Annotated in this window: 45 protein-coding genes, 1 pseudogene and 1 riboswitch (1 of these 47 running past the window's edge); of the genes and pseudogenes, 21 read left to right on the top strand and 25 right to left on the bottom strand. The window is 46.7% G+C overall.

Translation table 11 applies throughout. The annotated features are described in order from the left end of the window. A protein-coding gene (locus BLR64_RS20705; protein WP_090717044.1) for a DUF1569 domain-containing protein crosses the window boundary here: on the top strand, positions 1-283 show its 3' portion. Its footprint begins 167 nt before the window's first position; 283 of the gene's 450 nt are visible here — the last part of the coding sequence; its start codon lies off the left edge, out of view; the stop codon is at positions 281-283. A 174-nt stretch (positions 284-457) separates the two neighbouring features. On the opposite strand, the gene BLR64_RS20700 is transcribed toward BLR64_RS20705, so the two are convergent. The 3 genes from BLR64_RS20700 to BLR64_RS31055 all read right to left on the bottom strand — a co-directional run bounded on the left by BLR64_RS20700 (position 458) and on the right by BLR64_RS31055 (position 1,841). After that, on the bottom strand, positions 458-1,063 hold the full coding sequence (locus BLR64_RS20700; protein ID WP_090717042.1) for a DUF1349 domain-containing protein: 606 nt from the start codon (positions 1,061-1,063) through the stop codon (positions 458-460). A gap of 174 nt (positions 1,064-1,237) precedes the next feature. Further along, positions 1,238-1,471 carry an HAD hydrolase family protein gene (locus BLR64_RS31060; protein ID WP_279615478.1) on the bottom strand — a complete coding sequence of 78 codons (234 nt, stop codon included), beginning with the start codon at positions 1,469-1,471 and terminating at the stop codon, positions 1,238-1,240. Between the two features lie 7 nt (positions 1,472-1,478). Continuing rightward, positions 1,479-1,841 carry an HAD hydrolase family protein gene (locus BLR64_RS31055; RefSeq protein WP_279615477.1) on the bottom strand — a complete coding sequence of 121 codons (363 nt, stop codon included), beginning with the start codon at positions 1,839-1,841 and terminating at the stop codon, positions 1,479-1,481. 92 nt (positions 1,842-1,933) lie between these two features. On the opposite strand from BLR64_RS31055, the gene BLR64_RS20690 reads away from it, so the two are divergent. Genes BLR64_RS20690 through BLR64_RS20680 form a run of 3 tightly spaced genes read left to right on the top strand, consistent with a single transcriptional unit; the run spans position 1,934 to position 3,799 of the window. Beyond that, the gene (locus BLR64_RS20690; RefSeq protein ID WP_090717041.1) at positions 1,934-2,788 is read left to right on the top strand and encodes an ABC transporter ATP-binding protein; all 855 of its coding nucleotides are present in this window, start codon (positions 1,934-1,936) and stop codon (positions 2,786-2,788) included. Then, the gene (locus tag BLR64_RS20685; protein ID WP_090717039.1) at positions 2,781-3,434 is read left to right on the top strand and encodes an ABC-2 transporter permease; all 654 of its coding nucleotides are present in this window, start codon (positions 2,781-2,783) and stop codon (positions 3,432-3,434) included. Before BLR64_RS20690 ends, BLR64_RS20685 begins: the two co-directional genes overlap by 8 nt. Beyond that, a complete protein-coding gene (locus BLR64_RS20680) occupies positions 3,434-3,799 on the top strand; it encodes a GntR family transcriptional regulator (protein WP_090717037.1) in 366 nt (121 codons plus the stop codon). The genes BLR64_RS20685 and BLR64_RS20680 overlap by 1 nt, the downstream gene beginning before the upstream one ends. A gap of 77 nt (positions 3,800-3,876) precedes the next feature. Here the strand turns inward: BLR64_RS20680 and BLR64_RS20675 are convergent, their stop codons facing one another. The 5 genes from BLR64_RS20675 to BLR64_RS20655 all read right to left on the bottom strand — a co-directional run bounded on the left by BLR64_RS20675 (position 3,877) and on the right by BLR64_RS20655 (position 12,534). Beyond that, entirely contained in the window at positions 3,877-6,264 is a 2,388-nt protein-coding gene (locus BLR64_RS20675) for a GH36-type glycosyl hydrolase domain-containing protein (protein WP_090717035.1), read from the bottom strand. A 195-nt stretch (positions 6,265-6,459) separates the two neighbouring features. Then, positions 6,460-7,521, bottom strand: coding sequence for a FecCD family ABC transporter permease (locus BLR64_RS20670; protein ID WP_090717033.1), 1,062 nt, complete (start codon positions 7,519-7,521; stop codon positions 6,460-6,462). Then, a complete protein-coding gene (locus BLR64_RS20665; RefSeq protein ID WP_244157793.1) occupies positions 7,514-8,545 on the bottom strand; it encodes a FecCD family ABC transporter permease in 1,032 nt (343 codons plus the stop codon). Before BLR64_RS20665 ends, BLR64_RS20670 begins: the two co-directional genes overlap by 8 nt. Before the next feature lie 20 nt (positions 8,546-8,565). Continuing rightward, on the bottom strand, positions 8,566-9,573 hold the full coding sequence (locus BLR64_RS20660) for an ABC transporter substrate-binding protein (RefSeq protein ID WP_090717031.1): 1,008 nt from the start codon (positions 9,571-9,573) through the stop codon (positions 8,566-8,568). Between the two features lie 234 nt (positions 9,574-9,807). Next, entirely contained in the window at positions 9,808-12,534 is a 2,727-nt protein-coding gene (locus tag BLR64_RS20655; protein ID WP_090717030.1) for a glycosyl hydrolase family 95 catalytic domain-containing protein, read from the bottom strand. Positions 12,535-12,658: 124 nt separating this feature from the next. Between BLR64_RS20655 and BLR64_RS20650 the strand changes: the two genes are divergently transcribed. The 8 genes from BLR64_RS20650 (at position 12,659) to BLR64_RS20615 (ending at position 19,464) form a co-directional block, all read left to right on the top strand. Next, positions 12,659-13,552 carry an AraC family transcriptional regulator gene (locus tag BLR64_RS20650; protein ID WP_090717028.1) on the top strand — a complete coding sequence of 298 codons (894 nt, stop codon included), beginning with the start codon at positions 12,659-12,661 and terminating at the stop codon, positions 13,550-13,552. Continuing rightward, the gene (locus tag BLR64_RS20645; protein ID WP_090717027.1) at positions 13,549-14,241 is read left to right on the top strand and encodes a response regulator transcription factor; all 693 of its coding nucleotides are present in this window, start codon (positions 13,549-13,551) and stop codon (positions 14,239-14,241) included. The genes BLR64_RS20650 and BLR64_RS20645 overlap by 4 nt, the downstream gene beginning before the upstream one ends. Before the next feature lie 4 nt (positions 14,242-14,245). Then, positions 14,246-15,301, top strand: coding sequence for a HAMP domain-containing sensor histidine kinase (locus BLR64_RS20640; RefSeq protein WP_090717025.1), 1,056 nt, complete (start codon positions 14,246-14,248; stop codon positions 15,299-15,301). Between the two features lie 202 nt (positions 15,302-15,503). Next, the gene (locus BLR64_RS20635) at positions 15,504-16,664 is read left to right on the top strand and encodes an alpha/beta hydrolase family protein (protein ID WP_090717024.1); all 1,161 of its coding nucleotides are present in this window, start codon (positions 15,504-15,506) and stop codon (positions 16,662-16,664) included. Positions 16,665-16,690: 26 nt separating this feature from the next. Then, positions 16,691-17,641: an ABC transporter ATP-binding protein gene (locus BLR64_RS20630; RefSeq protein ID WP_090717022.1), complete on the top strand. Its 951-nt coding sequence runs from the start codon at positions 16,691-16,693 to the stop codon at positions 17,639-17,641. Continuing rightward, positions 17,641-18,357, top strand: a complete 717-nt coding sequence (locus BLR64_RS20625) for an ABC transporter permease (protein ID WP_090717021.1) — start codon at positions 17,641-17,643, stop codon at positions 18,355-18,357. The genes BLR64_RS20630 and BLR64_RS20625 overlap by 1 nt, the downstream gene beginning before the upstream one ends. Positions 18,358-18,480: 123 nt before the next feature. Beyond that, the gene (locus BLR64_RS20620; RefSeq protein WP_090717019.1) at positions 18,481-18,951 is read left to right on the top strand and encodes a DinB family protein; all 471 of its coding nucleotides are present in this window, start codon (positions 18,481-18,483) and stop codon (positions 18,949-18,951) included. A 96-nt stretch (positions 18,952-19,047) separates the two neighbouring features. Then, positions 19,048-19,464 (top strand): VOC family protein, encoded by a 417-nt coding sequence (locus BLR64_RS20615; RefSeq protein ID WP_090717057.1) that lies wholly within the window; start codon positions 19,048-19,050, stop codon positions 19,462-19,464. Positions 19,465-19,547: 83 nt separating this feature from the next. On the opposite strand, the gene BLR64_RS20610 is transcribed toward BLR64_RS20615, so the two are convergent. The 5 genes from BLR64_RS20610 to BLR64_RS20590 all read right to left on the bottom strand — a co-directional run bounded on the left by BLR64_RS20610 (position 19,548) and on the right by BLR64_RS20590 (position 26,130). Continuing rightward, the gene (locus tag BLR64_RS20610; RefSeq protein ID WP_090717017.1) at positions 19,548-20,360 is read right to left on the bottom strand and encodes a carbohydrate ABC transporter permease; all 813 of its coding nucleotides are present in this window, start codon (positions 20,358-20,360) and stop codon (positions 19,548-19,550) included. Next, positions 20,357-21,286 carry a carbohydrate ABC transporter permease gene (locus BLR64_RS20605; protein ID WP_244157792.1) on the bottom strand — a complete coding sequence of 310 codons (930 nt, stop codon included), beginning with the start codon at positions 21,284-21,286 and terminating at the stop codon, positions 20,357-20,359. Before BLR64_RS20605 ends, BLR64_RS20610 begins: the two co-directional genes overlap by 4 nt. A gap of 75 nt (positions 21,287-21,361) precedes the next feature. Further along, on the bottom strand, positions 21,362-22,708 hold the full coding sequence (locus tag BLR64_RS20600; protein ID WP_090717016.1) for an ABC transporter substrate-binding protein: 1,347 nt from the start codon (positions 22,706-22,708) through the stop codon (positions 21,362-21,364). Between the two features lie 144 nt (positions 22,709-22,852). Beyond that, positions 22,853-24,586, bottom strand: coding sequence for a cache domain-containing sensor histidine kinase (locus tag BLR64_RS20595; RefSeq protein WP_090717014.1), 1,734 nt, complete (start codon positions 24,584-24,586; stop codon positions 22,853-22,855). Next, the gene (locus BLR64_RS20590; protein WP_090717013.1) at positions 24,583-26,130 is read right to left on the bottom strand and encodes a response regulator transcription factor; all 1,548 of its coding nucleotides are present in this window, start codon (positions 26,128-26,130) and stop codon (positions 24,583-24,585) included. Before BLR64_RS20590 ends, BLR64_RS20595 begins: the two co-directional genes overlap by 4 nt. A gap of 381 nt (positions 26,131-26,511) precedes the next feature. On the opposite strand from BLR64_RS20590, the gene BLR64_RS20585 reads away from it, so the two are divergent. The 5 genes from BLR64_RS20585 to BLR64_RS20570 all read left to right on the top strand — a co-directional run bounded on the left by BLR64_RS20585 (position 26,512) and on the right by BLR64_RS20570 (position 34,090). Continuing rightward, positions 26,512-29,649, top strand: coding sequence for an amidase family protein (locus BLR64_RS20585; RefSeq protein WP_244157791.1), 3,138 nt, complete (start codon positions 26,512-26,514; stop codon positions 29,647-29,649). Positions 29,650-29,838: 189 nt separating this feature from the next. Then, positions 29,839-31,266 carry a flavocytochrome c gene (locus BLR64_RS20580; RefSeq protein ID WP_208607212.1) on the top strand — a complete coding sequence of 476 codons (1,428 nt, stop codon included), beginning with the start codon at positions 29,839-29,841 and terminating at the stop codon, positions 31,264-31,266. Between the two features lie 12 nt (positions 31,267-31,278). After that, a complete protein-coding gene (locus tag BLR64_RS30590; protein WP_208607211.1) occupies positions 31,279-31,635 on the top strand; it encodes an FMN-binding protein in 357 nt (118 codons plus the stop codon). A gap of 119 nt (positions 31,636-31,754) precedes the next feature. Beyond that, positions 31,755-33,371 (top strand): DcuS/MalK family sensor histidine kinase, encoded by a 1,617-nt coding sequence (dcuS, locus tag BLR64_RS20575; RefSeq protein WP_090717009.1) that lies wholly within the window; start codon positions 31,755-31,757, stop codon positions 33,369-33,371. Beyond that, positions 33,368-34,090 carry a response regulator gene (locus BLR64_RS20570; RefSeq protein ID WP_090717008.1) on the top strand — a complete coding sequence of 241 codons (723 nt, stop codon included), beginning with the start codon at positions 33,368-33,370 and terminating at the stop codon, positions 34,088-34,090. The genes dcuS and BLR64_RS20570 overlap by 4 nt, the downstream gene beginning before the upstream one ends. Before the next feature lie 94 nt (positions 34,091-34,184). Here the strand turns inward: BLR64_RS20570 and BLR64_RS20565 are convergent, their stop codons facing one another. Together BLR64_RS20565 and BLR64_RS20560 are read right to left on the bottom strand one after the other, a co-directional pair. Further along, a complete protein-coding gene (locus BLR64_RS20565) occupies positions 34,185-34,913 on the bottom strand; it encodes a ThuA domain-containing protein (protein ID WP_090717006.1) in 729 nt (242 codons plus the stop codon). A 15-nt stretch (positions 34,914-34,928) separates the two neighbouring features. After that, complete coding sequence (locus BLR64_RS20560; RefSeq protein WP_244157790.1) at positions 34,929-35,978, bottom strand: Gfo/Idh/MocA family protein; 1,050 nt, start codon at positions 35,976-35,978, stop codon at positions 34,929-34,931. Positions 35,979-36,108: 130 nt separating this feature from the next. Between BLR64_RS20560 and BLR64_RS20555 the strand changes: the two genes are divergently transcribed. Further along, positions 36,109-37,008 (top strand): AraC family transcriptional regulator, encoded by a 900-nt coding sequence (locus BLR64_RS20555; RefSeq protein WP_090717002.1) that lies wholly within the window; start codon positions 36,109-36,111, stop codon positions 37,006-37,008. 62 nt (positions 37,009-37,070) lie between these two features. Here the strand turns inward: BLR64_RS20555 and BLR64_RS20550 are convergent, their stop codons facing one another. The 7 genes from BLR64_RS20550 to BLR64_RS20520 form a co-directional block, all read right to left on the bottom strand. Further along, positions 37,071-38,699 carry a glycoside hydrolase family 13 protein gene (locus BLR64_RS20550; protein WP_090717000.1) on the bottom strand — a complete coding sequence of 543 codons (1,629 nt, stop codon included), beginning with the start codon at positions 38,697-38,699 and terminating at the stop codon, positions 37,071-37,073. A gap of 98 nt (positions 38,700-38,797) precedes the next feature. Continuing rightward, positions 38,798-40,372, bottom strand: coding sequence for an ABC transporter substrate-binding protein (locus tag BLR64_RS20545; RefSeq protein WP_090716999.1), 1,575 nt, complete (start codon positions 40,370-40,372; stop codon positions 38,798-38,800). An 80-nt stretch (positions 40,373-40,452) separates the two neighbouring features. Further along, positions 40,453-41,331, bottom strand: coding sequence for a carbohydrate ABC transporter permease (locus tag BLR64_RS20540; protein WP_090716997.1), 879 nt, complete (start codon positions 41,329-41,331; stop codon positions 40,453-40,455). Between the two features lie 12 nt (positions 41,332-41,343). Continuing rightward, positions 41,344-42,273, bottom strand: a complete 930-nt coding sequence (locus tag BLR64_RS20535; protein ID WP_090716996.1) for an ABC transporter permease — start codon at positions 42,271-42,273, stop codon at positions 41,344-41,346. A 75-nt stretch (positions 42,274-42,348) separates the two neighbouring features. After that, complete coding sequence (locus BLR64_RS20530; protein ID WP_090716994.1) at positions 42,349-43,974, bottom strand: response regulator; 1,626 nt, start codon at positions 43,972-43,974, stop codon at positions 42,349-42,351. 3 nt (positions 43,975-43,977) lie between these two features. After that, on the bottom strand, positions 43,978-45,729 hold the full coding sequence (locus BLR64_RS20525; protein WP_090716992.1) for a cache domain-containing sensor histidine kinase: 1,752 nt from the start codon (positions 45,727-45,729) through the stop codon (positions 43,978-43,980). 119 nt (positions 45,730-45,848) lie between these two features. Further along, positions 45,849-50,960: a glycoside hydrolase family 66 protein gene (locus BLR64_RS20520; RefSeq protein WP_090716991.1), complete on the bottom strand. Its 5,112-nt coding sequence runs from the start codon at positions 50,958-50,960 to the stop codon at positions 45,849-45,851. Between the two features lie 404 nt (positions 50,961-51,364). On the opposite strand from BLR64_RS20520, the gene BLR64_RS20515 reads away from it, so the two are divergent. Beyond that, a complete protein-coding gene (locus tag BLR64_RS20515; protein WP_090716989.1) occupies positions 51,365-52,369 on the top strand; it encodes a LacI family DNA-binding transcriptional regulator in 1,005 nt (334 codons plus the stop codon). A 110-nt stretch (positions 52,370-52,479) separates the two neighbouring features. On the opposite strand, the gene BLR64_RS20510 is transcribed toward BLR64_RS20515, so the two are convergent. Further along, complete coding sequence (locus BLR64_RS20510; protein ID WP_279615480.1) at positions 52,480-52,740, bottom strand: DUF4309 domain-containing protein; 261 nt, start codon at positions 52,738-52,740, stop codon at positions 52,480-52,482. A gap of 95 nt (positions 52,741-52,835) precedes the next feature. On the opposite strand from BLR64_RS20510, the gene BLR64_RS20505 reads away from it, so the two are divergent. Further along, positions 52,836-53,564, top strand: a complete 729-nt coding sequence (locus tag BLR64_RS20505) for an MFS transporter (RefSeq protein ID WP_341833394.1) — start codon at positions 52,836-52,838, stop codon at positions 53,562-53,564. A 79-nt stretch (positions 53,565-53,643) separates the two neighbouring features. Here the strand turns inward: BLR64_RS20505 and thiC are convergent. Next, a pseudogene (gene thiC, locus BLR64_RS20500) lies at positions 53,644-55,335 on the bottom strand (phosphomethylpyrimidine synthase ThiC); the annotation flags it as partial. Between the two features lie 144 nt (positions 55,336-55,479). Further along, positions 55,480-55,594: riboswitch (TPP riboswitch) on the bottom strand. A 174-nt stretch (positions 55,595-55,768) separates the two neighbouring features. On the opposite strand from thiC, the gene BLR64_RS20495 reads away from it, so the two are divergent. Beyond that, the gene (locus BLR64_RS20495; RefSeq protein ID WP_090716985.1) at positions 55,769-56,707 is read left to right on the top strand and encodes a VanZ family protein; all 939 of its coding nucleotides are present in this window, start codon (positions 55,769-55,771) and stop codon (positions 56,705-56,707) included. A 310-nt stretch (positions 56,708-57,017) separates the two neighbouring features. On the opposite strand, the gene sigK is transcribed toward BLR64_RS20495, so the two are convergent. Then, entirely contained in the window at positions 57,018-57,584 is a 567-nt protein-coding gene (gene sigK, locus BLR64_RS20490) for an RNA polymerase sporulation sigma factor SigK (protein WP_244157794.1), read from the bottom strand. Between the last annotated feature and the right edge of the window lie 87 nt (positions 57,585-57,671).

Genomic DNA, 57,671 nt, shown 5'->3' with positions numbered 1-57,671 from the left:
CTGGCTGGGAAGAGTGATCGGCCGGTTCGTAAAACCTGTTTTCTATAACGACAAACCGCTCCCGCTTAATATGTCAACCATTCCGGAGATCCTTATTTCGGATAACAGAGATTTTGGGGCCGAGCAAGAAAAGCTGAAACAAAACATTACCAAGTTTCAAAGTGACGGTCCGGAAAAATGCTCTCCCCACCCTCACCCCTTTTTCGGCCCGCTAACGCCTGAACAATGGGGCAAAGGCATTTACAAACATTTAGATCATCATTTAAGGCAATTTGGTGTCTAGCATAGTGTTTTTTATAGCCTCCCGGGAAAAAAAGCGGTGCCCACAATAAGGAGCACCGCTTTGGCATATTATTTATAGATTAATTCAACTACTGGTCTCCGTGAATAACATGTTCTGCAATCCGGATAATGAGCCCTCATTCGCGAATGTAAGGCACCATGCTTTTACTTTCTCCTATACCCCTGCTCTAATATTTTTCACGGTTCTCTTTTCTAATGAGAAGCCAGAGTAGCGTCTGTCACCGCCGTTGCCATTGGGAGCCTGAGGAACGAAGCCTAGCTTTACAGTCTCCTGTACAGGTAAATTGAAGAATCTCACCATGTAGAACTGTTCACCGTCTAACGAATAATGAAAAGCAAAGGCCTGGCCGACACGGGTCACTTGGAGCCATACACAATCGCCGTCAATATTGTTGCCATTTGCGTCGTCTGATAACGTATTCGTTACTACACTTACAACGGCATGGGTATTAAAATCCGTCAATTCAAAACACAGCTTGGCCCATACCTCCAGGTTCTTCATGACCATAACCGAAGCAGAATCATATACATCCCGGAAATCATGGCTTACCCTAACCCGCATCACAAAATCACCGGAAACCTCTGTGTAAAAAAACGGGGCGTTTGTAAGCGAGCTTGGCGTAATTCCTTCTTCAGATACAGTCCCGTTGTTGCAGAAAAAATCACTATCCTTGGGAGCGTACAATATCATTGCTTTATTTTCAAACCGGATGCTGCTTTCGTTAAGCCATTTAAAGTTGCTGAAATTCTTATGATCCATTCAACTTCCCTCCAGCTCTTTTACTATTAGTAAAATTTTCACACTACAGTAAATAATTCTATCATTGAAGCTGCCAATTCGTGTAGAACGATTTGCCTCAACTGATAGCACAATCTGAACAATCCGGCTGAAATCAACCGCCAGTTGAGCTGCCCAAAAATATCAAACATCAGGTTATTGTTCCCTCCAGAGATCTCCAATAGAACCGCTGTTAATGTTAGCCGGTGCCATATATTTTGCCGCCTCTTTTACTTCATCCGATCCGTTCTCCATAGCAAAGCTGTATTTTACATGTCTCAGCATTTCAATGTCATTGCCTCCGTCACCAAAGGCCATCGTTTCGTCATCTTTTATACCCCATTTGTCCTGCAGCAGTTGAATGCCGGAAGCCTTATGGAACTTCGGCACAATCAGATCAATACTTCCATGCCCGCTGGAGACAGACAGGAGTTACTATGTTGCCGATGCTGCTCTGCAGCAGATCTTTTAGCTGAAGCGTCTCCTCATCCGGACAGGACAGTGCAAATTTTAGAATCTGATCGTTCACCTCATCGAAGCTCTTCACTCTTTTTAACCGGTGATAATATTTGTTTACTATAGTAAAAAAGGTGTCCGATACACTGTCCAGCACATAGGCACTTTCTTTGCCGCATAACACAATCTGAAATTTATTATCGGATACCAGCTCTTTCAGAACCAGCTCTATGTCCTCCTTGGGTATATCAACAGCGGACACTTCCTCCCCCTGATCAACGATCAAGGCGCCATTCTCAGCCACATAATGATCTCACACAGGAATTGACACCCTAATCCCCCGATGATATATTGTGTATGCACGAAATACACAATTTCAACAAGGAGGTACATCTCATGCTGGTATTGGATATCAAACATTTAAATAAGCATTATGAACACTTTTCATTAAAAGATGTGTCTTTTCAACTGGAAAAGGGCTATATCATGGGTTTCATCGGAATTAACGGTGCAGGAAAAACAACGACCATCAAATCCATTTTGAATTTAATCAGCATGGATGGCGGCGAGATCCATGTCCTCGGGAAAAACATAACGCAGCACGAAGTCGAGCTGAAGCAGGAAATCGGCTATGCCTTTGGGGACATCAACTTTTACAGCCGCAGTAAAATCAAAACGTTAACGAATGTAGTCAAATCCTTTTACCGCAATTGGGATGACGAAACCTACCGCAAATATCTGAAAAAATTCAATCTGATTGAAGATAAAAAGATCGCCGAATTATCAACCGGAATGAAGGTCAAATACAGTCTGGCCCTCGCTTTGTCGCATGGCGCCAAGCTGCTTATTCTGGATGAGCCGACAAGCGGCCTTGATCCCGCGGCCAGAGATAATCTTCTAAGTATTTTTCAAGAACTGGTGCAGGACGGCGAAATCAGCATTCTCTTTTCAACCCATGTTACATCCGACCTGGAAAAATGCGCTGACTATATTACCTACATCCATGACGGACAAATTGTGAACAGTGCCGAGAAGGAAGCGTTCGTCGATGCGTTTCGCCTGCTGAATGGAACAAAAGAGCAGCTGGAGCTGGTCAAGGACCGGCTGATTTCTTATAAAACGAATTCTTTCGGCTTTACCGGCCTGATCCATACGAAAGATTTTGAACCATCACCGGGCATTGTCTCTGCAATTCCAAATCTCGAGGAAATTATGATCTACTACTCAAGAAAAGAGGAAGCTTATGTATAATTTACTGCTCAAAGAACTCAAGTTAGGCGTAAATCCATTCTTCTACATATTGCCCCTTTTGACAGGCGCTTTGATGTTAATCCCGGGCTGGCTGTATTTTCTTGTTATCCTATACTTTTGTTTTATAACAGTACCGAATTTGTTCGGCGGGTATAAAAGCCAGAATGATCTCATGTTCACCGGGATGCTGCCCGTAGCCAAAAAGGATATCGTCAAAGCGAAGGTCGCCTTAATTGTTCTTTTGGAGCTGTTGCATATTGTGATTGCTGTCATCTATGGCCTGATCAGTGTCCGCCTATATCCGAATCTGACCTATTATTTCTTTGCGCCGTCCATTGGTTTCTGGGGGCTGTGTCTGGTGATGCTCGCCATCTTTAATCTTCTGTTTATTGCTATGTATTACAAGACAGCGTATAAATACGGCGCAGCCTCCATCGTATCGATTACTGCTGCTACCCTGTTCGCCGGGGGTGCAGAATGGCTGGGCATTCAAAGCCCTTTAGTGCATGACCTGTTTAAAGGAAGCGGCGCTGACAGCATAACTACACAACTCTCCATCTTATTTGCCTGTATCGCGATTTTTGCAATATTCACATTTTTAGCTTATCATATTGGCTACAAACGATTCTTGAAAGTGGAAATCTAATGAATATTGCAATTTCGAACACCTCTGATAAACCAATCTATCAACAGCTATTCGATCAGATCAGTGCACAGATTCTTAAGGGAGAGCTGGAAAGCGGCTATATTCTACCGCCCATCCGCCAGGCAGCTGTCGAGCTGTCTGTCAGTATCATTACCGTGAAAAAAGCCTGGGAGGAGCTGGAACGAAGCGGTCTGATTTATACCGTGACAGGTAAAGGCTGTTTTGTCACCGGGCTGTCGGCCGATGAGAAGGTCAAGAAACGCAATGAAATGATCCTGAAGCAGATGGTGACCGATACGGATTATTACAAATCCTTCGGCCTCACGATTGATGAAGTGATTGCCCTTTTAAAGGGAATCTACTAAATAAAGTGTTAATGCCCAACCGGCTCCGGGATTCTGCTCTCCCTGGAACCGGTTGGGCATTTTATGTTACTTAAGCATTAACCGCTAACCGCAGGAAGCTTAACAAGCACCTTATATTGTCCTCCTGCTTCCAGCCCTTTAAGGACACCGTCCCGGACAAGCTCACCGTCCAGATAAACCTCTGCAGCCGTAACTCCGGCTTCACGCTTCATTTCAACATGCAGCTGTGCGCCTCTGAAGGTACGTTTTACCACAGCCTCATTCCACTCCGAAGGCAGCTGCGGCCGCACCTGCAGTCCTTCACGGTTACCCTGCAGCCCGAACAGGCCGTCTATCAGACAGCGGTATACCCACGGCACGGTTCCTGTATTAAAAAGATGGCTGGAGCGTCCGGCCGTCTTCGGAAACTGTCTGTAGGCTCCGCGGTAATAGTTCGGAATAAAGACCGGCAGCTGGCCCCGCTGGATAATGTCCTCGATGTCGGGTCCCGGAAGCATTTTGCGCAGCAGGCGGTAGGCATCATCCTGTTCGCCCACCGCATATAGCCCATAGATGTAAAAGGCTGCGGCATGATTATAGACCGCCCCGTTCTCGGCTGTCCCCGGATGTTTTTGCGTTACCCGGCCTACATCTTCCCGCATAGCGGTGTAGGAGGGTGCCAGCTTTTCCACACCATACGGGGTTTCCAGCTGTTCGCGGACTGATCTCATCAGCTTCTCCCGCTTCTCCTCATCGGCCGCACCGCTAAGCAGCGCCCAGCCCTGCGGATTAATGAAGATCCGGCCTTCTTTATCCTCGCTGATGCCGAACACTACATTGTCATCGGTGATTCCCCGCGCATACCACTCGCCGTCCCAGAAATATTGATTGACTACAGCATTTGTCTCATCCGCAGCCTGACGGAAAGTCTTCCCGTTCTCCGGCCGGCCGCTGTGTTCGCAGATATCCGCCCAGATCATAAAAGCATACGCTGTCGCTATCGTCAGCCATCCGGATACGCCTGCGCCCTTATAGCCGACCATATTCATCGGGTCGCACCAGTCGCCTTGATTAATATAATTCAGACCTCTTCCGTCCCGCTCATGGATGAGCCAGTGCATGGCCCGGTCGATGTGCTCGAAGACAGTGCCGGTTTCCTCTCCGCCCGAATATGGAACCACCTCTTCCAGGATGCTGTAATCATCCGTCTCATCCAGATAGGTAATGAGGCAGATCGGCAGCCAGACGCAGTGATCTGTATGCGGAACCTGGTTGATATATTTAAGCTCAGCCGCTTCATGCAAAATAATGCCATCCGGCATGGCTCCGCTTACATTCTGCTGGCTCAGGGCTGTCAGGAAGGCCTCTCTCGCCATGTGCGGCTTAATATAACTCATGCCCATATTATCCTGCAGATAATTCCGGGTCTGGGGATCTGTCGTCAGACGGTTCGTCTGGCCGTGGTAGTACATCTGCCGGGGCAGCCAGTGGTTAACCAGATTATCAAGGTCCGCATCCGGAGTGGTTATTTCAATGCAGCCTTTTCCCTCCTGAATATATTCCGCATACTCCTGCTCAGCGAGCACAAATCCGTCTTCACCGGCTGCGTTGGTAGTCAGGAACAGCCGCCGACGGATATCGGCAATCTCCTGCTCATCATGAGCGGGTCCAAACACGAAACGGTATTCCCGTTCTTCGCCCGGAGCAAGACCGATACTGTACTGAAAAACGGCTACGGGCGTTTCATAGCGCGCTTCCCCGTTGGCCAGCAATTCGCTTTTGAGTGCTGACGGCGAGCCGATTCCGCCCTCTCCTTCAAAGGCTTCCTGATTTACCTCCCAGGCATGGGGAGATTGATCGGCAAGAAGGAACGTCTTGTCTTTCAGGTGTTTGATCTTGTCATAGTCCTGGTATTTCTGGTAAGGTGTGACGGCCGTAGCTACGATCCCCTGCAGAGCTTCCTTATACTCACCGGACTGGTTCATCCAGGACATGTACCCGATGGTGAAATAGGGGTACATGCTAATTTTCCGGGCAGCGGAGGACAGATTGGTCACCTTCACCCGCCACAGCTCCATCGGCTCATTTTTGGGCAGGCTCAGCGTCATTTCGACGGCAATGCCGTTACGCTCTATTTTCCAGACAATATTATGTTTGCCTACAGCAAAGGTATAGTGATCCGGAGGCGTACGGACAGGCTCATATGGAGCCGAGAATAGCTCGCCGCTCTCCTCATCCTTAATATAGACAAACCGGCCGGGATGATGTGCATAATAAGGCTGCTCCGGCTGCATGAAGGTCTTGGCCTCCAGATTCGGGGCATACGAATACTTCGCAGGCTCAGGCTGCATAAACTGGGCTACCGCATACCCCCTGCAGTTCATATGGATCATCATTTGCTCATTCCACAGGAAGCCCGAAGCCTTGGGCAGAATCGTCGGACTTGACAGCTCATAATATTCATTATCTTCAGTTGCTCTTATCATTCAACTAGCCCCACTTTCCAAAATTCTCGTGCTCTGATAGATCATTTCTATATTTAAGAATACGCTCTCATAGGTTGGAGGGCAAGTCTGGGAGATTTCATCACAATTATCATTTGAAATAAATAGTAGACTGGTCTCTAATCCCGGATAATTCTACTCTTCAAAATAAAAACGGCTCATCCGGAGACAAGCCGTTTAAGCTTTATTTTTCAGCAATGATTTCCGCAGCAAAAACAGAAAAAACGGCGCCCCCAGCAGCGTAGTAACCGCCCCAACCGGCAGGCTGGTCTGATGGTTCTCCATGCCCGGAAAGGGCAGCCTGAGCGTGATGCTTTGTCCGATCCAATCAGAAGCAAGCAATAATAAGGCTGACAGCAAAGCGCTGACCGGAAATAGCACTGGCGGTTTTCGTCCTGCAAGCAGAGCAGCGATATGTGGTCCTATAAGCCCAATAAAGCCAATAGCTCCTACTACGGAAACCGTAGCTGCAGTTAACCCTGAGGCAATGATCAGCAGCATTACCCTGGACCTGTTTACGTTAAGGCCCAATCCGGCGGCGGTAGCATCCCCTAATTGCAGCAGCTCCGCTTTTCTCGCATACATCATGGACAGCAGCAGGCCGAGGATCGTCCATGGCCAGAGCAAGGCCCAGCTGGACCAGCTCCGTCCATTCAGAGAACCAAATGTCCATAAAAAAATGGTGGACAAGCCTTGCTGGCCCTGCAAAAGAAATAGCGAGGTTGCCGACTGTAGTATAGCTGTCACTATCAGGCCTATTAGCGCAAGCCTTGTTCTATTGCCGGCATGTCCCGCATTGAGTGTAACCACCAATAACACTGCCCCCAGTCCGCCAAATAAAGCGACAACAGTCAGCGGTACAGCGCGGACCAGAGAATCAGCCGCAAAGCTAAGCCAGAGCACCGCAGACAGCACGGCCCCGGAGGATGCACCTACAAGGCCGGGCTCCACAAGCGGATTGCGCATGACCACCTGGAGGATGGCTCCGGCAGTACCCAGCATCAACCCGGCGGCAACAGCAATTAACGCACGGGGCAATCTTAAATTCCAGACGATATAACGAAGGTCCTCATCGCTGCCATGGTCAAACAAAGCCTGCACGACCTGCTCAGGCGTCAGTGAAGCTTTACCAAGTCCAATATGCAGGATGAACATCATAGCGATACCCAGCAAAAGGCAAAGGCAGGTTCCTTTTATCCTCAGTCCCTGAACTCCTTCCTTTCCCCCTTTCTTAATCATTGCCTCCTCCTCCTTCACGCTTCAAAAAAAGCAGCAGGAACACGCCCCCGCCAAGCAGTGTCGTCCACACCCCGACGGGAATCTCCATAGGATAAAACAACAGCCGCGCAACCGTATCTGCCGTGACTAACAAAACGCCACCCGCCAACACCGCTAACGGCAGTATCTGACGTAAATCCGCTGTCCCCAGCAAGGTACGGATGATATGAGGTGCGATCAGGGCGATATACCCGATCGGACCGCATTGGGCGACGGTTATGGCTACCAATCCCGTACATACTCCCAGAACAAGAACGCGTACACGCAGCACTTTGATCCCCAGCCCTGCGGCTGCCTCATCTCCTAATTGCAGCAAATATAGGGTGCGGGCAAACATAAAAGCAACCGGGAGTGCGATAAGGGTCCAGGGAAGCATAGACAGGACATGATCCCAGCTGCGGTTAGCCAGCGAACCAAGCAGATAGGTGTAGAGCAGGTTCACATCATTACTCGTCGCCAGTGCGATCAGAACAATGAGCAATCCATTCAGAATAGCAGAGACAGACATGCCGATTAAAAGCATACCAGCCGCCCCCCGGCTCCCTCGTGCCGATAACACGACGCATAACCCGCCGAGCAGACCTCCACATAAGGCGATTACCGGATGCATAATGAGTGCAACCGGCAAATGCAGCACGGTGACAGCAGCCATGGCAAGCGAGGCTCCAGATGAGACACCCAGCATCTCAGGTCCTGCCAGCTTGTTGTTCATTGCAGCCTGCATAAGCGTGCCTGCAGCACCAAGCATCATCCCGACAAGCAGACCGAGCAGCACACGGGGAATTCTCATCTCCCAGACAACGGTATTCTGCAGATCAGTGCCTGTCCGCTGAAAAATAATGCTGCCCAGCTCCTGCAACGGGATCTCCGGTGACCCCGAGCTTATATTGAAAATAGCCACTCCTGCAAGCAGTGAACACAATATAACTGCCGGAAAAAGAAAACTTCTCCTGCCCATCCTGCTGATCTGCGGTTCCATTCGCATCCGAATTCACCTTCTCCTATTTAAAACAGATCCGGATACAAGGCTTCCAGCGCTTCATCGAGCAGAATACCAAGCGAACGGGTTCCACGGCCGTCTCCCCAGATCGGGGAACGGACTTCAATCACATTCTGTTCCTGAACAGCCTTCAGCTTGCTCCATAAGGGCAGCTCTTGCATTTGCTCGGATAAAGCTTTTGTACCAGGGCTGTACGAATAACTTTCTACGAAAATCACATCAGGATTTTCTTCCAGCAGCTTCTCTAGTGAATACTGGATACTTCCTTCTCCATATGGATCTTCCGACGGATCATTCACCTTAAACGGGTAATTACTTACTTCCTTTAATACGGAGCCCCCAAGACCACTATCGGTTACTATTGAAAAATTGACATCTGATCCGTACATAATCAGCGCTTTTTTATCCTTTGGTGCTTTCTGTTTCGCTTCATCAAGCTTGCGTAAGAATTTCTCTGCTGCAGCCTTGGCTTCTTCTGTTCGTCCAGTAAGCTTTCCGATGTCCTCCAGAAGCTTAACCGAATCTGTATACGTTTTGGGTTGAGCCAGATACACAGGCACCGCACCTGCAAGCCCCTCACGCAAGGAATCGTGCACTCCCAGCAACCCAATGACCAGATCAGGCTTTACTGTTATAATATCCTCCAGATTAGGCTCGAAGAAGCTCCCGCCAATGGAAGGAAAGGTTGTCCCATGCTCCCCGTAAAATTCTTCTGCCGTAGCGATGGTACGCACACCACTCTCCCCGATCGCTGCAGGCTCCATCCCAAGCTCCGCCACTATATCTACACAAAGGGACACCACGCAGGCTACCTTCTCTACTTTTGATTGAAATTCAAGCTGTTCGCCTGAGGCATCAATCATTTGCTGCGGTTCAAAAATCGCTTCCGGCGATTCATCCGTCACAAGTATCGAGGCTGGTTCCGATTGATTCGTAGTGGACGAACTGCATGCAGCCAGCAGAATAACTGTTAACAACATAGAGATTAATAGCAGGATTTTCGTATGCTTCATCTTTTAAATCTCCTTACCTGTAGTTTAATCGTAATAATTACGTTTAAACTATATCAGAAACTTTAAGATTTGAATACTTATCTTTTAACGGCACCGGTAAAATGTTATAGCTTCTGCAGGTCTTGCGGTCATTTTCACATATACGATGGCATAAAAATAAACCAATTCCGATCGTTCCCGATTCGAATTGGTTTATCCTAGTGATCTTTAACCGCTTGATAAGCCAGTATTACCCTAATGTTCGGCAACCAGCTGCCACACAACAGTAATCTCTACTCCTGCACTAAGACTTAATTGAATATATTTCCCCTGCTCATTCTGCTCTATCTTGGCTTCACTCCCGTTAACCATAGCCATTGTCCATGGAAGTCCTATCTTTATGCGGATGGTATTATCCTCCCTGAGAGAGTTCAATGTCACGAGTACCGTTCCTGCGGGCAAATCCCAGGATAATGCCGTAACCTCGGCCCCTGTTCTTGCCATAAGCCCATTTATGGAGCCGGTTTGCCAATCGGAAGGCAAAGCCGGAAGAACCTCTATTTCCCCGGTATTCGAGAATAATAAGGCTTCATTGACGGCTGCCACTGTGCCGAAGGAGGTATCTGAACAATAGCAGTTACACCTTCTGTTAGAATCATGATCTGTCATCAAGGAGCTGTAGTACCCGGCATCCCTCATCATCGGAAGCAGTGAGGAGAGCACTCCGTCACCATTTTTCAGCCTGGCTTGAACCAGCGCCTTATGCATCCAGCCATGTCCTGCAGTATCATCCCCGGTGTTATACCGGTCCCTGTTGGCAACCGCAGTCTTGGCAGCTAGTGCCAACCCCGGATTGTTCTGCGTTTCATAGGCAGGCCATGCTGCATAGAGATGGCTCAAATGCCGGTGGTTGTTATTCTCCGTATACTCATTCATAGCCCACTCGCGTAAGGCACCGTCCGAATCGTATTTATAATCCGGCAGCAGCTTAAGCAATGCTTCCCATTTGGCTATTGCGTATTCATAGCCCTCTCTCTTCACTGCCTGCTCCATTGCAATGACCATGGATAGGCCATCCCGCGCGGCTGAAATATCCATGGTGGCATTAGCTGTGATCGTGCTGTTATAGCCGATGGGATGATTCTCGGGAGAATACGCCGGAATAATCAGATATTTTTCACCCGGATTCAGCGCGGTTTTGCCGTGCTGGTGGCAAGCGTTTCCGTTAACATCCGTGTAGTACTCCGGCGTGCAGAGCTGCTCCCAGAAGTTAGCCTGCTTGGTCAGCAGGGGGAGCAGAAGATCCTCCGCAAGATCCAGGTAGCCTTTATCCTTAAGCTGTGCGAACTCCTCATCATTCAGGCCTCCATCACGAACACCAAGAACCGGTTTCAGTTCATCGAACCGCATGTTATCGTTAATCGGAATCCGCTGATCGCCGTAACACTGCCAGTACTCATAGATAGGTAAAAGACACCAGCTTGCCCCCGCGTTCCAGTATTCAAACGGATAATCATTGTCATATTCCACGTGCATTCCGCGGTCGCCGTCAGAGTTAACGGATACCTGCAGCGCATCATGCATGTCATACGCCATCCGCGCATTATATTCGAAATCGGGAGTATTCCTCAGAAAAAAAGTAATATATCCAAGCTGCGCTTGTGTCAAATGGCCCGTATTCATGGCGGCAACCTGCAGATTCACATTGGCATCCAGCGTATAAATCCCGCGCCAGCCAGGATTCCATTCTCCCGTCCACATTCCATACAAGCGTGGTGCGCTTGCACCGCTGCAGCAGATCATGGCATACCTTCCCTGGTTATACACCTGCTCCATAAAAGCAGGATTGACTCTTTGCGGAGCTGATTGCTGTGCATGGATCAAAGCCAGGTTATCAGCCTCCTTATCCTGCCCGTCGCCTTCAATGCTGAAGCTTACTGCGTTAAACTCTGCTGAATGCTTCTGCGCATGGGCAGCAAGCGCCGCATCATAATTGAACCCGCCGCCCGGAGCCGAATATTTTTGCACAACTGCATTCGTGTCTTGAAAGAGCCGGTCTACAATATCGTATTGTGTCATTGCGGAGAAATCGTCTATTTTCCCCATGGAATGCGTCCTTCTGGAGCGTGTAATTAAATATACGGCATCTGCATCCTTAATCTGAACCGCAGGGGTTGCTGTCCCGGACACGTTCATCGGTTCAAGGCTTCTGTCGGCCAGAAGTACTTTTTCCTTAGTACCGTTAACCACAACTACCCGGGTCAAGCCTGCGTATCCTCCATAGGCCAGCTCGCTTCCCGGATAGGATGGGTAATGAACAACCTGCGCGAGATAATCCGCATTAGGGTCCGCCAGCTTTTTATATTGGAGTGACTGCAAATCATTGAAGCCATCGTATGCCCCGCTCAAAGCTGTAATGTTATCTATGGAGAGGGTCAGGTGAAGCTTAGCCCCTGCAGAGGATGAAGTGAGCTGCGTAATCGAAACATTATCCTCCCGGGAGGTAAAAGATGTGCGGACCCACTCCCCATTCTCATCGCTGTAGCGAACACCCGTCTCGGCCGTTTCATAGTTCGTCCATCTCTCATAACCGGAAAAATGCCCTTTATCGGGTATGTTAACTCTGAGCTGATGTCCCGGATGGTAGCTATAGTAAAAGGTTCTTTTCCTCGTCCCGCCGGTCTCGTCCGTAATCTTCCAGCTATCGTTTTGATTAAAGACGTTCTGCCGGGCATCCGGGAGCTGAGCGGTTAATTCCTTCGGAATGACTCTGGGGTCTCTGGAAGGATAATTAAACCACATGTTCTGAAAAATAAAGCTGTCCGAGTACGGCGAGCCGGAGGTGATATATCCGTTCTCCCCGTTTCCGCTGATCATGCCCTCCCGCCACGCATTGCCGGGATGGACAGCAGGAACCTCTGTATACGTCTTAGCGTAATTTCCTTTCCGATACATGCGTCTTGTGCCTGGTATTTTTGTCATCTGATATCCTCCTGAATGGCTAGGGCTGAATGCAAAATAATTATATCAATGGGGGTGTAGATTGGTTATCCTTAGAGATGACAAGGGAGCCGGAGAGATGTCGCATTTTTACAGGAGGTAGAGCATGAAATTACCCAGCATCAACATTGAAAATATGGATATCAAGCTGAACCTTGAAGGCATTGTGCTGAATGTGTTGTATGTCAAATTCGGCTATTTTTACAGAACCATGCCGGAGCACAGCCACAGCCAAAACAGCTATGAGCTTCATTATATCCCGGCCGGACAGGGCACTCTGTACGCGCAAGGGAATCGTTATGCGATCACACCCGGGACGATATATGTAACTGGGCCGGAGGTCGCTCATGAACAGATTCCCCATCCGGAGGATCCGATGGCGGAATATTGCATCTTCTTTGAGATTCTGCCAAGTAACTCCGTTTCACCGTTAGTCAAGCGAACCTACGTGAAGGAGCCTTCTCTTCCGGAGCTGCTGCGGTCCACTCCCTTCTGGATCGGATTAGACAGCGGAAAGTTGCTGGAATTGTTTGAAATGCTTGCGGAGGAGCTATCCCTGGAGCAAGCCGGTGTTCATCATATGGCAACTAACCTTCTTGAGATGATTGTGATCCGGCTGATAAGACAATATCGAAAGAATCATGCGTCCACCCAGTCTCTTCCGCTGAAGACCCTTGACGACAGCAGACTGCTAATGATTGAAAACAGCTTCCTGTACCATTACGATTCCATTACGCTGCAGCAGCTTGCCGACCAGCTGGGCCTAAGCACCAGACAGACGGAGCGGATGGTATACAAGCAGTACGGCATGCCCTTCAAAGATAAGAAGCTCCAGGCGCGAATGGGCGCCGCTTCACGTCTTCTGCTTACAACAGACACTTCAGTTAGCGGAATTGCAGCCCAAGCGGGGTACGCCACACCGGAGCAATTCAGTAATGCGTTCAAAAAATATTATGGAATGACGGCTACCGGGTATAGGAGCTTGAGAGGTGTACAATGACAAAAACGATATTAGTTGTGGACGACGACAAAGAGATCGTAAAACTCATCACAAAAAGTTTAAGGTACGAGCAATTTGCAACCATTCCGGCATACTCCGGAAAAGAAGCCTTGGCTGCATTGGAACAAAACCACATTGATTTCATCGTTCTGGATATTATGATGCCAGATATGGATGGACATGATGTCTGCAGAAGCATCCGGCAAGCTTATAGTGTTCCGATCCTGTTTTTAAGTGCGCGTGATAAAGACATTGACAAAATTGTCGGTCTCGAAATAGGGGCAGATGATTACATGACCAAGCCCTTCAGCATTCAAGAGCTTGCCTCCAGGATAAAGGCCCATTTCAGAAAAGTGGACAGGCTGTTTAAAGAGTGGGAAGAACTGAATCCCGGTAACGAAAAGGCGGATGCTCCGCTCCTTTTGAATGATAAAACGTTTGAAGCCTTTCTGCATGGCAGGAAGCTAGACTTTTCTACAAAGGAATTTCAAATTTTGTCTGTTCTTATGCGTCACCCCAATCAGGTACTGACTCGTGAGCAGATCTATGAAAATGTCTGGGGAGATGAATACGGAGAGTTAAATACCGTAACGGTCCATATTAATAATATCCGTAAGAAGCTGGGGTCTGAAGCAAATTTTATTACAACCATATGGGGCATAGGATATAAATATACGGAAAGAGAGTAATAGTATGAAACTGAAAATAAAGCTCCCCCTTCTATTCCTGCTGATGCTTATCATTCTAATGTTTTCCATTGGATTGTACCTGAAGTTCGTGTTTGCAGTATATTCGCCTATAAGCACTTCATTGCTGGACCCGCAGTATATAGCCTTGCTTCTGCCCATATTCGCCATTGCTCTATTTATATTTATTATTCTGATTATCTATATTTACTTTTGCATAGAGAAGCCCATCCGGCTGCTAAATTTCCGGCTGGAAGAAGTGAATATTGTACATCCGATGCCTCCGCTTGCTTTGAGGAGCAACGACGAGATCGGAGAACTATATAAACACTTCAATAAAATGGAGCATAGACTTCAGCTTGCCCACAGAGAGCAGGCCGATATGATTGCGGCGATTGCCCACGATTTGAAAACACCCCTGACATCCATTAACGGTTTTACTGAAATGCTGGCGGCACACAAGGACTTACCTGAAACGGAAAAGCAGGAATATTATGAATTGATTCAACGGAAGTCAGCCTATATGGTCGAGCTCATCAATGATTTCTCCAGCTTCACCAAAGAAAAGCTGGAGCTGGAATCCATGGCAGCTGCACCTGTACAGGCAACACAATTGTTTAAAGAAATAGCATTTGAATATGAGTACGAGCTGGCAGGACTTAACTATGAGCTTGCTTACCGTCATTCATTCACAGACAGTATATTGATAATGATCAATGAACCGATGGTCCGCCGGGTTTTCGGGAACCTCTTTAGCAATGCCGTAAGATATGGAGGGAAAAATGAGCTGAAGGTGTATATGACCGGATACGTGCAAGGACATTATGCTTACTTTCAAATCGAGGATAATGGAGTTGGAGTGCCGGATAAGGATCTTTCTTCACTGTTCCTTAAATTTTTCACTGTGAATAAATCCCGGCAAATCCAAAAGGGCGGTCTGGGGCTGGGTCTTGCAAGCTGTAAATCTATTATTGAACATCACGGGGGTGAAATTGCTGCCTACGCCTCCGAATATGGCGGTTTGGGGATCAGATTCAGCCTTCCGCTGGCCGTACATCGCTGATTAATTTTCGCCCTTTTTCTTTCATAACAAAGGTAAAGGCTGCTGCCTGAGTGTTCACACCCAGACAGCAGCCTTTTTTTCGTTTTATAGTTTTTTATAGCCTCTTTATAAACCTTTATTTTTCTTTTAAAGCAGCTTTATCTTTGGGTGTAAAAATGATTGTAGCATTAAATTACCGGAACTTAATAAGGAGGATATGGAAATGTCAATCGAGTTCAGCCGCTGGCCCAATAACTACATGATGTCATACCAGGTTACTAAAGCTTTGGGTATGGCAAGCCTTGGTGCTACGGACGTCACCGAAATCTACGAGGCCTGCAAAAAAATTAACCCCGATGACAAGGATACATGGCACAGGGAATGGCTCATAACCGCTCAGGCACTGGAAAGACACGGCAAGGAGGCCGAAACAGCCGGTAACTGGTATACCGCACGGAACTGCTACATTCGCGCCTGCAATTACTACAGAATCGCAGAGTATGCGGTGATGGATGATGACATCGAGAAAATCCGTATCTTTAAGAAGGTAAATGAGCTCTTCGAAGCTGCCGGACAGTACTTCGATGTCCGCCCGGAAAAGATTGAGATTGATTACGAGGATGTCAAGCTGGATGGATATTTCTTCTCCCCTTCCTGGATCAAAGGTCCAAAGCCGACCCTGTTTGCACTAAACGGTGGTGACGAGTGGTCCATTGAAAATTATTTCTGGCTGGGTCCTGCCTTCCTTTCGTGCGGATATAACTTTTTGGTCTATGACCAGCCTGGTACCGGCCTCTCAATGTACGAAAAGGGTAAGGGGAGACGTGCCGACAGCGAGGCTTTTCATTCCCGGGCCATTGACTTTCTTCTCACACGGCCGGAAGTTGATCCTGACAAGATTATTGTGCACGGGGAGAGTTTTGCGGCTTACGACTCCCTGCGGTTCGCTTCATTCGATCACCGGATTGCTGCCGTCATCTCCGACGGCGGTACGCATGCCTTCGACTGGAAGGCTATGCTCTCATGGATGCCGCCAAGTCTGGCCGCACACGGCATGAGAATTCTGGGGGCAGAAAGCCTGGAGGATTTTGCGGGTAATCCGCGTTTTGCCTATGATCTTGAGGGCGTACTCCACCAGATTGAATGTCCGCTGCTTGTAATGCATGGTGCGGAAGAGATATTGGTTCAGCCAAATCCGCTAACACAAGCCTTGAAGAATTACGAGCAAGCTGGCTCCAAAAACAAGACATTCTACGCGATAGAAGATAGACGGCTTGGCGGATTAGAACACTGTCAGGTAGACAACATCAATGTGCTGCATGAGGTAGCGCTGAATTGGCTCTGCTCTATTGGGCTTGGGCCAGCCGCGCCCCGCCAATCTTAGGAATTAACGTGAAGGAGTTAAAGGCTATGGGAACTTTATCAAAGAAAAAAATCGGTGGAACGCCTGCGATACAAATTGACGGAGTGCACAAGAAATTTGGCGACCATACCGTACTAAACAATCTTTCGCTGGAGGTCAGCCGGGGTGAAATCTATGGATTCCTGGGACTTAATGGCGCCGGTAAGACAACGACCATCAAGATGCTCCTGGCGATGCTGAGGCCAACCTCCGGCAAGCTCTACATGTTAGGTGAAAGGGTCGATGCCGGAAACTATAAATTATGGAGCAAAGTCGGATATTTGGAGGAAGCTACTTTTTATCCCGATCTGACCGTATTTGAGAATCTTGACATCGCAAGGCGCATGCAAGGGTTGCCTGACAAAGATGCCGTACATCAAGTTATCTATAAGCTGGGACTTGATCCGCACAAAAAGAAGAAAGCCAAGCATCTCTCTTTGGGAAACAAACAACGCCTGGGGCTCGCGAAAGCGATGATTCACGATCCGGAAATTCTAATATTGGATGAGCCGATCAATGGCCTCGATCCTGCAGGTGTGGCGGAGATACGGAATATGATATATAACCTGGCGGAAAATTTCGGCGTAACTGTTTTTATATCCAGCCATCTTTTAGAAGAGCTCTCAAAAGTGTCCACACGCATTGGGATTATGCATGGTGGCCAGCTTGTCAAAGAAGTCGCAATGGATAAGCTGGAGCAATCCTTACAGAAAAGCTTAGTGGTGAATGGCCGGAACAAACCTGCCTTAAAGAAGGTGCTTGAAGAGCATGGCTATGCCTTTGAGGATACTCTGGACGGCTATATTAGACTAACCGATGCCCCTGCAGCGGATCATCCGGAACGGCTGGCCGAGCTGCTGGTTCAATGCAATCAGCCGCCAACATCGCTCCGGGTGGTTACAGAGGATTTGGAAGGGTATTTTCTCCGCACTATCGGGGTCACCAGGGGGATTAAGTAATGAATATTTTAACTGTGTTACATTGTGAGATTCGCAAAATTATCCGTTCCAATGTGTTCTGGATCATGTTTCTTGTTTTAGGCTTCGGCCCCATCATGATGGGAGTAGGAATTGTTTTATCCGTTGACGCCGGCGGTATCCATTGGGAACAGTATTTGACCGAATTGCTGGACACGCTTGCCCCGCTTGGACTTATAGGATATACCTTTATTGCGGCATGGGTATTTGGACGCGAGTTTTCAGATAGAACCATTAAAGATTTACTGGCAAAGCCCGTTTCCAGAGCGAAAATTGTGCTGTTCAAATATCTTGTCATTCTGGCATGGTGCCTGTTACTTTCCATCTATATGTTTGCTGTAGGCTTTGCCGCGGGGGCGATCCTGGGAGTTGAAGGCGGGGCAGCATCTTTCATTTGGAGTATATTCTTGAGGTTCCTTTTAACATCACTCTTGTACATTTTTGTTACTACACCAAGTACGCTTTTGGCCAATGTGACCAAAGGATACCTCGCGCCGCTGGGACTCATCCTGATCATCGTCATTCTCTCCAGTGTGTTGGCCTCTTTTGGATTTGCCCCCTATTTCCCATGGACTATCCCGTCGGTATTTCAAAGCACCGGTTCTTTAAATCTGAGCAGTATAATGATTCTTGCGTATACGGGAATAGCCGGAATAGCCGGAACATTTGCCTGGTGGAGATATGCCGAGCAGCGATAAAAGCACGTATATACCTCAGGATATCCGCTCATTGTGATGTGAGGTTTACACAAGAGTATTATCTTTTATTCGAACATTCATTCGTATATAATGAGTTAACAACAGCTAAAGGAGACTGCATCAGTGAACTCGATAGATTTAATTCTTTTCAATCTCAATGAAGTACGAAGAAGAAGTATTAAAGTTTGGACATCTATTCCTCAAGAAAAACTAGCATGGAAACCCGATCATGAAGCAATGACTTGTAAGGAGATGATTAGGCATGTTCTAGAAAGCGAATATTATTATCATCTGGCTATCCAAAACCGGGGCAGTCTGACAGCATTTGATTCACCTTTTGAAAAACAGCCTTTTTCCACCGTAAATGAGGAATTAAAGTTTGCAGAACCATTTAGAAATCAATTTTTAGAAGCTGTTAAGCAATTTTCTGAAGAAGATTTAACAAGGATTACAATTGATCGTTCTGATTCAGGATATATAAGAAGTTTGGGTGACATGTTGCTAAGAGTCGCCTATCATGAATCGGTCCATACCGGCCAATTGCTGGATTATCTAAGATCGGCAGGGATTCCAAGAGTACGAGTCTGGGATTAATCTATCACACAGGAGCAGCGAAAGCGGCGAGCTCATTCCTTTGTTCAGATGGTAACTTCCAACGGCTTGAACCAATTTGATGAAGGGGTGTTTAAAATGGCATTAACGTCCACCTTCACGAGCATCAATCTGCCGGTAAACAACGTAAAGCAATCGAAGGCGTTCTTCACCGGACTCGGCTTCGAGCCCAATCCGCGATTCCCCGATAATGAAGACTCGGTAGCCATCATAATCGGCGATAACCTGCAGGTCATGCTGCTCACCAAAGAAATGTTAAAGTCGCTAACGCAGAAGGAAACCGTTGATACGGAAAAGTATGCGCAAATGACGATTGCACTGGCCTTTGAAAGCCGGGAAAAGGTGGATGAAATCGTGAATACCGCAGTCTCCCTGGGCGGGAAATCTTACGAAGAGCCTGAGGATTACGGCTTCATGTATCACTGGGCCTTCGAGGATCTGGACGGCCATATGTGGGCAATTAACTGCATGAACACGGATGCAGCCCAAGGTTAGGGATAACGGAGAGCGCATTTAGACTTGGATAAAAAAGTGGAGACGCCGGGGAACGTGCCCGGCGTCTTCGTCGCGAGGGGAAATTATCCTTTTACCGCACCACCGGTGAGTCCCCTGACCAACGTCTTGGAGCCGAAAAGGAAAAGAATGATTAGCGGAAGTGTACCCAGTGTCAGGCCCAGAATACTGGCAGAATAATCCGTACGGAACACCGTTGATAAATTTGCAATCCCTAACGGGAGTGTGTATAACTGCGGTTTATTGATCGTTACTAAAGGTAACAGATAACCGTTCCAGGAGCCCAGAAATGAGATCAGCCCCAAGGTGCTGATTGCTGGCATCAGGAATGGAATGACGATTCTAACTAGAATGGCCGGCTCCGAGCAACCATCGATCCGCGCACTTTCTATTACTTCCGTTGGAACGGATGATCGGATAAACTGTGTCATAAAAAAGACTCCAAATGCATTGTTCAAGCCGGCCAGAATCAGCGGCGCATGAGTGTTATTAAGATGAAACCACTTCATTTCCATAACGTAAGCAATCAGTCCCAAATGGCCGGGAATCATCATAGTCAGCAGAATAAAACTGTAGAGTGCATTTTTCCCTTTGAACTCATACTTGGCGAAAGCAAAGCCGGTTATGGAGGCAACACTAACCGTTACAAGAGTGAACAGAACGGCGACATAGAGACTGTTCCAGTAATTCCACAAGAAATCTGCCGAAATAATCGTTTTCAGATTTTCAAGCAGATAATTGCTGGGCAGAATCGGAAGCTGTTTGAACAAATCTTCAGAATAGTAAGTTCCCATAACAATCATCATATAAAATGGAAATAGAAAGGCGGCGGCTACCGCACATAGCAGCACTAAGGTGAAGAATCTCCTTACTCTCATGATTCATCACCGCCTCTGCTGATCCATTTCATGCCAACTACCGAAAACAATGCAATAAACAGGAAAGTGCCATAAGCGATCGCCGCACCTTTGCCATACTTAAATGCGCTGCCATTGAAAGAAGCATCAAACATATACCAGATCGGTGTAAAGGTTGAGCCATCAGGCCCGCCTACCATGCTCGAGCCGGAAGACCAGCCGCTGAACAACAACATAGGCTCTTCCACCAGCTGCAATCCACTAATAATTGAAGTGATCACCAAAAACAGGTTGATTGGTTTTAACAGCGGTATTGTAATTCGTGTAAACACATCTTTGGAGGATGCCCCGTCGATCATGGCTGCTTCATAAACAGAGGTATCTATGCTTGCCATCCCTGCGGTATAGAACATCACAAAATAGCCAAGATTTTTCCAGAAGACCATCAAAATGACGACCCACCGGGAGGTAGAAACTGAACCCAGCCAGTTTATCTTCTCTTGAATAATGCCAAGTTCCATAAGCATATTATTGAGAAAGCCGCCCTGCCAGTCGAATAACAATGAGAAAATAATGCCGACAGCGACTGGAGTTGTCATATAGGCACTGAATACACTAAGCCGAAAAAAGGTTTTATGGCGAATCAGCTTGCTTTCAATTAAACTTGCCACCAGCATACCTATAAGAACAAGAGCCGGCAGATATACAGCCATAAAGATCAGGACATTCAGCAAAGATCTCCAGAAGAAGGAATCATGAAGAAACAACTGTGTATAATTGCCCAATCCGATAAAATTCCGGTTCCCGTATAAATCCCAATCCGTCAGACTGATATAAAGGGTAAATAATATTGGAAATAAGCTCAGGACTGCATAAGATAAGAAATAAGGTGCTATAAACAGGTATGGCCATTTATTTTTACTGCTGATACCCTGCATTTTCTGCATGCTTCTCTCACTTCCCGTCCGCTAAAACGGCAGCCTGATCTATTCGAGCGGGCTGCCGCTTTTTTTATAGTATAATTATTCGAAAACTAATTCAGGATGGTTCTTCTTCAGCTGCTCTTCCCATTTTTCCAGCGCTTGTTTGGCATCAAAGCTATTATCTTGCGCCATGACTTGCAGCACCAGCTCCGAAGAGCTATAAATATCCTGGTCATATTTAGTAACCGCTTTAGATTTCATATTCGGGAATACCTTTTCAACCCAAAACTTCCCAAGGTCCTGTCCGCCGAAAAACTCATCCGCACCAGAGGAAAGTTTGGAAGTATCCTTAAAGAAGGATTTCAAAGGCAGGATATAGTCGGATGTGGCAAAATTGGCTTCTGCTCCTTCGTCAGTGCCTAAGAGCCAGTTGAGATATGTCCAAGCTGCATCCTTGTTCTTACTTTCTTTCCAAATGCCGATTGTCGTGCCTCCGTACGGAAACCCGCCCTCAGGAGGCACCATAAGTCCCCAGCGTCCAGTGCTGGACTTATCGTTGGGCTTAATCACAAATTCAGGTGACCAGTTTGCTGCCGGATAAAAGATGACATTATCCTGGGAGTAGGACGCATTCCAAGTTGGCGACCACATAGCTAGCTTGCCTTCCGTATTGTTGTCGCGAACGGACTGCAGTTGTGTAAATATCCATAATACTTCAGCTGTGTTCACTTTATTACCGTCAACGATTGCAGTTGTACCCTGGTTGGAGAAGATCGTATATGCATCCATCAGGCTTCCCAGCATGAAGCTCTTACCGCCGCTTTTCTCATACACTTCCTTGCCCTTTGCTATAAACGTATCCCAATCTGTGAACATTGCAGATAATTCATCGGGATCATCAGTACCAAAGTATTGTTTCGCCAAATCACGCTTGTAGGCCAGCGCACCCGGCGATCCGGATTGTTCCAAACCGACAAGTTCTCCCTTGCTGTTCGTAAGCAGTGGAAGCTCAAAGTCAAGCAGATTGGATGTATCAAATTTATATGGTTCTTCGGATAAGCTTTGAAGTACATTCAACTCATACAATGCGCCACGGAATGCGGCCTCTCCCCATATAATGTCCGGAAGCTCAGAGCCAGAGGCAATGGAGGTCTGAATTTTTTTTAAGTAATCTCCTGCAGATACCTCTACGAAACTCAGTGTGACATTCGGATACTTTTTATTAAATTTAGCTGCAGTACCCTCAAACCAGACTTTGTCCCAACCCCAAACCGTCAATTTACCGGAAACGCTTGCAGAATCGTTTGTGCTTGTATTCCCGCTTACTTCTCCGGAAGTACCATTTCCGCTGTTATTACCATTGCCGCAGCCAGCGAGAACCAAGATGAAGCATAATGTTAAAACAAGTGTGAAGAGCGATGATTTTTTACTGAATATTTGTCGCAATTCTTCTTCCCCCTTACAGCTGTTGTTTCAGCCTCCGTTTCCCGGGAACTCCAGGCCGTCTGCTGTATAGTTGTATATTAAGCTTGATGACATCCCCCAACAACAAGACGATCTGATGGTTTTGTACAAATTATGATAGTACCTTCATTCTGCGGAAATATTCCAAGATGGCAGGAGAACAGTAACCTTGGTTCCTCCCTGCTCGCTTGAACGGATAACGAGACGGCCTTCCTGTCCATACAGATATTCAATTCGTTCGCGGATATTCCATAGCCCAATCTGTTTCATGCCTCCAGAAGGACGGCTTACTGGTGGCAATGTTCCGTCCATAATCGCCTGAGCCTTTGACTTGCTCATCCCGCATCCGTCATCTCTGACAGAGATTAACAGCCTGCCGCTGCGCTTTCGGATAATAATCTCAATATGTCCAATTGATTCTTTTTCCGCGAAACCATGGAATATGGAGTTTTCCACCAGGGGTTGAATCATACTTTTTGGAATGGCATTATCTATTGCCTGCTCTTCCACATTCCATATCAGCTCGAACCGATCAGCATATCGGTATTTTTGGATTCGGACGAAGTGATTAATGATCTCTATCTCTTGCTGCACAGTGACATAAAGACCGTTGTCACCAATATTTACCGCGTCATGCAAAATCCCGATGAAGGACTCCGTCATTTCTTCGATCGCCGGGAAGTTCTTTTTACGCGCCAGATAAACTACCGTATTTAGTGTATTGTATATAAAGTGAGGATTAATCTGAGCAAACAGCAATTCTGCTGACATTTTCCGCTGCCATCGTTCCTGAGCCACCTTCTCATCCATCTGCCGCTGAATATCTGCAAGCATCTTTTCAAAACCGTTCTTCAGCACCGATAGCTCATCATTGCTGCGGAATGACAACTGAACATTATAGTTACCCATGGATACCTGCTTCATCGCTTTCGTCATCTGCAGAATCGGACGGATTATATTGGATATTATTGGAAGAAATAAAAGAAAGCAGAGTACAAGACACAATGCCAGGAAGATGGCCCAGTAGCGTAAAATATACCCAACCCATTCATGAAATCGGCTCTTGGAGGTAAAAGTGAACACAGACCACTGTGATTTTTCAAAAGCGCTGGCCATATAATATCCCTTTTCATGCTTGATTACACTAATGCCCTGACCGTCAGTTGTCAGCATTTCATCAGAAGGTTGTTCAACGCTAATGCCTTGCTTATACAGGAAGGTATGCTCCGGCCCAATCCACGCTACCTGGTCGAAAGACTGGCCCAAGTATTGGAACAGACTCTCAAATGCCGAATAATCAATATTCAGGAGCAGCACACCGCCATATTGTGGATCGAATCGGATAAAGAAACTGACAATCTTTCTGTTGTCAGGGTCTAGAATGATATGTGGAGTTGTAAATCCGCTTTTGGCATTACTGTTTATTGCCTTCTGGTACCAGTCTTCTTGGAGAAGCCGTTCAAAATATGGGTCCACATAGAGTGAGGACCAGAACACCTTGCCGTCAGAGCGAACGATAGCTGAGCTTTCGAGATAGTCTCGCAGTACATTGAATTTGGTTAGCTGTATAACCACATCCCGGTATGCACTAAGTTCATCATATGTAGACTTATATTCCAGCTGCTCTGCGAAATTCTGTAGCAGTTCATCATTCACCATATTGGCTGCATATTTCTGCACATCATCTATCAGGTGATTCATCTGATTCGTTGTCTGCTCTAAATGGATAGTATCTTCACGCAGCGCTTGCGCTTCAAGAATCGAGGAGAACTGCTCATAGGCTAATGCACTGATGGTAGTAACCGAAAGCGTGACGATTAGAATTACACTGCCAAGGATTTTGTTTTTTATTTTGCTCATTGGACTCTTCCGCCCTTCTGCTGCAGGAAGTCTTTGGGCTGCATACCGGTGTTTCTTTTAAATACTTGGCTAAAATATTGGCTGGTTTTATAACCTACCTTTTCAGATACCTCATAGATCTTGTAATCGCCGGTCTGCAGGAGCTGCTTAGCCAGCTTAATGCGATATTCAGTTGTATAATCCAGCAGGGATTGACCTGTCTCCCGCTTGAAGGTAGAGCGAAGATGAATGCTGCTAATCTGCAGATGGCTTGCAACAGTCTCCAGAGACAGATCCGGATCGGCATAATTATCTGCAACATAATCCATTGCTTTGTTCACCCAACGCGAATACCTTTGTCTCAGCTGTTCACGTTCCAGACGTTCTTCCATAAATCGATAACTACAATTGATAATCTGCCGGGCATCATTGCCAAGCTCTTCAACGGGACCGCCGCTTCCATCCCTGCGGATCTCATTGCTGATCTCATCAATGACTGCGTGCAAATCGCTTACGCTTTTATGGGAGACAATGTTCTCAAGTTTGAGCTTCAGTAAATCAAGTTGATTTCTGTCAGGAGAAACGAAATACTGTCTGATCTCATTTGCAATGACGGAATCGCCTCTGTCCACAGGAATCTGATCCAGCAGAAAAATGGTTCCCGGAGACATAAACAATAAATAATCATACGCTTGTCTCATTGCCAGGTATTTTTTGTTTTGATATTCCGCGCTTCCTGTAGAAATGATGAACCGTGGAAGAGTAGACGGATAATGCACCTCTATGCTAGTCTGCATAATGGATGAAATCTGGCGTAAGTTATAAATTTGAAGCAATATACTGCTTGAAGAGGTTAACTTCACCAACACTACGTAACCTCCCTCATCCATCTCCAGAATATGAAGATCCTCAACCTCCTCTGATTGGATACGGATGTCTTCGATAATGCGCTTACTGACGGCAGCCGGCCAGCGTGAGCACTTTCGTGTGCCATCCTGAAAGATAATGGTATCCAGCTCAAAATAAATCATGGCATATTGTCCTTGCTGATATTCCGCAGTGAGACGATGCAGACGAGATTCCCTTTTGCCGGGAAAATCCGTAAGTTTGCCTGACAGCATATCTTTAAGTACGATATGCAACACTTGTCCTTGGCCTTCCTCTTCTGCCGCTTCGGCTACCAGTTCAGTCTTTAGCAGTTTAAGTTGTTCAAGCAAACGGTTGCGGCTTATTTCATGTTTAAGCAGATAATGGGCAGCACGCATTTCCAGCGCCTGACGGGCATAATCAAAGTCCCGATATGATGTCAGAAAGATCAGACGAGTTTTGGGTGCACGCTGAATCACCAACCGGCCCAGCTCCAATCCGTCCATCGGCGACATGGATATGTCAGTGATGACAATTTGCGGCTCAAATTCTTCAAATAATTGCAACGCCATGCGTCCGCTGGTTGCTTTGGCAACGACCTGAAAACCGTTCTCTGCCCACGGAACCATCTCATATACATTATCAAGTGCAATTGGCTCATCATCGACAAGCATGACCGAAATTAGTGTATTCTTCATTGTTGAGATCTCCGTTCTTGTCGAATTTCGGATATATATGCAGGTATAACGGAAGGTGAAGGCGCTGTCAACCAAAATTCCTTGTTGTATAAAGTTCTTCGAAATCAAAACCACAACAAAACCGTGGCAGCATCAGGTGTACCCGATGTTGCCACGGCTGGGGTTAAAGTCTACATCTTCTCTTAGAATATTTATTAATGTTAGTTATTCTAACTTATAAAATCCATATATTCACAATAAATAATAAACCCCCTCTATTTCTATACCAAAAAGCCGGAAATATATTAAATTTTATATTATTTATTGACTTTAAAAGATTTATAATGTTATATTTCCTAACATAAATTAATAATATACATAGAGGAAAAGGAGATAGCCCAAATGAATAAGTTTAAACGTCTGCGTAAAACTAAAAAAAATCATTCTGGCTCCACTCGACCTGAATCTTCACCAGCAAAAAATAATTGGAGTAAAAAGCAGACTATCGCTACTTCAATTGCGTTATCCGTTATGGCTTCGGGAGTCCTTCCGTTTCAAACAGCGGATGCTTTAACTAGAGTCACTTCAGAGAGCGGCACAGTATGGGAGATTCATGATGCCTTTGCTCCTAGCTTAGACACAGGAAGCTTACGTACAGTTGGTACTACCCAAGTACAAGGCTTCGGTAATATTTTTGTTAAAGTATCCTCTCCTTCAGCTTCACTAATGAACGGTCAAATGATGCGCGGGTTTGACTTGAAATTCGATGGCGTTAACACTTTTACTTCAACTCAATCGGTAAACCTGGGAAATGTAACCGTTACTCGAGCCGTGTATGTCGATACAAAAAATAATAGAACGAGATTCTTTGATACATTCACTAATTTTAATACGGAAGCTGTAAAGGTTGATGTATCTTTCGGCGGCTCTTTAGGGTATGGCACAACGGCAAATGCTTCAGTAGTAAAGGCAACCTACTCAAATGACCTGGAGGTAACTACAGATGATTCATGGATTGTTGTAGATAGCAGCGCCAGAAACAATAAACCACTTGGTATTGCAGTTGGATCCCCACATCCGTTTAATAACGGATTAACCGGTCTGGGCAATCAGCAAAAGGATCCATTCACAACACCTTTAGCCAAGTCTGGAAATGAGGCGAATTTCTACGGGTTCATTAATACATTAAATATTAGGCCGGGCGAGTCGAAATCCCTGGTACATTATGTACAAGTTGGAGAAGCCGGTGAAGAAGGGTTGAACAACCTGGTTACCAGGCTAAATGAACTTAATAGTCAGCTGGATGTCACCGGATTAACCAACGCACAAATTCGTTCAATCAGTAACTGGGATATATCCGGTATAGAGGGACTTGATACCGGAGACAGCCTGGTTATTCCAAATGCTCCTGCAGCCAAAGCATTGGTAACTTCATCCCCTTATGATGTTACGAATAAATCCATTGCAGAAATGCAGCAGGATATGATTAATGGTAAAACGACTTCTGTCCAGATTACTCAAGCATATTTAGATAGAATCACGGCTTACGATGAAGGTCAAATGGGTTTACATGCCTTCCTTCATGTATCTGAAACGGCGCTAACCCAGGCAAAAGCTGCTGACGATGCCCGGGCACAAGGCGCAAAAGGTGATCTGCTAGGGATTCCAATTGCCATTAAAGATTTATATGATACAAAAGATATGCCAACCACAGGCGGTACAAAAGCTCTCGAAGGCTGGCAGCCTGATTCTGATGCATTCCAGGTTGCTAAATTAAGAGAAGCTGGAGCTGTTATTATTGGTAAGACCAATACCTCCGAGTTTGCCAATAGCGGAAGCTTTAGTGAAAGCGGTTGGATGCAAACTTGGAATGCGCTGTATCCATCCAAAACCTCCTTTGGCTCCAGCGGAGGATCAGCAGTGTCTGTCGCAGCTGATTTCGCAGCAGCGGCAATGGGATCACAAACTGGGGTATCTCTTTATGCGCCATCTACAGGCGCAAGCTTAACTAACTTCCGCGGTACAGATGGTATAGCAAGTGTTACTGGTGTAATGCCGCTCACTTGGGGACAGGATTATGCAGGTCCCATTGCTAAGACAGTAACGGACCTGGCCATTATTTTAAATGCTACAACAGGTACAGATCCAAAGGATATCTTTACAGTGACTGCCGATGCTGATAATAAGCGTCCGGCTGACTGGAAGGAAGCTCTGGATTCAGAGGCATTGCAAGGCAAGAAAATCGGATATATTCCTGCCTCCTTTGTTTCTACCTTTGCCGATGATGATACCGGACAAGCAGTAATGGATAAGTTCTCAGAGCTTGAAGCAGCCGGTGCAACAATGGTTGAAATGTCTGCACTCCCCTCAGCACCGAGCCGTCCATCAGGAATTAACGGATCTTCTGAAGGATGGGCACGCTATATTGAGCTTCATGAAGATTTCCCATACATTGATGGAGCAAGTGTACTCGCTTCAGATAAGGTGCTTATTTATAATCAAAGAGCATACAGTACTCCAACTCGTATGACTGAACAGGCTGTTCAAGATTATATCAAGTATAGAACAGACTATAAGGAAGTTATCAGACAGTGGATGGACGATAATAAAGTGGATGCTGTTGTTTACGCAGGATTTATCAGTGACGTATATAACAACGACGCAGCGGCTTCCCAATTAAGTTCTGACCGTGGAACGGGCGTATTGACGTCTACTGTCGGATTGCCCACGGTAGTAGTTCCTGTAGGAACGAATGACAGCGGATATTCTATCTCTATGCAGCTTGTTGGCAGAGCATGGGATGATGCGAAAGTTCTCGGGATGGGCTATGCACTTGAGCAGCAAAGTAAAGCCAGAATACACACAACCTTTGCACCGGCACTTCAATACGTTTCAAACTCTCCTATTCCTGGTTCAGGCGTAGATAATGGATCAACCAATCCAGCTCCGGGTAATGGAGTAGGCACAACGACTCCTCCAGCAACAACACCTGTAGAAACACCAGCACCTCAGCCGGAAGTTGTCAGTTTTGCAGATACCATGAATCATTGGGCAAAAGCAAGCATTGACACACTTATTGCAAAGGGATTACTAACGGGTTATGCCGATGGTACCTTCCGTCCAAATTCAGGGTTGACCCGTGCCGAAGCCATTAAGGTCATCGCAACTCACATGGGACTTGAAGGACAAGCAAGTAACTTTACAGATGTATCTTCAACGCATTGGGCGAATCCTTATATTGGTGCAGCTGCCGGATCGGGCTTGATGAACGGATATAGCGACGGAAGCTTCCGTCCGGATGATAAGATCAGCCGTAGTGAATTAGCGGCTCTGATAACCAGAGCTTTTAAACTGACAGGTACCGGAACTGCATCCTTCACAGATGTTCAAAAAAATGCCTGGTATTATGCTTCCATTGACGCACTCGCATCCAATAAAATTATTACAGGCTACGCAGACAACACCTTTAAGCCTGAAAAAGATATTACCAGAGCAGAGTTTGCAACAATTGTTTCCAGATTACTGGAAACTGCGAATTAATAGAGGTTCATATACAGGAAGGGCCGTCCCAAGAGGGATGGCCTTTCTTGCCGTTCAATCATTAAACAGATTTTCCATATGTTTTTTTTAGTGATTTAATCCTTTCTTTAGTTACTAAATATTTCATGAGCCTCGTATTCAAGTTATGATAATTGTGAAATAATGCACAATCATTTTAGGGGGAGAATTATGAATAGAAAAAAGTGGGCATTTCTGTTAGGCAAAGGATTATTACTGGCAAGTCTTGTGGTACTGCCTGGATGTTCTGATAAAGGGGAGTCTACGGATATTGTTATTATTGGCGGTGGCGGTGCCGGGATGACTGCAGCCATTGAAGCACATAATCAGGGAGCCGAGGTTATTTTAATTGAAAAAATGCCTATGCTTGGCGGAAATACAGTCCGGGCAGAAGGCGGACTAAATGCTGCGGGGACACCTTATCAGGCGGCAGCAGGGATCGTTGACAGTCCGGAGCTTCATTATGAGGATACTATGAAGGGAGGCAAAAACCTGAATAATCCCGATCTGGTCAGAACGCTTACGAACGGTGCAGCAGCTTCAGTAGAATGGCTGAAAGAGAATGGCGCCGAGCTCTCAGAAGTGGGACGCGCTGGAGGCGCAAGTGTTAATCGGATCCACCGCCCTGCCGGCGGCGAAGCTGCCGGGAATTTCATTGTAGTCGCACTGAAGAAAAAGCTGGAAGAGTACAACATTGATGTAAGATTACAAACAACTGCAAATGAAATCATTAAGAATAAAGACGGTGTAGTAACCGGCGTGAAGGTTACCGATAAAGAAAATAAGCAGTACACGATTAATGCCGATTCCGTTATCCTGGCTGCTGGCGGATTCGGAGCTAATATGGAGATGATTAAGAGTTACCAGCCACAACTTGCAGACTTCTCCACAACCAATCATCCAGGTGCGACAGGTGACGGTACAACGATGGCTGAAAAAATTGGCGCCAAACTTGTTGATATGAAAGAAATTCAAATTCATCCAACTACTATTCCAGGCCATGGCGTGTTAATAACAGAAGGAGTACGCGGAGACGGGGCAATCCTCGTCAATACCGAGGGCAAGCGATTTACAAATGAATTATTGACCCGTGATGTCGTCTCTCAAAATATTCTGGCTCAACCCGGAAAAGTAGCGTACCTCATCTTCAACGATGAGCTGCGTGCCAATTTGAAAGCGACTGAAGAATATTTTGGAATGGATTTAGTTAAAGAAGGCTCAACTCCGGCAGAACTAGCACAACAAATTGGTATTGATGCTGCGGCGCTGGCAGATACACTGGAACGGTACAATGGATTTGTTGCTTCCGGAACAGATACAGATTTCGAGCGGGCGGATCTTGTGTTGTCTTTTGAGAAAGGCAAGTATTATGCCATTCAGGTAACACCGGGAATTCACCACACAATGGGCGGAGTAGTTATCAATACTCAAGCTCAAGTGCTGGATACCAATGACCAAATTATTAAGGGACTGTACGCTGCCGGAGAAGTGACAGGCGGCGTACACGGCGGCAACCGGCTTGGCGGAAACGCACTTGCGGACATTATCACCTTTGGACGAATTGCGGCAGACGAAGCCGTGAAATCATTGAACCAATAAGGAGGAATGGATATGAATAAGTGGACAAAGGTTCTTTTGCTTTCTGCTTTTGCAGCCTTAGCTATAATCTCGACGGGCTGCTCTTCTTCAGGCCAGTATGTAGATGGAACTTATGATGGTACGGGTAAAGGGGTAAAGAGTGACATTAAGGTAGCTGTCGAAATAAAGGATGAAAAAATCGAAGCCATTACCGTGCAAGAACATAAGGAAACACAAGCAATGATTGATGCTGCTATAGAGAATACGATCCCCGAGATTATAGAAAAGCAAACCACAGAAGGCGTAGATGCCCTCTCAGGCGCTTCCGGTTCCAGCGGCGGTATAATAGAAGCGGTAACACAAGCCTTGGAACAAGCCAAAAAGCAATAGAGGATCTACATTTACATTTATAAGACAATAAGCCTAGCACTCCTGTCCCTGACAGAAGAGCTAGGCTTGTTCAACTCATTTCTACTATTTCAAAGAACGTAACAGGAGGAAATATACTATTGGCCAAAGGAAAAAGATATGGTCTTAGAACAACGGTAGCAATCATGGTATCTGCCGTTGTAATTTTGGTGCTTCTTGTCTTATATATTATTTTCCGCAATCAGATCATTCCGCAGACCCGGCATGCACTGGAGGACAAGGCGATTACGATTGCCCGGACAATCGCTCTTATGCCAATGATTTCCGAGGGGCTAAAGGCTGGGAACAACAAGGAGATTCAAGCTTACACCTCCAAGATTACCCGCCGTAACGATATTATGTTTGTGGTGGTAATAGATATGAATAGTATCCGGTACTCACATGCTGATCCCTCCTTTGTCGGATACCCCTTTGCAGGGGGCGGGCAGGAATTGGCTCTAGCCGGACATGAAAGCATCTCGGAAGGAGCGGGACCCTTGGGCACTTCATTGCGGGGATTCGTTCCTGTCTATGATGGAAGAGGTCATCAGCTAGGAGCTGTTATCGCTGGTCTTTCCTTAGATAGGGTTGAGCGCCTGGTCCGGCTAAATGAATGGACGATTATTGCCATCCTGTTATCTGGAGCATTCCTTGGAGCAGGGGGCGCCTTTATCTTAGCAGATCGGATTAAGAAAATGATCTTTGGTATGGAGCCGGTGGACATTTCCAAACTACTGCAAGAACGCAGTGCTATGCTGGAGTCGATCCGTGAAGGAATCATTGCCGTTGATCAGGAAGCACGCACTACCATTATTAACGCAGAGGCGCAGAGGCTTTTAAAAGAGTCCGGTATTACAGGTTCTTTAATAAACCGGATGATTGCCGATTTTTGGCCGGAGCTGCAGCTAGAACGCATTCTAGCCAGCGGTGAAGGAAATCAGGATCAGGAGCTGGAACTGGGAGGCATATCGCTGCTTATAAGCAGTCTGCCGGTACGTGTTAACGGTGAAATAGTCGGGGCTATCATTACTTTTCGGGACAAGACAGAACTTGCTGTTCTGGCTGAACGGTTATCCGGTATCTCTGTATACGCAGATGCTCTAAGAGCAGGTGCCCATGAGTTCATGAATAAACTGCATGTTATTATGGGCATGACACATATGGGACTCTATGATGATCTTCAACAATATATTTTAGGAACTGTGGGCAACTATCAAAAAGAGATCGGATCGATAACAAAACAGATTAAAGACCCGGTCATGGCTGGATTCATTCTCGGTAAATTAAGCCGGGCGCGCGAAACGGGGATTGAGTTACTGCTTACAGAGGACAGCTATCTGCCCGAGTCTTCTGATCCGCATGTTATTCATGAGTTAATCACCATCACTGGTAATTTACTGGATAATGCATTAGATTCGCTGGAAGTATCGTGTGAGCACGGGAAGAAGAAGCGAATTGAATTGGCTTTTCACTATAAAGATAATCATCTAACATGCGAGGTTAGTGACAACGGCCCGGGAATACCTGTGGCACTGCAGGAGCAGATCTTTGTCCAGGGCTTCTCTACCAAGGGAGAGCACCGGGGGATTGGTTTATATCTGTTTAGTAAAAGTGTAGACAAACTGCAAGGACAACTTCACGTAACTGCTGCTGATAACGTTGGAACCACATTTATAGTCCATGTCCCCTATGGTGGAAAGGATGAATATAGCGAATGAACATAAAAGTACTGATCGTTGAGGATGATCCGATGGTAGCGAAGTTCAACCGCCATTATCTGGAGCAAATGAAAGGCTTCGAGTATGCAGGTTGTGCTGCATCGGGTGATGAGGCTGTAAAGATGCTGATGCACCAAGAAGTAGACCTTATCCTGCTGGATATTTATATGCCTCATACCAGTGGACTCCAGCTCCTCTCATCCATAAGGGAGCAAGGAAGCAAGACCGATATTATTGTGATATCAGCAGCCAGCGACAATGCAACGATCCGCAAAGCGCTGCAGAACGGGGCTGTTGATTACTTAATCAAGCCCTTTGAGTTTGCCCGTTTTCAAGCTGCTCTGAAGGCCTATCAGCAAGAATTCTACCTGATGCATACGGAGAATCTTAGCCAGGAGCAGCTTGATAAGCTGTTGCGTTATTCATTGGGGGCCGAGGAGGAGCCCTCCCCTGCTCCTCTAACCATCCCTAAAGGACTTGCCGAAAGCACACTTGAAAACATTTGGAATACGATTATTCAGCTTGAAAGTCCCCTATTTTCAACAGAAGATATCAGCACCCGGATTCCCATTTCGCGGATTTCAATCCGCAAATATTTGGCTTTTTTGACCGATGCCGGAATCCTTGAAATGGAGCTTAGCTACGGTTCTATAGGCAGACCGGTGTATAAGTATAGTGTTACACCGGCAGGCTATCTGAATATAAACAAATATATATAAGTCTGGTCGGGCTGCGGCGGGCTTCGTTCCCTTATTCGGGCGATAGCCCGTAGTTGCCTTAACCAGCCCTAATGGTGCCTATGGAGATGGTATTTTAAGGAATCAGCTCAAGTGGCGCTACGCGCCCGTATGAGACTTTGGCAAGGCTGCTTTTGGCTGCCCACCGGACGCTGTTACTGATAACTTGAAGAACCTCTGGCTGATGGTAGACCGGAAAAGTCTCATGCCCGGGTCTAAAGTAAAAGATGTTGCCCTGTCCGCGCTTGTAGCAGCAGCCGCTGCGGAACACTTCTCCGCCTTCGAACCAGGAAATAAAGATAAGCTCATCCGGTGCGGGAATCTCAAAACGCTCGCCATACATTTCTTCCTTTGGAATCTCAATATACTCTCCAAGCCCCTTGGCGATTGGATGGCCCGGTTCAATTACCCAGATCCGCTCCTTCTCGCCGTCATCACGCCACTTTAAGGCGCCTGTATTGGTACCCATTAAAGCATGGAATATTTTCGAATTATGTCCAGAGTGAAGAACGATTAATCCCATCCCGTTTAATACCTTTTTCCGCACCCTTTGCACAATTTCATCACTTACTTCCTCATGCGCCAAATGCCCCCACCATAGAAGTACGTCCGTTTGCTCCAGCACTTCACTGGTCAATCCATGCTCCGGTTCATCCAGAACTGCAGTACGCACCTCCATATCTTCTTGTGTGTTCAGATAGTTGGCCAGCACCGTATGAATACCTTCCGGGTATACAGCTTTAACCTCTTCATTATGTCTTTCGTGACGATACTCGTTCCAGACTGTAACTTTGATTGTAGACATGATATTTCCCCCTTGTTATATGAAAATCCACCGTTGTTCTTTTAATGAGACTAGGATTGAATCAATCGTATGCTGGTTTACATAGCCGTCTTCCATTGTGGCGTCGTATCCGTCGCCTTGTCCACTTACCAGATTAATAAAGGCTGTCATTTGATCCACCTGAAATACTGCAGGAATCTCTATTTTCCTGAATATCTCATCACCATCTTCAGCTAATTTAACGTATAGAGCATCCTCTTCCTCCAGGTTATACAGCACTGCTCCCCGTTCCCCGAAGATTTCTAACTGCTGAAAGTTTCCGCGGCCGAATGCAAATCTGGAGATGGACATTGTGGACGAGACACCTCCCTCAACCCTGGCAAGCACATGACAGAAATCATCAACATCCACTTCACCCTTACCTTCACCGTCAAGCAAAGGCCGCTCCTTGGTAATCGTTCCGGCATCTGCCATTACCCGTTCTACATTGCCTACAAGAAAACGCTGAAGATCGAGCAAATGCGAACCCAGATCTCCAAGTGCGCCCGAGCCGGACAGCTCCTTGCGGAACCTCCAGACCAGCGGAATCTGCTTATTCAGCCCCCAGCCTTGCAAATACTGGCCGTAAACATGTTTAATTTCGCCTAGCTTCCCTTGATCGATCAGCCATTTTGCATATCTTACCGCTGGCTTGTACCGGTAACTGAAACAGATCATATGCGGTAAGTCCGTCTCAGTCAGCAGGTCACGCAGTGCGGCAGCTTCCCGTGCATCCAGCGTCACCGGCTTCTCCAGAGCAAACGGCTTTTGCTGCTTGATGGCCTCACAGGCAATTTCATAATGGTTGTAGTTGGGCGTACCAATACTCACAGCCTCAAGCTCCGGGTCTGCCAGCATTTCTGTATAATTCAAGTACCTTCTTGATTCCGGGATCTTATATTGCTCCCCCCGGCTTGCCAGCACTTCCTCCTCACAATCACAAATCGACCACAAGACCGCTTCATCATTCGCCAGAAGACCGGAAATATGCATGTCTGATATTCCTCCAAGACCAATTACACCGACTTTCAGTTTTGCCAACTGCACCACCCTGCCTCTTATTAATATCGTTTGTAACACAATTAAAGTATAGTTTGTGCTAGAATAAACGAACATGGCGGAAAGATACCCTTTTTGTATAAAAACTACTTTTCACTTGCCTTAAGGAGGCGTAAATTTGTTTGCTATTAATACCGAAATGCTGCCGAGAATCAAACTGATGGGATTCGTTTCCTACAAGCAGCCCTGGATTCATTTTAAAAGAACAACAAACGAGTATGTGCTCTATTTCATCAAAAGCGGAGAACTTCATCTTACAGAGAACGGAACTCATTATAATCTAAAAAAGGGAGACATCCTAATACTGGAGCCGAATATAGAGCATGAAGGAACAGAAAAACATGTCTGCGATTACTACTTTATTCATTTTGAACATCAGGATATAAGCTTTGCTCTGGAGGGGGATTTGCTGACGATGGCCAGGCGCTTTATTCTGGAGGAGGAGACGCAGCAAACTGAAGGAAGCGATTTCATCTGTCATTTTCCGAAACACTTCAATTTGTCCAAAAACGTTCTGTCTCTCTCTTTTCAAGCAATGAATGAAATGCTAATGTTATATAGGAGAAAATATTTCAACCGCGGACTAACCGCTCTGAAATTTACCGAATGGCTTATTGAGGTGTCACGCGAGCATTTCATTGCTGCACTTCAAGATCAGGAGGGCAGCAATACCAAGCCCTTGATTAAAGTCCATGCCCTGCTGGACTATATTCACGAGCATTATACAGACAAAATTACCGGGCAGGAGATCGCCCATGAATTTGACTGCAATTACGACTATCTGAACCGCGTCTTCACCAAGCTGACAGGTCAGAGCATCATGCGTTATGTCAACCGCGTAAGGATCAATCATGCGAAAGAGCTGATTGAAGCCACGCATCTGCCGTTTGGTGAAATCGGCTATTTGACTGGTTTGGATGACCCTTTTTATTTCAGTAAAGTGTTTAAGAAGATTGTTGGAGTTACACCCTCACAGTATTACAAAGAGATACGGGGCCAGGTAACAGAATCCCATTAAAGAACAAAACCGTGGCAGCATCAGGTGTACCCGATGTTGCCACGGCCGGCGGTTAAAGCCTACTATAGTTTAACGGCGAATGCCTCGTACGGCTGCAATTGTAATTGACTGAAATCTACATCTTCTCTGGAATAGTTCGCGATGATAAGTTCTCCGGCCTGACCTATCCCTGGCAGTTTCAGCGCCACGGCCTCCCTGCTGAAATTGGCAGTGACCAGCCAGGTCTGGCCTTCGTACCGGCGGAAATACATGAACACTTGATCCGGCACACCCGTCACCAGTTCAAAATCACCCCATACAACGATCGGATTGTTCTTTCGCAGTTCGATTAATTTCCGGTAGCAGTGGAACACTGAATCCGGATCCTCTAGGTTCGCCTTCATGTTAATTTCTGTATAATTCGGATTTACAGGCAGCCATGGTTTTCCGGTTGTGAATCCTCCGTTAGGGCTAGCATCCCATTGAATCGGTGTCCGGGCATTATCTCTGCCCTTGGCATTAATGGAATGGATAATCTCTTCTCTGGTGTAGCCGCCTGCAAGCCGTTCATGATACATATTAATGCTCTCTATATCCTGCACTTCGCTGATCTCTTGCACCGGATAATTAGTCATTCCGAGCTCTTCGCCTTGGTAAATGTAAGGCGTGCCCTTCATTAGATGCAGCAGAATGGCGAACATCTTCGCGCTCTGCACACGGTACTGCCTGTCATCCCCCCAACGGGATACAATTCTCGGCAAGTCATGATTGTTCCAGAACAGGCTATTCCAGCCTTCGTTCCCCAGCTCCGTCTGCCATTTTGCCAGTACCTGCTTTAATTCATTTACAGCAAGCGGCTTCAAATCCCACTTTTCTCCGCCTTCCTGCTGATCCAGACCGATATGTTCAAACTGGAATACCATTGACAGCTCGTTCCGGTCCGGATTGGAATAAAGCTTCGCCGCTTCCGGTGTAGCCCCCCAAGTCTCTCCCACGGTCAGAACATCATGTTTGCCAAACGTCTCCCGGTTCATTTCCTGAAGATATTCATGCAGCTTCGGCCCGTTTCCTGTAATCTCCTGATCCGGTATTTTACCAACCAGATCAATCACATCCATACGGAATCCTCCGACCCCTTTATCCAGCCAGAAATTCATCATGGCCCATACCTCTTGCCGCACTTTGCTATTCTCCCAATTCAGGTCCGGCTGTCTGCGGCTGAACAAGTGCAGAAAGTACTGGCCGCTCGCTTCATCAAGCTCCCAGGCCGAACCGCTGAATGTTGAACGAAGGGAATTGGGAACTCCGCCGTTCACCGGATCACGCCAAATATAGTAGTCCCGGTACGGATTGTCTTTTCCCTTGCGGGCTTCAATAAACCATGGATGCTCATCCGAAGTATGATTGACAACCAGATCCATAATAATCCGGATGTTGCGGTTCCTGGCTTGTTCAATTAATTCATCCATATCCTTCATGGTTCCGAATTCGCTCATAATATCCTTATAATCACTAATGTCATAGCCGTTATCATCATTTGGCGACTTATAAACGGGGCTAAGCCAGATCGCAGTGATACCAAGCTGACCGAGATAGTCTAATCTGTTGATAATTCCCCGGAGATCGCCGATTCCGTCCCCGTCACTATCCTGAAAACTTCTGGGGTAAATCTGGTAGATAACCGCTGTCTGCCACCATTTCGTATTACTCAATGCAACCACTCCTATTGTTCTATTTATCTATAACTATAGACCAGAAATGAAAAGAGACATAACCGAAGGATTATGCCCCTTTGTCAGACCGATTCGTTCTATTTCTTCCCGTTTTCCTGAAGCCAGGCATCAAGCTGTTTTTGTGCTTCTGCAATCACCTTATCGGCTCCCGCTGCCTTTTGTTTCTCCAGCATTTTAGGCACAACCTCTTCCGGGTCCAATTGACCGGACTTCAGCCCGTCCACAAAGGTTTTATTGGCATTGTCGATTGAGATCAGTTCATTTTTTACCGGCTCCGGATCAAACACAAACCCGAAAATCCGGGAAGGGTTTGAAGAAATGTGTTCATTGAATTTTTCATAGTTCTGGTATTTATCCGGGTCTTCTCCTACACGGGTGTAGTTAAGCATCTGATTGCCTATTTGCCACATAATATCATGATAATAGCCGACGCTGTCTGTGGTTTGACCTTCCGGCAAGGCAATCTGGCCATCTTGCAGCACATAATGCTTCCCTTCAATTCCAAAGTTAAAGAGGGTCAGCAATTCCTTGTCTTTATAAAAGAGGTTAAGCAGCATCATAGCACGTTCCGGATCTTCTGAGCTTTTCGAAATCGCATACATGGTTGCTGTCATCTTTCCGGTCTGCAGACGGTCAATATTAAGAGGAATCTGCAGCATTTCACGCCCTGCCTTGATCGAACCATTCGGTGAGATAGCAGCTTTACCAATCTCCATATCAGCCAGAATGTCCATATCACCTACAAACGCGAACCCTTTCCCGGCCTGCATTTTCTTCCAGGCATCTAAACCGGGGGTAAGTGCATCCTTGTTAATATATCCCGCCTTGTACCATTTATTGGTCAGCTTGGCAAGCTCCATATAACGGGGAGTAGTGAATGAATTGATGACTGTATAATCATCAGCCGCTGTCCCTACGGTGTTAATAGCAGCGATACTTACAATAGAGTCCAGATTCGTAGATGAGTAGTAAGCCTCGAGCGGAAAGCTTGGTGCCACCAAAGGCGTAACCCCCGGTTCGTTCTCCTTGATGGTTTGGAGCATAGGCTCCAGGTCCTCGACTTTACCGGACTTCAGTGCAGTCAGATCAAAGCTGTATTTGTCCACAAGCTCTTTGTTCAAGTAAACACCTTGCGTGCCGCCCAGCTCCTGGTGAGTATGAATACCGTACAGCTTGCCGTCGCGTTTGGCCGGTTCGTGATAATCCTTCTCTACAGCTTCGATATCAGGACCGTACTTGGCGAGCAAATCATCAAGCGGCAGCAGCCCCCCTTTGGTAACCTGCTGCTGGAAGCCGAGCCAATCCGCCGTAAACAGCAGGTCCATCTTGTCACCGGAAGCCATCATCAGATTCGTTTTATCACTCCAAGCCCCCCAATCAATGGGATTCAGCTTGACCGTCATGTTCAATTCCGGATAGGTCTGCTTCAGATACTCATTCATCGCATCCTGAACCAGCTGATTGTCTTTTTGCGGCGCATCGGGGAAGACCATTACAACCTCGTAAGGCTTGAGCCCCGTGCTGGCTGCCCCTTCCGGCTGAGCTGAACCCGCTGGTGAATTGGCTGCATTATTTCCGCCGCACCCGGCTGCTACAACTGAAGTCAGCAGCAACGCTGCCAGCACAGCAGAACTCTTTTTTGACCACTTCATAAATAGTAGACCTCCCTGAAATTCTTCTATTCTCCTCTAAAACCTTTGCTAGCATATACTAATCCGGCATACTGCCGGGATCAGCCCTTTACAGCACCTACGGTAAGACCCTTTACAAAATACTTTTGCAGGAACGGGAACACCAGCACCAGCGGACCGATCGCAATCATTGCCATCGCCATGCGGATAGATTCAAGCGGTGTCGTAACCTGGGCGGTGGAGCTATAGGCCTTATTGGCGATCGTCTGCAGGAACGAAGCGTTCATTAAGGTCTTGGTCAGCAAATACTGCAGAGAGAACAGCTTCTCATTCTGGATGAAGACCAGGCTTGTAAACCAGTCATTCCAGTAGGATACAGTGGTGAACAGCCCGATTGTCGCCATAACAGGCAGGGACAGCGGCAGAATAATGCTGAAGTAGGTACGGAATTCTCCTGCACCGTCAATCTGCGACGAATCAATCAGGGAAGGCGGAATACTGTTTGTAAAGAAGGTCCGCATGATGATAACGTTGAAGCCGCCGATCAGGCCAGGGATGATTAGAGCCATTAAAGTATCCTGAACATGTAAAAAGCGGGTGTATACAAGATACCAGGGCAGCAAGCCACCGGAAAACAGCATCGTAATCAGAATGTAGAAGCTCAGAGCCCCCCTGAGCGGAAACTCTTTCCTTGATAACGCATAGGCCATTGCCGAAGTCACGAACAAGCTGACCACCACACCGATGATTGTTACCAGCGCAGACACACCATAGGCCCGCAATATTTTCTCGGCATCTTCAATTAAATACTGATAAGCGACAAGGCTGAATTTGCCCGGCCAGAAGCTGTATCCATGAACAGTTACCCAGTCTTCGTCAGCAAGTGATATCATAAGCACCAGCCAGAACGGGATCAGGCACGCCAGGCTAAACAAGGTCAGAACAATAATGATGACGGGATTGGTTCTTTTTGAATTCATATTGATCTCCTTTTAGAATAGGGCATTTTCTTTGCTGACTTTACGGACAATCAGGTTGACAGTCACGACAAGTGTGAAGCCGACAACGGATTGCAGCAGTCCTGCCGAGGAGGCAAGTCCCGTATCGCCGGTGACCAATAATGCATTGTATACATAGGTATCGATAACTTCCGTTGTCTCTTTAATCATGCCGGATGCCATTGTCGCCTGATAAAACAGACCGAAATCAGCGTTGAAAATCCGGCCGATCGCCAGCAAGGTCATGATGATAATGATCGGAGCAATCAACGGGATTGTAATTTTCGTCATTTGCTTCCAGCGGCTTGCCCCGTCAATAACAGCAGCTTCATAATATTCGGAGTCAATTCCGACAATCGCTGCCAAGTAAACCACTGCCGAATAACCCACACCCTTCCAGGTGTTTACAATGGTCAAAATGTAAGGCCAATGCTGCGCTTCCGCATACCAGTTATTAGGCTCGAGCCCGAAGGGCTCCAGGATGAATTTATTGACGAAGCCCAGTTCCGGATTTAAAAACCCGTAAACAATATAGCCGACAATGACCATGGATATAAAATTGGGCAGGATCACCGTACTCTGGAAGAACTTGGACGCGATTTTATTTTTGACCTCATTAAGCATAAGGGCCAGCAGCACAGCCAGTATTGTATTGATTACTAAAAAGCTGATGTTATACAGCAACGTATTTCTGATGATCAGCCACGCGTCGTTGGAAGCAAACAGAAACTTGAAATTATCTAGTCCGATCCACTTGCTCCCCCAGATCCCGTCCGTATAATTCAGATCCTTAAAGGCCAGAAAAATCCCAAACATGGGAAGATAATTATTGATTAACATCAGCAGCACACCAGGCAGTGCCAGAACAATCAAGGCCCTGTACTTCCAAAAGCCTTTCCGTTTCAATCCTTTTTCCGAAGCCATAGTTCCACACCTTCTTATTGGGTTATGCCTTCATTATAAGAAGTTGCCTGCCGCTGCTCTGCCGTTTTTATAACCTCAGTCTATTCGTTTTGTGACTTTACGGTATTCCTGGGGATTGACATCAAACTGCTTGCGGAACATCTTAGTAAAATGTGAAAAGTTACTGTATCCTACCTGTTGCGCTATCGCGCTGACCGGCAGATCCGTAGTATCCAGCAGCTCGCGGGTACGGTTCATCTTAACGGAAATCAGGAAATCGATGAGACTTTGGCCTGTTTCTTTTTTGAATAGCCTGGAGAGATACGCCGGATTCAATCCCACATAATCAGCGACAATATCTCTGGAAATCTCTTCTTCTACATTGTGCTGAATGTAGCGGATGGACCGCTCAATCACGCCCCCTTTTTCCTGCCGTTCAAACTCCGCTTCCATGACGGCTGATACCATTCCTTCTGCCCAATGCCTGTATTGAAGCAGTCCCCGGATGCGGGCGGTTGTCCAATCTGTAAACTTGGCTATACTGCCCGCATTAATGCCTCTGACCTGCAGGAAGTGATATATAATCTGCAGCGTATCCTGGTGCAATGCGTCCAAATGTCTCCCCTGAAAGCATGGATCAGCCTGCAATTTATCAGTCAGGTTATGGATAAACTGCACAGCAGACTCACGTTTTCCGGTTAGCATATAAGCAATTAAATCATCGAGCTCTATACCTTCCGACTCCGAGGACAGCGGCCCTTGGTCTTGAGGGATGTATATCAGCACCGATTGTGTCCGGGAAATGTTGTCACGCTCCATTGTTTTTAAGCTCTCGCACATGCCCGGCAGCTCTTGAAGGGATTTGAATGAACCGACATAACAGGTTACTATGCTGTAGAACATATCGTGGCATGCCTTAATAAAATGCTGTCCGGCAGCTGTGAGCTGCTGAATGCCAGGCTTCCCGGCTTGCCGCCCTCCTGCTTCCCTGCCTTTAGCATACAGCAGAATGAATAAAACCCCGTTTTTATCCGTAACGGCCTCACCCTGGTACTCCTCTGTGAAGAATTCTGCCGCCGCTTTTTTTACGGCATATTCCATAATTTCCTGATCTCGCGGGCTTAAGGGTTTATTCCAATTTTCAATACTGATCAGGATCGGCAACACCAGATCAGCAGGCTCTAACCCCACGCCGGCGCCTGCCAGCTCCCGTTCGAAAAAATCTCCAAAAGACAGAATGCTGCGGGACAACAAATCCTGCCAGAAACGCTCCACACGCTTCGGCTTCTCTTGCTGCCACAGATTCAGATACTTATGGTACATTTTATTGTAAGACTCGTACTCTTCTTTCTCACGGACAGCTGCAATCATCCCCGATACGGCAGACAACAGTTCATCTGTATCCACAGGCTTGAGCAGATAATCAAAGCTCCCGAGGTTAACTGCTCTTTTGGCATAGGAAAATTCGGAATGACAGGTCAGAAAGATCGTTTCCGTCCAGGGAGAGTGTTCTTTCACCCAGCCAACCAGCGAAAGCCCGTCTTCATCGGGCATTTCAATATCGCATATCAGCAAATCAATCTTTTTTTCATTTATTATTTCTCTGGCTCTGTCTGCTCTATTAGCCGTCACAACCTCTTCAATTCCAGCCTCGTTCCAGTTACAGCAGTAGAGAAGGCCCTCTACAGCAAATTGTTCATCATCCACAATCAATAATCGCATAGCTTATCGTTCTCCTTCTGCATATTCAATGGGTAGGATCATGCGCACCCGGAATCCGGACGGCTCATTCCCGCTAAAGTGAATGCCGGCACGCCCGTTATAGCGCATTGTCAGCCTCTGTTTCACATTCCAGATCCCGATATGACCTTCCTCAGTTCCGGGCGTGTAATCAAGAGCATTTAATTCCTGCAGTTTTTGGGTACTGCTGCCTTTTCCGTTGTCCGAAATATCAACAATCATGGTATCATTCTCTTCTTCAGAGCGGACTGCCGAGATGTTCAGACAGAACTTCTCTGTTTTTAAACTTATGCCATGAAGCATGGCGTTTTCTACAAAGGGCTGTATGATCAAGGACGGTATAACGGCGCTTCTAAGATCTTCGGCTACAGTAATCCGGAAATCGAAAGACTGCTGATAGCGCATCTTTTGTATTTCAAGATAATTGTTAAGATGCTCCATTTCTTGTCCTAAAGTTATGCTGTTCTCCTTCACCTGAAGCATAAAGCGGAAATATTGCACCAGATGCCGCACCGTCTTTTTCACCAGTTCATAACGCTGCAGGTCGGCAAGCTGAAATACAATATTGAGCGTGTTTAGAAAAAAGTGCGGATTAATTTGCATCTGCAGATGCTTCATCTCTGCTTTTTGCACATGTAACCGTTCCTCATATACATCAATTTTTAAATCTTGTATTTCAACAACCATAGAATTAAATGCCTGATTCAGTGCTTGAAACTCTAACAGGTTGGAAGACGGAAGCTGGGTCTCCATAGAACCTTTTCTTATCCGGTGGATTCCCCCAAGTAAATCCAGAATCGGACGGATAACCATGCGGCGAAAATAATACAAGTAGACCAGTAAAATGATCAAAATAAAAAAGGGGAGCACATTAATAATCATCTGGAAAATATTCAAGCCTTGAAGCAGCTCTGAGGCGGGGATGACCACGGAAAGATTGATTCCCAGAGCCGCTGACTGGCTGGACACAACGAATAATTTGACGCCTGCATGTGAGAAAGAAAACGAAGCATTCCGGCTCAGCTCCTCACGCGGCAGCTTGAAATCGTAATCCAATGCTTCTGAAGGACTGGTCAAGATATTCCCGTCATTATCCACGATAAGCACATCTCCGCCGGATTGCAGATTCAGATTGCCCAGCGGCGAACGTAAGGAGTCGATTCGGATAAGTGCGCCAATATAGGCAGGACTGCCCAGATCATTGCCGGCTATCCGGTTTAGATAGTAATCCCCTGCGATCTTGACGAGGGTCCATTTATATTGGAGCGATTCTAATTGATCTCTGTTATGAACCGTCTCTGTAATCGATGCCCGGACTTCATCCATATAATCTTCTGTCGTTCCCAGCACATTGGATAATGTCAGTGTATCGTTGACGCTGGAGTACAGATAGAACATGTCCACGCTGTGATAATAGGCCTGATAGGCTTGATTTCGTTGCATAAGTCCCATGCGCGCGAAAAAATATTCGGAATCACTCAGCCCCGGGGAAGTCAGCTCAAGAAAGTTCTCATCATGATCAACAATATCCACCAGATTAATCGTAATATCCCCGAGACTGCTCTCCATCATTTGCAGATTGGAGCTCACCAGGTTCTGATAAGATCTGGAAACCTGATCCAGAACATTTTGCTTGGCATAGTATCCCCCTGCAAAAAGTACAGTGAGCAGAGGAACCGTTATAGCGGCAAATAATTGAACAAGCCTTACACCCAGGGAATTTTTCCTGTTTTTCATAATGCATCCTTTCTGTGACCTGACGTAAAATAACCCCACAAAGTGGGGCTTTTAAATGGAAGCTGACTCAAAGGGCCACCTCGGTGACCCTAGAACGGCATGAGTAAACTACTGTTGCTCTATTCTAACAAATACGCTATGGCTTGTGCCGCTTCTGCCCGGGTTGCATTAGCTGCAGGTAAAAAGGTCCCATTGGTATAACCTTTCATCAATCCGGCAGATTGTACAATCTGAACCGCCGCTTGTGCCCAGGCTGAAATCTCTTTGCTGTCCCGGAAGGCTAATGTTGATTCCTCTAACCGGTCGGTGCCGCCAGCCTTTTTAAATGCGCCTGCCAGCATCACTGCCATCTCCTGGCGGGTTATCGGTTCATTAGGCGCAAATCGTTCCCTGCTTCTGCCGGTAATCAAGCCTGCCTGATATGCAGCAGCAATATCCTCCGCAAACCAGCTGTCTGCAGCAACATCCGTAAACGGAACGGGACGGTCAGCACTCATTTGAAGCGCTCTGACCAATAAGGCTGCAAACTGTGCGCGTGTGATCTTCGCCGAAGGAACGAAGGTATTCTCTGTTACTCCACTTATCACATGCTTTGCCGTTAAGGTATGAATGGCCTTGAACGCCCAATGCTCCACTGGCACATCATTAAATGTTTTGTCGTAAGCAAAGACGGTATACCGGCTGAAGTAATACAGCTCCGCGCTGATTTGCTGTGCCGCTGAATCTGCTCTGCTGCTGACATACTCCCACTTCTTGAGCGGTTCCTGGAAAGAATAGATACCCAGCAAATCCTTAAGCTCTCCTTCTCCACCAAGTTCGTCAAGCTTCAAGGTGAGCTGCACCGGGCTTCTAAAGGAATCCAGTCTGGATACGCCTTCGTTTGCCGTCGTCACTCCGAATTCAAATTCATAGACGGGTCCTGCTGAGATCCAAGGCTTCACATCCGGAAGAAAAGCATCCTTTGGCTCGAGCTTGTGAAATGTAATCTGAATGTTCGACTCGGCTGTCAGTTTCCCTTTGTTCGCTTCAAGAAGCTGAAGAACATGGTCCTGCATGAAATGCAGGGTGAACCTATTGCCTTGAAGCAGCAGGTTACCTCCTTGTAATCCCTCTATAGCAGAAACCGGAATGAGCATCCGATTGTACTTCTCCTCATTGACCGCAATAGTGATATTCCCATCGGCCGCCACGTTTAGGTCCTCAGCCTGCACGACAAGGGCCTCCCTTTCTGCTGCTGCCGGAGTTGGCGTAGCCGTATTCGAGGCAGTGCTTCCCGTTGATCCCGGCACAGCAGTAGCTGCTGGTGTTGGCGCAGCGGTTACTGCCGGTGCCTCGGTTGGAAGACCGGGTTCTTCACTGCTGAAGATAGGCTGTACTGTTACTGTCTCCGGGTCTTTGTCGATATAAATCATTGTCCAATACTGCAGAGAAGACAGTTTAATCAGCAGCTTGTCACCATCCCAGGAATACTCCAGCTCTTGTGACAGGCCGTGCCCGGCGTCAGGCGTAGCGGCATAGACCTTCAGTTTCGGTGCTTCTTTCTGCGTAATCCCGATATCGTATGATACTTCCAAGGAGTGGAGGACCGCCGGCTCATTGGCTGCATTTCTCCAGTTACTGTCATTGTTAAACAAATTGATCAGATGCAGTACGTCATACCGTTCAAAGCCTGGATTCGTGTCATTTTTTCGGGCGGTTGCCCAAATTGTATTCTCCGTTCCGTCTTTGCTTATTGCCAGCTTACCGCCATCAGCCTCTACGGAAACCATTGCCAATGAATCGGCTGTGCTGCCGAATAGCAGGTTTTCATAGGCTGCATTAAATTTATAATATTCCTGCATGGATTCCTTGGTGGAGGCCAGCATTTTTTTGCTGCGGTTCGGATAATATTCATGGGCCAGCATGTTCGGGCCTTCCGATTGCTGCTCGGCTGTTCCCAGTTCAATATGAGTAGCACCCATCGATGCCAGCCCGGCATCCATCAGCCGTACAGACGGCTCGTTGAAATAACCCGCCGTTACCCCACGCAGCTGGATCGTTCCGGCGATATCGTCCGCTTCCATACGAAGGGTAACGGTATGAATGCCCGCTTCCATGTGTGGAATAATCACATAGCCGTCCCCGCTGTACTTCTCACTACTCTCTGTGCTATCCAATCCGATCTTCAGCTCCTTGCCATGTTCATCCTTAGCGCGCACACCGTCAATATAAACTGAACGGGTCGTTAAACCGCCCGGATTGGAATATGTGAAGATCAGACTTTGCTCCCCCGATTGAGGGATGTTCACCGGATAGGTTACCTGCTGGCCGGCTTCGCCAAAATTCAGTACGGTATCCTTATAGAGTGAGAACGGCGATTCCGTGTTTGTACTTTCAGCTTCATAGCTGCGGGTTACAGCGTCCGGGTCACCGGATAAGGTAATGTTCAGCTTATCCAGCCTGATCCCGCTGTCCTGGCCTTCCGGCATTTTAATAACAATGGTGTTTTCACCTTCTGCCAGCGGGATGCCTTTAACTGCCGCTTCTTCCCAGCGGGAGCCGGTGGTTGGCGCAAAGTTTACTGGAGTTCCCGCGTCATTGTTAACATATACGCTGCGGCTGACGGTCACTGCTCCCTGGGCATCATTTTGATAAATCCAGCCGAGATCATAGAGGCCTGACTGCATTGTATTTACTGTAAAAGCCAAGCGGTCATTGACATTATTGAAATCGGAGGCATACCCGGTTATAGGAACTACTCCTCCTGCCACTTCAGCTCCGCCGGTACTGTATTCGAACCCTCCGGCCATAATCCCGCCAACATTGGTATATTGTCCGCTGGATTCCATCTTCAGCGTAACCTTCTGGTATCCCTTCTGGAGCGGGACTGACACTTCAAGGGGCTGCATGGTACCGCTCCAGCCGCCGGCTGTTTTGGGGAACGTAATATTCTGCGCCTGCGGAGCCGGCTCCCCGTCCACCAGTACCGACATTACAGGATCATTCTCTCCATGATACAGGACCGTAATCTTGTCCAGCGGACGGTCTGCATATACATTATAGGTGACCGTCTGCCCGGTCTGTCCGAAATTATCCGTCTTGCTCTCACTGTAATTCATGCTGTTGGTTTGCGGGATATCCGCATACAGCGTGTAGTATTTCTGTGTGCCGACAGTCATATATTGGAGCTTGATACCCAGATCATTTGTAGAGGATTTCAGGGTTATCGTGTTATCGCCTTCCTTCAGATGAACAGTCTGCAGATTGTTCATCACGGAGAACTTATCCCATGTTCCCACACCGGCAAATGTAACCTCTCCCTGAGGCACATCATTAACAAGCAGCTCACGTTTCACCGCCTGCCAATCCGAAGCAAAGCTGAATCCAAGCGGATAATCTCCTTCAGCAGGAACGTTCACCTGGAACTTCACGTAATCGCCTGCGGTATCAAAATAATACACATTGCTGTACTGATCCACAATTACAGTATCCAGCTTGGCATCTACCGCCTCGTAGCGTTCGTTAATCCCTTGGCCCTGCACCTCCAGGCTCGCGAGATTAAGCCACTGGTTATTGGTGTTCAGCGTGAGTTTAACTGAATTTTCACCCTTCTTCAGCGTTGCTGCCACTGTAGCTTGCGCAGTCGGGTTCCCCCATCCCGTATTGGCTTCAAAGGGGATGGCTGCCGCAGCAATTTCATCGTTAACAATCAGCTTGCCTTCCGGAGCACCGGAGCCATTGCCCTGCCCGTAATTGAGAACAAGCGTATACAGACCGTCTGCGGGTGCATTTACTGTAAACGTCACCGCATCCGTATCTTTGCGTCCAAAGTTGCCTACCCAACCGTAAGCTTTGGTGATCCGGGACTGGTAATCCAGCGTTACCGGAACATCCAGCGCTTCCGTCCCCCGGGTCGGCAGACCTGTAGCCTCCTTATAGTTCATATAGCCGGCAATAACCATTGCTTTGCCGCCGTCTTTCTCCTGGGTATCTTCCACAACCTTCTGGATATCGCGGTAATGGTTGCGGTCCTGCCAAATCTCACTGTAGTCGAAATCGGTTTTCGTATCCGGATTAGGAACAGCGCTATATTCGGTATTGCCTCCCACCATATTGAATGTAACCTTGCTCTTATCGGGATTATTTGCAAGCAAAGAGTCCTTAACCGAGTTAATCAGCTGGCCATAATCGAGAGAATAGTAACGTTTGTTGCCGTTATAGTCATACAGAAAATTATTGTCATTTGCTCCCCATTGGTCCAGGTGGATGCCGTCGAACCCAAAGGTGTTAATAGAACGGTCAAATTGTCTGGTGATATAATCCTGCCAGAATTTGTTGCCCGGGTCTTGCAGGAACAGAGAGGTTGTCTTCCCGTTCACATCAAAGGTATAGCCGTTTTGGTCTTTTTGCGGATTATTTAGGTCAAGCTGAGCACTGTTATAAAGTCCCCACTCCGGGCTGACGCCAAAATCTTCATAGTTCTCACGCGCCGCATAATTCATCTGATAGGCCATAGCTGCAGAGCCGTATTTCTGGGCGGCCTCTACCTGCTGCTTAACACTCAAGGGATACAGCGAACGGCCCAACAGATCCAGGTAGTGCGTATCTGCATTAATATCTTCATCGATAAAGTTTCCATCCGCATCTGTCAGCGGCTGTCCATTCTCATCGGTCTTGGAATACACCGAAACATCATGACGCCACATCCAGTCATAGAACTGGTAGGCATTAATGTAGTAGTCCTGAGACAATTCTCTGAGCTTGGAGTCACTCTCTTCCGCCGTTTCCTGCGGGAAATCCGCTACATATCCGTATCTTGGGAAATGCGTCCAATCACTTGAAACATCGATGGCTGCAGTTGCATAGTCCGTTGGTACAGCTCCCTCGATCCAAGCTTTTGCCGTATACCCACGGAAATCCTCAGCCGGAGGTGTCCAGCCCACTGTAAGCTTGTTGCTTCCTTCCTGCAGAACCGTCAGAGCTTTGCTGCCTTCAGCGACCAGCGTATTCAGCTGATAAATCTGCAAATGCAGCTTGCCGCTCCAATCGGCAGATTGATCCAGGGTCAAGATCAGTTCTGCGGCCTCACCCGGAGCGAAGCGGGCCTTTGAGGGCACCATCTTTAGTATTTTTGGATTCACCTCACCTGCCGGCTCCGCCTGAGCCGTTCCACTCCGGGTATAGCCTGATGTAACCGTTTGAACAAGCAACAGCATTAAACAGAGATACAGAACAGTTTGTTTCCTGACCATAAGACCGCTCCTTCATACTCATAATTTTGAACACAATGCTGCCAAGACTGGATACGGATGTTGGCTTTTAAAGAGGTACAGCTTTTAAAGTGTTACAGCTTTCAGAAAGGATGTCAGGGTAACGTAAACGTTTACTTAAATGGGTAAAAATTATCTTTTACTGAGATATCCCCTGCCCTGTCCGAAAAAGATTTATTGCCGATTCGAAGCATTTCATCACTCTCCGCTTGAAATTCGCAATACGTAAACGCTTACTATAAAGTATCCCGTTTATTTTTTCTTGTCAATGCTTACTTTTCTAACACATGAACGTTATTGACAAAATATATGTTAGGACTTATATTCTTCGTAAACGTTTACTTTATTTTAGTTAACATACCGCTAACCGATAGGCAGGAGATTACATGAATCCCACGATTAAAGACGTTGCCCAGAAGGCGAATGTTTCCATCGCCACAGTCTCGCGAGTGCTGCATAACCTGGGCGGCTATTCCGATAAAACGAAGCAAAAGGTTGACCGGACCATTAAAGAGCTGAAGTATCAGCCGAATGCAATCGCCCGGGGACTGATTAACAAGCGTACCCAAACCATCGGCGTGTTGTTTCCTGATGTGTCGAGTGCCTTCTCTTCCGAACTCTTGCATGGAATCGACGAGTTCGTTCATAACCACAATTACAGTGTAGTGGTCTGTAACACCGATCAGGACGGCAAACGCACACTAAAGTATCTGCAGCTTCTGCGCGAGAAGCAGGTTGACGGGATTCTTTTCTCCAGTGAAGTCCTCAAGAAAGAGTACTATGACCTGCTGGAAGACATGAGAGTGCCGGTGGTGCTGATCTCTTCCCAGACCGATTTCCCCAATATGCCTTACGTTAAGATTGATGATTTTCAGGCTGCCTATGATGCAGTGGATTATATGGTCACCAAAGGGCACCGCAGAATTGCCATGATCAGTGGAACCAAGGGCGATCCCATCGCTGGGACGCCAAGAATCGAAGGATACCGTAAAGCGCTGGAAGCTCACGGCATTGCTTTTAACAGCAGGTATCTATTCTATGGAGACTTCATGTATGAAAGCGGCGGCAGAGCCATGAAGTCAATATTACAGAAAGCACCGGAGGTAACCGCTGTATTTGCCGCCAGTGACGAGATGGCAATCGGTGCTCTTTCCACGGCTACACAGCATGGCCTGAACGTACCCGAGGACATCTCCATCATGGGATACGACGATCTCCGGTTAGCCCGGATGGTTAATCCGCCATTGACTACAGTGAGGCAGCCGCTTCATGACATTGGAATGATCGCTTCCGGGAAGCTGATTGATATGATTGAATCAGGGGAAATCGCCCAGAGTCAAATCTGTGCTCATTCCATTGTGGAAAGACAAACGGTTAGAAACATTACCTGAGTTTTTGAATGAGTAAGAGCAGCATCTGATAACTTAATAACAAGAAGCGGCTCATCCGGAGATGAGCCGCTTCTTGTATACTTTTCTGCTTGATCAGAAACCAGAACCCCTTACCCCTTGTGCGTCAGGTTAATGTGGTCCAGATCTGTCGGGTTATTGAAAATAAACTCCAACTGGAAGCTGCCGCGAACATAAGTCACTTTTTTCTGAGTTTGTTTTCCGGTTTTGAATGTGGCCGACTTGTTCGGTGCTCCCCATACGTGGACAAGCATGGCAAGCGAAATACCGCCGATGTTCGTCTGGCGTTCTACGTTCGTGCCGAAATATCTCATTTCACGAATCTTGTTCAGCGTCTGGACCGCATACCCTATCTGATGGTATTGGCGTTCCCGTATACAGCAACAGCAGCAAAGGAAAAGGCGGTGTCATTTCGCTGCTTCCAGACTATTCCTTTAATGCGCCGTCGTTGTCGAGCAAAGAGCAAAAGGATGTTCCGGTGGCGTTGCTCGAGCTGAGGGTTTTTCGTTCCAGACAATTTACCCTTGGGATTCTGGTACAATGGGTTTTACAGCTTGCTTTGTTCGGCATGATTTTCGCCGTTCCGTATTTCATGCAGCGGCTTATGGGAATGAGTGCTTTTGAAGCAGGCTTCTGGTCGTTGCCCCAGGCCATTGCTTCCGGTATCATGATGCCGTTCAGCGGACGTTTATTCGACCGGGCCGGCGCACGCCCTCTGGTGGTCGGAGGCTTGATTCTCATAACGGCTGGCGCCTATATGTTCTCTATGATCGACCCAAGCGACAGCTCGTGGACTTTCCTGCTTCCGCGAATACTGCTGGGACTCGGTTCCGGCATGTCTTTCATCGCATTGAATACACATTTGATCCAAACTGCGCCTAAGGAGCTGGTCGGAAGAGTCACTTCACTGACAAGTGCCGCCCAGCAGGTCGTTTCATCCTTCGCTATCGCAGGATTGACAACGTTCCTTGTCAGCCGTACCGATTATTATGCGAGCCATGGCGAGGCACCAGTGCCAAATGCGATGACGCATGCCTTTCACAACACCTACCAATTACTCGCCGTCATTGCAGTGGCCGGGATATTGCTGGCTGTCACATTAAAGCGTCCCGCGGCCAAGAATGAAGGCCTAACACCTGATGAAGCAAACAAAACTCATGTGATTATAATGGAGTAGCTATCAGGAAGAGAGAAAACTATTAAATAGGCTAAGTTATTGATATAGAAGTCCACCAGATTTTTTAAATTCTTCGGATTTTGCCGTAGTTACGAATATCTTGAGAAATTCTCATACTGCAAAATTTAGGACCACACATAGAACAAAAATGCGCTGTCTTCGCTCCTTCCACCGGGAGAGTTTCATCATGATATTCCAAGGCGCGTTCAGGATCTAACGATAAGTTAAATTGATCCCTCCAGCGGAATTCGAAGCGCGCCTTGGATAAGGCATCGTCTCTTTTTTGAGCGCCAGGATGGCCTTTAGCCAAGTCTGCAGCATGTGCTGCAATTTTATACGTAATGACACCTTCACGAACATCATTTTTATTAGGAAGCCCTAAATGTTCTTTCGGAGTGACATAACACAACATCGCTGTTCCATACCATCCAATCATGGCCGCACCGATTGCAGAGGTAATATGATCATAACCAGGTGCTATATCTGTAGTGAGCGGTCCCAGGGTATAAAACGGCGCTTCTTTACATGCTTCTAGTTGTCTGTCCATATTTTCTTTAATAAGATGCATTGGAACATGCCCTGGACCCTCAACCATGACCTGGACGTCGTGCTTCCAAGCAATCTCGGTAAGCTCACCAAGTGTTTCTAATTCAGCGAATTGCGCTTCATCGTTTGCATCTGCAATCGAGCCCGGGCGTAGTCCATCTCCTAATGAAAAAGCAATATCATAGGTCTTCATAATTTCGCAGATTTCTTCAAAATGCGTATACAGAAAATTTTCCTGATGATGATATAAGCACCACTGAGCCATTATAGCCCCTCCGCGTGATACAATTCCGGTTACACGTTTCGCTGTTAACGGGATGTATCGCAAAAGAACACCAGCATGGATGGTAAAATAATCTACGCCCTGCTCGGCTTGCTCAATTAATGTATCACGGTAAACCTCCCAGGTAAGATTTTCAGCTGCACCATTTACTTTTTCGAGCGCCTGATAAATGGGAACTGTTCCAACAGGGACAGAGGAGTTGCGGATGATCCACTCACGTGTAGTATGAATATTTTTGCCGGTGGATAAATCCATTATCGTATCAGCACCCCAGCGTGTTGCCCATGTCATTTTTTCAACTTCCTCTGATATAGAGGACGAAACTGCAGAATTTCCAATATTAGCATTGATTTTCACATGAAAGTTACGTCCTATAATCATTGGCTCAATTTCGGGATGATTAATATTAGCCGGGATAATTGCACGTCCACTTGCCACTTCATCACAAACAAACTCTGGGGTCATATTTTCTCTGATAGCGATAAACTCCATTTCCGGAGTAATAATTCCTTTTTTGGCATAATGGAGCTGTGAGACATTGCTTCCTTTCTTTGCCCTTAACGGTTTTCGATCGGATCGAGGAAAGACATTAACATTAGCACGGGGATTGTTGTTGTCTTTATAACCATTATCTTCAGGCTTAACTTTCCGTCCACCATACTCTTCAACGTCTCCGCGTTCTTGAATCCATGTACTGCGTACGGCAGGGATGCCTTTAGTAATATCTACAGTGTAATTTGGATCCGTATAAGGGCCGCTTGTATCATAGACACGAACAGGAAGATTTTCTTCTTCACCAAATGTACTGGATGTAGAACTTAACTCAATTTCGCGCATGGGGACTCTAATTTCAGGCCTTGTTCCTTCGACATACACCTTTTTACTGCCAGGAAAATTGGACATGAAGGAAATGTTGTTTTCGTTTAATGAGGATCTCGACATAAAAAAAATCTCTCCTTTGACTAATTATTAGTTGTGAAAGGGAGAGATCTGGAACCACACAGCATGTCCATTACCAATAAAATACATTAAAAAGCCGAGTTCATAAAGAAATGAACCCGGCTAATGTAAGCAGAAGTAATGTGCTTGGTTATTCTTTAACTTCCCCACGCTGGTATGAGCCAGATCAGGTCCCAAGGGTCAAGAAACTTCATTGCGTTTCATTCTCAGCCCAACTCATTGGACTCCCCTAGTTATATTTATTCAATTAATTGGCATTATACACGATGAGAGGGGGAAATGGAAGAGATAGTCCTTTTAAAATTCAAGCGATGATTTTGGGCAAGTCAAGTTAATCAAGCTAAGGGGTGGGGTTTCATGAAATCCTTAAGTAGGATATAGTAATAAGTGGAAAAATAGAGTGGAGGAGCTAACAATGGTCAAACAACGCAAGATTTTACTAACGGTAACCGTATTGTACACATTGCTTGTTCTTTATTTTATGTTCTTTGCTTTCGGCAGAGGAGAGACTTCAGATAACATTTCCAGATATACCTTTATTTTTATGCCCGAGAACTTCATTAGTTTGCCGTCTCCAGCTGATCTTCTGCATCCCAGCCTCATGAGTATGGTGGGTTTCGGAAACACTATTGCGTTTATTCCTTTTGGTATATTGATTCCATGGCTGTACCGTGTCAGCTTCGTCCGGTTCATCACATTATTCTTCATCGCGATTCTTGTGCTGGAAACGATCCAGGCCTTTACATTCCTGGGCAGCTTCGATATCAACGACGCTCTTCAGAATTCGATTGGAGCAGCCCTCGGTTTTGGGGCGTACAAGCTTGGTTTCCGTTACCGGAGCCTCGGGCGCAATCTGGTGGCAACAGCTATATCGGGTATGGTTCTTTTTATAGCTTTATGGGGATTAGGGGCGGCGGTAGACAAAATAATAACTAAAGTAGAGGGTCCGTTTGTGGCGATCACTGAATGGACGGACAACTCGGGCCATTTATCCACCGGAGACAAACCGGACAGTATTCAAATCAACGGACAGAAGATACCGCTCCGCTATAACCTATATGGCGCTGAAGGCGGAGATTCCAGAACGTTCACGTACAAGTCTGAAGGACAGACGATTTTCTCCTTCCATTACGGAAACCCCGAACCAACGGATTATTCCGGAGACATCCGGGCTACCCTGGACGGCAGAGAGATCTTGAACTATTCTGGAGAAGTGCAGCGTACTAATCCTGATTTGTTCCCGGGGTTATCCGAAATTCCGCTTGAACCGGGAGATGAACTGAAGATCACAATTGAGGGCGACATGAAAGCATGGGATGTCGGGTATACGCGGATGCAGTATATCTGGAATTGAGTGCTTTAAGGGATTTCGCCGCCATTTTATCATGAAATATACCTAGCGCTTGAGTTTTCAAGCGTTTTTTTTACTTTTGAGATCGGGATTTTCAGAAATCTGGTTATAACCTAGGCTGGTTGGTTGTCCGAATGGGTATTTTAAAAGAGCTAAAAGTCTGGAGAACGATCGGCTCCTCCACTTACCGAGTATAACGTTATGGAGGGAAGCTCAATCTCTTGGATTAATCTCCCAATTTATGTATGCCATAATTATTCCAGGTCATCCTAAAATCAAAAGCGACTCATCCGAAGACAAGTCGCTTTAATATTCACCGCTTCGCCTTATAAAACTCATGATAAAGCTTCATGAGCGCCCTTTTCTCTATCCGCGAAACATAACTCCGTGAGATCCCCAGATCCTTCGCAATCTCCCGCTGCGTCCTTTCTTCCCCGCCAGTGTCCAACCCAAACCGCCCGACCACGACTTCCTTCTCCCGCTCATCGAGAATATCGAGGTTTCGATATATCTTACTTTTCTCAATCTTCAAATCCACTTCTTTAATCACATCATCCGTTTCCGAGCCAAGGATATCAATCAAAGTGATCTCGTTCCCCTCTTTGTCTGTCCCAATCGGATCGTGGAGAGACACGTCTTTCCGTGTTTTTTTCAGCGAACGCAGGTGCATCAATATCTCATTCTCGATACATCGGGCCGCGAAAGTGGCAAGCTTTGTGCCCTTGTTCGGACGGTAGCTCTCAATGGCTTTGATCAATCCGATGGTACCAATGGAGATCAGATCCTCCATGTCTTCGCCGGTGTTATCGAATTTTTTGAGGTTATGGACACGATACGATGTCAAAAAAAATAACCCATCATAATCGTTCCTGATTTGAATTGGTTATTTTTACGTTCTGTATTCAATTTGTAATTGTCTATCGATTAATTGTGCCCATACAGGCATTTCATTTAAATAATATTTTAT

It is taken from the genome of Paenibacillus typhae (genome assembly GCF_900099765.1).
GTDB classification, from domain to species: domain Bacteria; phylum Bacillota; class Bacilli; order Paenibacillales; family Paenibacillaceae; genus Paenibacillus_AQ; species Paenibacillus_AQ typhae.
Note: the sequence above shows the minus strand (reverse complement) of the source record. Positions and strands in the feature narration are given on the sequence as shown.

Bases quoted from the DNA above. Each gene is read 5' to 3' on its own strand.
- BLR64_RS20700 (WP_090717042.1), bottom strand. From the start codon at position 1,063: ATGGATCATAAGAATTTCAGCAACTTTAAATGGCTTAACGAAAGCAGC.
- BLR64_RS20690 (WP_090717041.1), top strand. From the start codon at position 1,934: ATGCTGGTATTGGATATCAAACATTTAAATAAGCATTATGAACACTTT.
- BLR64_RS20685 (WP_090717039.1), top strand. From the start codon at position 2,781: ATGTATAATTTACTGCTCAAAGAACTCAAGTTAGGCGTAAATCCATTC.
- BLR64_RS20680 (WP_090717037.1), top strand. From the start codon at position 3,434: ATGAATATTGCAATTTCGAACACCTCTGATAAACCAATCTATCAACAG.
- BLR64_RS20675 (WP_090717035.1), bottom strand. From the start codon at position 6,264: ATGATAAGAGCAACTGAAGATAATGAATATTATGAGCTGTCAAGTCCG.
- BLR64_RS20670 (WP_090717033.1), bottom strand. From the start codon at position 7,521: ATGATTAAGAAAGGGGGAAAGGAAGGAGTTCAGGGACTGAGGATAAAA.
- BLR64_RS20665 (WP_244157793.1), bottom strand. From the start codon at position 8,545: ATGCGAATGGAACCGCAGATCAGCAGGATGGGCAGGAGAAGTTTTCTT.
- BLR64_RS20660 (WP_090717031.1), bottom strand. From the start codon at position 9,573: ATGAAGCATACGAAAATCCTGCTATTAATCTCTATGTTGTTAACAGTT.
- BLR64_RS20655 (WP_090717030.1), bottom strand. From the start codon at position 12,534: ATGACAAAAATACCAGGCACAAGACGCATGTATCGGAAAGGAAATTAC.
- BLR64_RS20650 (WP_090717028.1), top strand. From the start codon at position 12,659: ATGAAATTACCCAGCATCAACATTGAAAATATGGATATCAAGCTGAAC.
- BLR64_RS20645 (WP_090717027.1), top strand. From the start codon at position 13,549: ATGACAAAAACGATATTAGTTGTGGACGACGACAAAGAGATCGTAAAA.
- BLR64_RS20640 (WP_090717025.1), top strand. From the start codon at position 14,246: ATGAAACTGAAAATAAAGCTCCCCCTTCTATTCCTGCTGATGCTTATC.
- BLR64_RS20635 (WP_090717024.1), top strand. From the start codon at position 15,504: ATGTCAATCGAGTTCAGCCGCTGGCCCAATAACTACATGATGTCATAC.
- BLR64_RS20630 (WP_090717022.1), top strand. From the start codon at position 16,691: ATGGGAACTTTATCAAAGAAAAAAATCGGTGGAACGCCTGCGATACAA.
- BLR64_RS20625 (WP_090717021.1), top strand. From the start codon at position 17,641: ATGAATATTTTAACTGTGTTACATTGTGAGATTCGCAAAATTATCCGT.
- BLR64_RS20615 (WP_090717057.1), top strand. From the start codon at position 19,048: ATGGCATTAACGTCCACCTTCACGAGCATCAATCTGCCGGTAAACAAC.
- BLR64_RS20610 (WP_090717017.1), bottom strand. From the start codon at position 20,360: ATGAGAGTAAGGAGATTCTTCACCTTAGTGCTGCTATGTGCGGTAGCC.
- BLR64_RS20605 (WP_244157792.1), bottom strand. From the start codon at position 21,286: ATGCAGAAAATGCAGGGTATCAGCAGTAAAAATAAATGGCCATACCTG.
- BLR64_RS20595 (WP_090717014.1), bottom strand. From the start codon at position 24,586: ATGAGCAAAATAAAAAACAAAATCCTTGGCAGTGTAATTCTAATCGTC.
- BLR64_RS20590 (WP_090717013.1), bottom strand. From the start codon at position 26,130: ATGAAGAATACACTAATTTCGGTCATGCTTGTCGATGATGAGCCAATT.
- BLR64_RS20585 (WP_244157791.1), top strand. From the start codon at position 26,512: ATGAATAAGTTTAAACGTCTGCGTAAAACTAAAAAAAATCATTCTGGC.
- BLR64_RS20580 (WP_208607212.1), top strand. From the start codon at position 29,839: ATGAATAGAAAAAAGTGGGCATTTCTGTTAGGCAAAGGATTATTACTG.
- BLR64_RS30590 (WP_208607211.1), top strand. From the start codon at position 31,279: ATGAATAAGTGGACAAAGGTTCTTTTGCTTTCTGCTTTTGCAGCCTTA.
- BLR64_RS20570 (WP_090717008.1), top strand. From the start codon at position 33,368: ATGAACATAAAAGTACTGATCGTTGAGGATGATCCGATGGTAGCGAAG.
- BLR64_RS20565 (WP_090717006.1), bottom strand. From the start codon at position 34,913: ATGTCTACAATCAAAGTTACAGTCTGGAACGAGTATCGTCACGAAAGA.
- BLR64_RS20545 (WP_090716999.1), bottom strand. From the start codon at position 40,372: ATGAAGTGGTCAAAAAAGAGTTCTGCTGTGCTGGCAGCGTTGCTGCTG.
- BLR64_RS20540 (WP_090716997.1), bottom strand. From the start codon at position 41,331: ATGAATTCAAAAAGAACCAATCCCGTCATCATTATTGTTCTGACCTTG.
- BLR64_RS20535 (WP_090716996.1), bottom strand. From the start codon at position 42,273: ATGGCTTCGGAAAAAGGATTGAAACGGAAAGGCTTTTGGAAGTACAGG.
- BLR64_RS20530 (WP_090716994.1), bottom strand. From the start codon at position 43,974: ATGCGATTATTGATTGTGGATGATGAACAATTTGCTGTAGAGGGCCTT.
- BLR64_RS20525 (WP_090716992.1), bottom strand. From the start codon at position 45,729: ATGAAAAACAGGAAAAATTCCCTGGGTGTAAGGCTTGTTCAATTATTT.
- BLR64_RS20520 (WP_090716991.1), bottom strand. From the start codon at position 50,960: ATGGTCAGGAAACAAACTGTTCTGTATCTCTGTTTAATGCTGTTGCTT.
- BLR64_RS20515 (WP_090716989.1), top strand. From the start codon at position 51,365: ATGAATCCCACGATTAAAGACGTTGCCCAGAAGGCGAATGTTTCCATC.
- BLR64_RS20495 (WP_090716985.1), top strand. From the start codon at position 55,769: ATGGTCAAACAACGCAAGATTTTACTAACGGTAACCGTATTGTACACA.